This is a genomic window from Arenibacter flavimaris (genome assembly GCF_030291335.1).
In the GTDB taxonomy this organism is placed as follows: domain Bacteria; phylum Bacteroidota; class Bacteroidia; order Flavobacteriales; family Flavobacteriaceae; genus Arenibacter.
The window spans coordinates 57672-110938 of sequence record NZ_JASWIM010000020.1; the positions used below are offsets into that span (position 1 = coordinate 57672).

The 53267-nt window shown below is 40.3% G+C and carries 40 protein-coding genes and 2 tRNA genes (1 of these 42 only partly in view); 20 read left to right on the forward strand and 22 right to left on the reverse strand.

Features of this window, described 5'->3' with window-relative positions; all coding sequences use genetic code 11:
- On the forward strand, positions 1 to 2576 hold the 3' portion of the coding sequence (locus tag QSE00_RS15240; protein WP_286106588.1) for a PVC-type heme-binding CxxCH protein. 478 nt of this gene lie to the left of the window's left edge; only the last 2576 of its 3054 coding nucleotides appear in the window; its start codon lies beyond the left edge, outside the window; the stop codon is at positions 2574 to 2576.
- Between the two features lie 476 nt (positions 2577 to 3052).
- On the opposite strand, the gene QSE00_RS15245 is transcribed toward QSE00_RS15240, so the two are convergent.
- The 7 genes from QSE00_RS15245 to QSE00_RS15275 form a co-directional block, all read right to left on the reverse strand.
- Complete coding sequence (locus tag QSE00_RS15245) at positions 3053 to 3562, reverse strand: OmpH/Skp family outer membrane protein (RefSeq protein ID WP_110355593.1); 510 nt, start codon at positions 3560 to 3562, stop codon at positions 3053 to 3055.
- A gap of 77 nt (positions 3563 to 3639) precedes the next feature.
- The gene (locus QSE00_RS15250) at positions 3640 to 4479 is read right to left on the reverse strand and encodes an OmpH/Skp family outer membrane protein (protein ID WP_459076845.1); all 840 of its coding nucleotides are present in this window, start codon (positions 4477 to 4479) and stop codon (positions 3640 to 3642) included.
- 105 nt (positions 4480 to 4584) lie between these two features.
- Positions 4585 to 7164: a BamA/OMP85 family outer membrane protein gene (locus tag QSE00_RS15255; protein WP_286106590.1), complete on the reverse strand. Its 2580-nt coding sequence runs from the start codon at positions 7162 to 7164 to the stop codon at positions 4585 to 4587.
- 4 nt (positions 7165 to 7168) lie between these two features.
- Entirely contained in the window at positions 7169 to 7852 is a 684-nt protein-coding gene (locus QSE00_RS15260; RefSeq protein ID WP_375334782.1) for an isoprenyl transferase, read from the reverse strand.
- 68 nt (positions 7853 to 7920) lie between these two features.
- A complete protein-coding gene (gene porG / locus QSE00_RS15265; protein ID WP_110355589.1) occupies positions 7921 to 8607 on the reverse strand; it encodes a type IX secretion system protein PorG in 687 nt (228 codons plus the stop codon).
- Positions 8608 to 8724: 117 nt separating this feature from the next.
- Complete coding sequence (locus tag QSE00_RS15270; RefSeq protein WP_286106591.1) at positions 8725 to 9606, reverse strand: NAD kinase; 882 nt, start codon at positions 9604 to 9606, stop codon at positions 8725 to 8727.
- A gap of 5 nt (positions 9607 to 9611) precedes the next feature.
- Complete coding sequence (locus QSE00_RS15275; protein ID WP_110355587.1) at positions 9612 to 10268, reverse strand: CBS domain-containing protein; 657 nt, start codon at positions 10266 to 10268, stop codon at positions 9612 to 9614.
- Between the two features lie 290 nt (positions 10269 to 10558).
- Here QSE00_RS15275 and QSE00_RS15280 point away from each other — a divergent pair, with 290 nt between their 5' ends.
- The 6 genes from QSE00_RS15280 (at position 10559) to clpX (ending at position 16116) form a co-directional block, all read left to right on the forward strand.
- Positions 10559 to 11272: a pyridoxine 5'-phosphate synthase gene (locus QSE00_RS15280; RefSeq protein WP_286106592.1), complete on the forward strand. Its 714-nt coding sequence runs from the start codon at positions 10559 to 10561 to the stop codon at positions 11270 to 11272.
- A complete protein-coding gene (locus QSE00_RS15285; RefSeq protein ID WP_286106593.1) occupies positions 11272 to 12039 on the forward strand; it encodes an alpha/beta fold hydrolase in 768 nt (255 codons plus the stop codon). The genes QSE00_RS15280 and QSE00_RS15285 overlap by 1 nt, the downstream gene beginning before the upstream one ends.
- Before the next feature lie 149 nt (positions 12040 to 12188).
- Positions 12189 to 12539, forward strand: coding sequence for a phage holin family protein (locus tag QSE00_RS15290; protein WP_110355584.1), 351 nt, complete (start codon positions 12189 to 12191; stop codon positions 12537 to 12539).
- Between the two features lie 98 nt (positions 12540 to 12637).
- Complete coding sequence (gene tig, locus QSE00_RS15295) at positions 12638 to 13960, forward strand: trigger factor (protein WP_110355826.1); 1323 nt, start codon at positions 12638 to 12640, stop codon at positions 13958 to 13960.
- 143 nt (positions 13961 to 14103) lie between these two features.
- Positions 14104 to 14784, forward strand: coding sequence for an ATP-dependent Clp endopeptidase proteolytic subunit ClpP (clpP, locus tag QSE00_RS15300; RefSeq protein WP_110355583.1), 681 nt, complete (start codon positions 14104 to 14106; stop codon positions 14782 to 14784).
- Between the two features lie 96 nt (positions 14785 to 14880).
- A complete protein-coding gene (gene clpX / locus QSE00_RS15305; protein WP_110355582.1) occupies positions 14881 to 16116 on the forward strand; it encodes an ATP-dependent Clp protease ATP-binding subunit ClpX in 1236 nt (411 codons plus the stop codon).
- A 63-nt stretch (positions 16117 to 16179) separates the two neighbouring features.
- Here clpX and QSE00_RS15310 read toward each other — a convergent pair whose 3' ends face one another.
- Positions 16180 to 16725, reverse strand: a complete 546-nt coding sequence (locus QSE00_RS15310) for a hypothetical protein (RefSeq protein WP_286106594.1) — start codon at positions 16723 to 16725, stop codon at positions 16180 to 16182.
- Positions 16726 to 16799: 74 nt separating this feature from the next.
- Positions 16800 to 18314, reverse strand: coding sequence for a GH3 auxin-responsive promoter family protein (locus tag QSE00_RS15315; RefSeq protein ID WP_110355580.1), 1515 nt, complete (start codon positions 18312 to 18314; stop codon positions 16800 to 16802).
- A 279-nt stretch (positions 18315 to 18593) separates the two neighbouring features.
- On the opposite strand from QSE00_RS15315, the gene QSE00_RS15320 reads away from it, so the two are divergent.
- Both QSE00_RS15320 and QSE00_RS15325 read left to right on the forward strand, forming a co-directional pair.
- Positions 18594 to 19388 carry a DUF2797 domain-containing protein gene (locus QSE00_RS15320; protein WP_286106595.1) on the forward strand — a complete coding sequence of 265 codons (795 nt, stop codon included), beginning with the start codon at positions 18594 to 18596 and terminating at the stop codon, positions 19386 to 19388.
- 187 nt (positions 19389 to 19575) lie between these two features.
- A complete protein-coding gene (locus QSE00_RS15325; RefSeq protein ID WP_286106596.1) occupies positions 19576 to 20898 on the forward strand; it encodes a cryptochrome/photolyase family protein in 1323 nt (440 codons plus the stop codon).
- A 157-nt stretch (positions 20899 to 21055) separates the two neighbouring features.
- Here QSE00_RS15325 and QSE00_RS15330 read toward each other — a convergent pair whose 3' ends face one another.
- From QSE00_RS15330 to QSE00_RS15340, 3 genes are all read right to left on the reverse strand, one after another.
- A complete protein-coding gene (locus QSE00_RS15330; protein ID WP_110355577.1) occupies positions 21056 to 21508 on the reverse strand; it encodes a sterol desaturase family protein in 453 nt (150 codons plus the stop codon).
- A 307-nt stretch (positions 21509 to 21815) separates the two neighbouring features.
- On the reverse strand, positions 21816 to 22652 hold the full coding sequence (locus QSE00_RS15335; RefSeq protein WP_286106597.1) for a phytoene/squalene synthase family protein: 837 nt from the start codon (positions 22650 to 22652) through the stop codon (positions 21816 to 21818).
- 115 nt (positions 22653 to 22767) lie between these two features.
- Positions 22768 to 24777 (reverse strand): fasciclin domain-containing protein, encoded by a 2010-nt coding sequence (locus QSE00_RS15340; RefSeq protein WP_286106598.1) that lies wholly within the window; start codon positions 24775 to 24777, stop codon positions 22768 to 22770.
- Between the two features lie 151 nt (positions 24778 to 24928).
- Between QSE00_RS15340 and QSE00_RS15345 the strand changes: the two genes are divergently transcribed.
- Positions 24929 to 25816 carry a MerR family transcriptional regulator gene (locus tag QSE00_RS15345; protein WP_286106599.1) on the forward strand — a complete coding sequence of 296 codons (888 nt, stop codon included), beginning with the start codon at positions 24929 to 24931 and terminating at the stop codon, positions 25814 to 25816.
- 153 nt (positions 25817 to 25969) lie between these two features.
- On the opposite strand, the gene QSE00_RS15350 is transcribed toward QSE00_RS15345, so the two are convergent.
- Both QSE00_RS15350 and QSE00_RS15355 read right to left on the reverse strand, forming a co-directional pair.
- A complete protein-coding gene (locus QSE00_RS15350) occupies positions 25970 to 28711 on the reverse strand; it encodes an AsmA-like C-terminal region-containing protein (RefSeq protein WP_286106600.1) in 2742 nt (913 codons plus the stop codon).
- Between the two features lie 317 nt (positions 28712 to 29028).
- A complete protein-coding gene (locus QSE00_RS15355; RefSeq protein ID WP_110355573.1) occupies positions 29029 to 29754 on the reverse strand; it encodes a queuosine precursor transporter in 726 nt (241 codons plus the stop codon).
- Between the two features lie 135 nt (positions 29755 to 29889).
- Between QSE00_RS15355 and QSE00_RS15360 the strand changes: the two genes are divergently transcribed.
- Entirely contained in the window at positions 29890 to 31968 is a 2079-nt protein-coding gene (locus tag QSE00_RS15360; RefSeq protein ID WP_286106601.1) for a DUF5723 family protein, read from the forward strand.
- Positions 31969 to 32046: 78 nt separating this feature from the next.
- Here the strand turns inward: QSE00_RS15360 and sppA are convergent, their stop codons facing one another.
- Entirely contained in the window at positions 32047 to 33807 is a 1761-nt protein-coding gene (sppA, locus tag QSE00_RS15365) for a signal peptide peptidase SppA (protein WP_286106602.1), read from the reverse strand.
- 185 nt (positions 33808 to 33992) lie between these two features.
- Here sppA and folK point away from each other — a divergent pair, with 185 nt between their 5' ends.
- Complete coding sequence (folK, locus tag QSE00_RS15370; RefSeq protein WP_110355570.1) at positions 33993 to 35132, forward strand: 2-amino-4-hydroxy-6-hydroxymethyldihydropteridine diphosphokinase; 1140 nt, start codon at positions 33993 to 33995, stop codon at positions 35130 to 35132.
- A 263-nt stretch (positions 35133 to 35395) separates the two neighbouring features.
- Here the strand turns inward: folK and QSE00_RS15375 are convergent, their stop codons facing one another.
- Complete coding sequence (locus tag QSE00_RS15375) at positions 35396 to 35926, reverse strand: RNA methyltransferase (protein ID WP_286106603.1); 531 nt, start codon at positions 35924 to 35926, stop codon at positions 35396 to 35398.
- Between the two features lie 209 nt (positions 35927 to 36135).
- Between QSE00_RS15375 and mutS the strand changes: the two genes are divergently transcribed.
- The 3 genes from mutS (at position 36136) to QSE00_RS15390 (ending at position 39070) form a co-directional block, all read left to right on the forward strand.
- On the forward strand, positions 36136 to 38712 hold the full coding sequence (gene mutS / locus QSE00_RS15380) for a DNA mismatch repair protein MutS (RefSeq protein ID WP_286106604.1): 2577 nt from the start codon (positions 36136 to 36138) through the stop codon (positions 38710 to 38712).
- A 167-nt stretch (positions 38713 to 38879) separates the two neighbouring features.
- A tRNA-Gly gene (locus QSE00_RS15385) sits at positions 38880 to 38955 on the forward strand.
- A gap of 31 nt (positions 38956 to 38986) precedes the next feature.
- Positions 38987 to 39070 (forward strand) — tRNA-Leu (locus QSE00_RS15390).
- Positions 39071 to 39411: 341 nt separating this feature from the next.
- Here the strand turns inward: QSE00_RS15390 and QSE00_RS15395 are convergent.
- The 3 genes from QSE00_RS15395 to QSE00_RS15405 all read right to left on the reverse strand — a co-directional run bounded on the left by QSE00_RS15395 (position 39412) and on the right by QSE00_RS15405 (position 41257).
- Complete coding sequence (locus QSE00_RS15395; RefSeq protein ID WP_286106605.1) at positions 39412 to 40140, reverse strand: SDR family oxidoreductase; 729 nt, start codon at positions 40138 to 40140, stop codon at positions 39412 to 39414.
- Between the two features lie 169 nt (positions 40141 to 40309).
- On the reverse strand, positions 40310 to 40597 hold the full coding sequence (locus tag QSE00_RS15400) for a hypothetical protein (protein ID WP_286106607.1): 288 nt from the start codon (positions 40595 to 40597) through the stop codon (positions 40310 to 40312).
- Between the two features lie 78 nt (positions 40598 to 40675).
- A complete protein-coding gene (locus QSE00_RS15405; protein ID WP_286106608.1) occupies positions 40676 to 41257 on the reverse strand; it encodes a Crp/Fnr family transcriptional regulator in 582 nt (193 codons plus the stop codon).
- Positions 41258 to 41491: 234 nt separating this feature from the next.
- Here QSE00_RS15405 and QSE00_RS15410 point away from each other — a divergent pair, with 234 nt between their 5' ends.
- The 5 genes from QSE00_RS15410 to QSE00_RS15430 all read left to right on the forward strand — a co-directional run bounded on the left by QSE00_RS15410 (position 41492) and on the right by QSE00_RS15430 (position 46915).
- Positions 41492 to 42343: a 3-keto-disaccharide hydrolase gene (locus QSE00_RS15410; RefSeq protein ID WP_286106609.1), complete on the forward strand. Its 852-nt coding sequence runs from the start codon at positions 41492 to 41494 to the stop codon at positions 42341 to 42343.
- Positions 42344 to 43093: 750 nt separating this feature from the next.
- Entirely contained in the window at positions 43094 to 43546 is a 453-nt protein-coding gene (locus QSE00_RS15415; protein WP_286106610.1) for a hypothetical protein, read from the forward strand.
- Positions 43547 to 43725: 179 nt separating this feature from the next.
- On the forward strand, positions 43726 to 44361 hold the full coding sequence (locus QSE00_RS15420) for a SanA/YdcF family protein (protein ID WP_286106611.1): 636 nt from the start codon (positions 43726 to 43728) through the stop codon (positions 44359 to 44361).
- Positions 44362 to 44384: 23 nt separating this feature from the next.
- Positions 44385 to 45644: an NRAMP family divalent metal transporter gene (locus QSE00_RS15425; RefSeq protein WP_286106612.1), complete on the forward strand. Its 1260-nt coding sequence runs from the start codon at positions 44385 to 44387 to the stop codon at positions 45642 to 45644.
- A gap of 1079 nt (positions 45645 to 46723) precedes the next feature.
- Positions 46724 to 46915: a hypothetical protein gene (locus QSE00_RS15430; protein WP_286106619.1), complete on the forward strand. Its 192-nt coding sequence runs from the start codon at positions 46724 to 46726 to the stop codon at positions 46913 to 46915.
- A gap of 51 nt (positions 46916 to 46966) precedes the next feature.
- On the opposite strand, the gene QSE00_RS15435 is transcribed toward QSE00_RS15430, so the two are convergent.
- The 3 genes from QSE00_RS15435 to QSE00_RS15445 form a co-directional block, all read right to left on the reverse strand.
- Positions 46967 to 48898: an OmpA family protein gene (locus QSE00_RS15435; RefSeq protein ID WP_286106613.1), complete on the reverse strand. Its 1932-nt coding sequence runs from the start codon at positions 48896 to 48898 to the stop codon at positions 46967 to 46969.
- Positions 48899 to 48911: 13 nt separating this feature from the next.
- On the reverse strand, positions 48912 to 49904 hold the full coding sequence (locus tag QSE00_RS15440; protein ID WP_286106614.1) for a PorP/SprF family type IX secretion system membrane protein: 993 nt from the start codon (positions 49902 to 49904) through the stop codon (positions 48912 to 48914).
- 8 nt (positions 49905 to 49912) lie between these two features.
- The coding region (locus tag QSE00_RS15445) for a Calx-beta domain-containing protein (protein WP_286106615.1) at positions 49913 to 53267 on the reverse strand (3355 nt) is incomplete at its 5' end.

Here is a 53267-nt window from a genome sequence, read left to right on the forward strand (position 1 = left end):
GTGACGATCTCCCTGATTCCAAAGAAATCCTATTCCAAGGTATTGAAGGTGTAGACCATGACCATGGGGTACATGCTTTTGTTTTTGGACCTGATGGTAGACTCTATTTCAACTTCGGCAACAATGGAAAACAATTATTGGACAGAAACGGAGAGGCCATTATGGACATGCACGGCCAAAAAATAGTGGCCGATGGCAAGCCATACCGGGAAGGGATGGCATTTAGAATGAACATGGACGGAACCAACCTGGAAGTCCTTGGCCATAATTTCAGAAACCCTTATGAAATTGCTATAGACTCTTACGGAGGTTTATGGCAATCCGATAATGACGATGACGGGAATCGGGGAACACGGATAAACTATGTTATGGAATATGGCAATTATGGATATAAGGATTTATTAACCGGTGCAAGCTGGCGGGAAAGAAGAACTGGATGGGATAACGATATTCCCAAAAGGCATTGGCATTTGAACGATCCGGGAACCGTCCCCAATTTGCTACAGACCGGATCGGGATCTCCATGCGGCATGCTTGTTTATGAAGACAAAATGTTACCGCAAAAATTCCAAAATCGACCCATACATGCCGAGCCCGGCCACAATGTAGTCCGGGCCTACATTATTAACGAATCGGAAGCAGGTTATACCGCAAAAATTGAAAATTTGGTAAAAAGCAAAGACAATTGGTTTAGACCGGACGACCTTAGCATTGCCCCGGATGGCTCCCTTTTTATTTCCGATTGGTATGATGGTGGTGTAGGTGGACATAAGGCGGAGGACATTGCACGGGGGAGAATTTACAGACTTTCCACTACACCGGAATATAACACCGTTGCCATAGACCCCAAGACTGAAGATGGAGCTCTTAAAGGGGTCCTCTCCGGAAACATGGACCTTTTTTATCAATCTTGGCAAAAGTTGCATTCCTTGGGCGAGGCCGCCCAACCCCTATTAGCGAAGTTAATGGCCCAGGGAGATATAGCCAAGGCACGGGCATTATGGATTGGGTTGCATATTCCGTCCAAAAGCAACGACTATATAACAATGGCCCTGAAAGATGAAGATCCCAAAATTAGAATGCAGGGCATCCGGATGGCCAGGTTTAAAGGCAAAGAAAGTCTGGAGAAATACCTATCCTTTTTAACAAATGACAAATCGCCCCAAGTTAGAAGGGAAATGGCCATTGCACTGAGGTTTATAGGTACTGAGGCTGCTGCCGCACAATGGGCCAATTTGGCGGTTCAACATACCGCAGGTGATCGATGGTATTTGGAAGCCTTGGGAATCGGGGCGGATAAATTCCCCGAGCTTTATTTTAAGGCCTGGAAGAACAAGGTTGGAAAAAACTGGCTAAGTGAAGCAGGAAAAGAAATAGTCTGGCGTGTTCGGGCCAAGGAATCGGTTCCCATGTTGGTGTCCCTTATCAAGGACCAGGCTATGCCACCTAACCAATTGGCTTCCTATTTTAGGGCGCTCGATTTTAAAGATCACCCCAGCAAAAACCATTACCTAATGGAGATGCTTACTTGGAACCACCCCCTCAAAAACCAAATTCAAGCATACGCTATAGGGCAAATGGATGCCAAGTTTGTAAATAGCTCCCCAACACATATTAAAATGGTCAAAGAAGTACTTCCCAAGATTGAAGGAACACCAGAATGGATCATGGCAATCAAGAACCTGGGGTTAACGAACCAGAATGACGCCCTGTTTCGGGTATTGGCCAAAGGCACCAACACAGATATAGGCAAGGAGGCCGCCAACATTTTGCTCAATAACAACGGGGCCACTTTGATCAACACCTTCCTATTTTCCCAAGAACCGGAATCTACGAAGATTGCCGTATTGGAAAGGCTAAGTGGAATATCCGATTCAACTGTTATTAGACTGCTAAAGGAAAATGTTATCTCCCATAAATTAGGTCATGCCCTGACCAGGAAAATGATTGAGACCCTGGGGAATACCGGATCCGGGCAGGAAGAACTGTACCAAATGCTGGAGGACGATACATTGGCAGAAGAGTACAAAACTACCGCCGTACTAAAACTTATGGGCAGTTGGAACGATGAGATTAGAACCAACGCACCTAAATTTCTTTCCACAGAAGGCGATGGAGCATTGGACATTGCCAAATTGGTAGAACGTAGTGGCAATGCCACCCATGGCAAGGAAGTTTACGCCACCTATTGCAGTTCCTGTCATTTGGCTGCAGGTTCGGGTATTGAATTTGGACCGGAATTATCGGATATAGGCAATAAACTTTCGAAACAATTCTTATACTCCAATATTATATATCCCAGTGCCGGAATCAATTTTGGTTTTGAGGGCTACTCGTTTAGAATGAAAGATGGCAAGACCTATACAGGATATGTCCTAAGCAGGACGGAGGATGAAATAACCATAAAGATGATGGGAGGCACCCAAAAAACCTTGGAATTACAGGATATCACCGAACAGCAGGCCTTGGAACAATCCTTGATGACACAAGGCTTGGCCAATATAATGCCAGAGGAGGACTTGGTAGATTTGGTAGCATATTTAGAGACTCTAAAGGTAGTAACGGAAGAACAATAAATCTCCTTCCATACAGGATGGCAAGGAGATGGAAGTAAGAATACCACTTGTGGTATAGCGGAACATGGGTTAAAAAGTAAAAAGCATAACAAATGTCTTGTTCGGGGATAAGCCGTAGATAAGCCATAGATAAGCCGTATATAGGCCGTATATGAAATTAGGGGAAAACAGGGTAGATCCACACTTTTTTGGCGCGCTAAAATAGCTCCGTTTCAAGGCACTTTTTACCTTTCATGGACGGTAAAATACGCTCCGGGATCCTTTGCGGAAAACGAAGCCAAAATGCAGTGTCTTTATGAAGCTATTTTTTTCCATAAGAATATTTGCATAAACACAACAATTGTTCTTGATCCTTAACGCATCCCAACCATTTTTAGCCCATAAACACCACTTAACACATAAAGGCGGATAAACCACCTGTAAAAATGAAAAAAGCCATGCAAATGCATGGCTTTTTAAAACAATTTATTGTTGGATTAGAAACCTAATTGCTTCTTAACATCTGGCAAAATATCCTTCCCTTTGGCTACGATAAGTCCACCACCTTGTGTAGCATCCATTACGTAATCAATTCCTTGGGCGGCTGCAACAGTTTCTATAGCTTTCTTGGCCTTTTCAGTGATAGGGCCTAAAAGCTCAGCTTGTTTCTTTTGTAATTCTTGCTGGGCAGTCTGTTGTGCCTCACCAATGTTCTTTTCAAAACCTTGAAGTTCCAAAGCTCTTTTCTGATTCTCCTCTTCAGACTTTGAAGATGACTCATTTGAATATTGGGTATATTTATTCTTTAGTTCGGTCATTGAACTTTCAATATCCGCCCTATAGGTTTCCTGTAATTTCTTTAGTTCCGCATCAGCTGCTTTCATCTCCGGCATTTCAGACAACAATTTTTGTACATCTATATGTGCAATTTTCGCCTGTGCGTTAACAAAACTTGTAGCTGCTACTAACAAAACGATGGCTACTGCTATTTTCTTAATTTGTTTCATGATTCTAATTAATGTTTGAGTGTTAATTTAAAGATTTAGTTATATAAATGTAATTTTGGTTTAAGCTTAATTTTATATTATTTATTGTCCTTTGAGCTATCCGCATCGTCCGAGTCCTTTTTTCCACTTCTTTCCTCTAATTCCTTTTTTCTTTTGGCTTCTCTTTCTTCCAATAACTTTTTCCTTCTTTCTTCGTATGCCTTTTTACGTTCTTCGCGAATCCTAAGCTGTTCTGCCCTATTTTCCTCCGCTGTTTTGGTCCTCGCCTCTTCCGCCTGTTTTGCCCTTTCCTGACGCTCTAAAATAGCATCACTTATGTTTTCTTCGGTTTCCTCCCCTTCAAATTCCTCAAAACTACTTCTTGCCCCTTGTTTTTTGTTGGGAGCACTTATCTTTCTAGTCCTTGATATCCCCCTTAAAACAAGATCGCTAATATCGTGTCTTTTCTCGGAATACAACATTACAACATCTGCCGATTTATCAAAAATAAAATCATATTTTTTATTTGCTCCGATTTTCTGCACTTCATTAAAAACCTGATCTTGAATTGGTTGTATCAATCTTCTTTTCTGAAGCACCAGATCTCCTTCCGGACCAAACCTATCCTGCTGATAATCAAACATCTCCTTTTCCAAGATTTGGATCTCTTCCTGTCTCTCGGAAATCAATTCCTCTGTTAATAGCACTTTCTCTGCCATTAAATCCTTCTTCATCTGGTCAATTATCCCCTTTTCCTTATCCAGCTCCAATTTCCACTTCTGCACTTTGGCCGCCAATTGTTCGTTGGCCTCCCTGTATTCCTCTACATTCTCCAGGATATATTCCATATCCACGTAACCTATCCTAATTGACCTTTGCGCCGAAATTGTAGCAACAAACATAGTTGCCGTTAGAAACAAAAGTACTTTTGATTTAATTCCCATGCTATCTTCTTTTTATACTATAGAAAATATCGTGCCAAAATAACTAAATATTTTAGAATGAACCATTTAACATATAAAACAATTGCAAATTTCTATATATTAAAACTGTTGTCCAATGATGAAGTGGGTTTTCCAACCGCTAGGTCCAGTTGAATTAGGGTTATAATCCTGATCAAATCCATATCCAAAATCAATTCCCAATAGTCCAAAAGCTGGCATAAAAATACGCAGACCCACTCCGGCAGATCTTTTTAACTCAAACGGATTAAAGTCTTGAAAATTGTTGAAGGCGTTCCCTGCCTCTAAAAATACCTGCCCATAAATGGAAGCAGACGGTTTCAGTGTTAAGGGATATCTAAGCTCCAAGGAATATTTATTGTACACAACTCCACCATCCTGTACTTGACCACCGCTTAATGGACTTGTACTATAAGGTGTTAAGGATTGATTCTCATAACCCCTCAAGGAAATAACGTCCCTACCATCCAATGTATAGGAACCCATACCGTCTCCCCCAACATAAAATCTTTCGAAAGGAACCTTTCCTACATCTTCGTTATAACTTCCCAAAAATCCAAATTCGGCATTGGTCCTCAAAACCAATTTATCTACCAAGGTAGTATACCAATCCCCTTTAAAGTTGACCTTGTAGAATTCCAACCACCTAAAGCGTTCCTGATCTATGCGCTCTATTTCTTCATTGTCCAACTCTTCAATGGCAACCTCCTGATCTTCATTGAGCTGCTTATAGTCTATATTATTGAACAAAGAAAAAGGAGGGGTAAATTTGGCCGTAATGGCAAAATTAGAGCCCGATCTTGGATAAATACGTCCACCGCCTGTAGCATCCCTTGAAATCCCCAGGGTATATGCAATGGAGTTGGACTTACCATTCCCGAAATTGAAAAGCCCTAAATTGTAATCCTGAAAATTGTACAACTGATATCCCAAAGAGTGGGATATGGTAAAGAAATCATCTGGCCATTGTACCCTTTTAGCCAAGCCTGCCGAAATTCCGGTGATGGAAAACTGCTTGCTTTTATCAGGTTTGTTACTAACATAAGGGTTATAATAAAACTGCTGGGTCCTGGAAAGGGACATATTGAACCTTACCGGTTTTTTACCTCCCAACCACGGCTCGGAGAAATTTAAACTATACACCCTGTAGGTTCTACTGGCCTGCAAACGCAGGGCAAAGGTTTGCCCATCTCCCATTGGAACCGGTTTATAGGCTTCCCCTTTAAATAAATTCTTCATGGAGAAATTGCTAAAAGACAGTCCCAGTGTACCAATGAAACCACCTCCGCCATATCCACCTTGGAGTTCGATCTGGCTAGAGCCAGCTTCCACCAGGTTATAGGCAATATCAACAGTTCCCGCATTGGGATCTGGGTTTTGGATATCCGGCTTTATCTGTTCCGCATCAAAGAACCCCAATTGTCCCAATTCCCTGATACTTCTAATGATGTCCGATTTATTATAGCGCTGCCCTGGTCTTGTACGTAACTCCCTAAAAATAACGTGGTCATTGGTCTTGTCATTCCCAACTACGGTAACATGGTCCAGAAACGTCTCCTTACCTTCAATTATTCTTATTTCAAAGTTGATGGTATCATTCTCTGCAGATATCTCCACAGGGTTGATACTGGAGAATAAGTAACCGTTATTTTGATACAAATTGGTAAGGTCTTCCGCATCTGGCTTGGAGTCGTCCGCGATACGTTTGCGCAACAATACCCCATTATAGGTATCCCCCTTTTTAACTCCTAGGACCTGTGCTAGTTGCCGGTCTGTATAAATGGTATTTCCAACGAAATCTATATCGCCAAAGTAATACTTGTTCCCCTCCTCAACCTTGATCTTCAAATCGATGAGATCATCGGAGACTTTTACAAAGGTATCCGAAATAATACGGGCATCCCTAAAACCTTTTTCGGCATACTTGTCCACTAGGGAAACCAAATCATTTTTGTAATCCTCCTGTATATACTTCGACTTCTTCCAGAAACGGTAGAATTTTCTTTTCTTGGTCTTTTTCAAAGCCTTGGCAAGCTTTTTACTGGACAACTGCTCGTTTCCTTCAAAAATAATATCGTTGATCTTAACCTTATCGCCTTTTTTAACATTGATGACCATCGCCTGAGTATTGCCATCTACAGTATCCTTTGCAGTGGCAATGGAAACCTTGGCATTAAGATATCCTTTCTTTTTGAATTTGTTCTGGATATAGTTCTTGGAATTGGCGATTAAACTTTCGGTTATCTTTTTACCTTTTTTTAGGTCGGTATCCTTTAAAATTTCCTCTATCTTTCTTTTCTTAACCCCGTAAACGGTTACATTGGAAAGAGTTGGCCTTTCAAGTATATTTAATTCAAGAAAAACGTTTTCCCCTTCAATATTGGTTATATAGAAACTTATATCCGTAAAGAGTTCCAGTCCCCATAATTTATTGATTACGGCACTTATTTCATCCCCTGGAACGGTAATGGCCTGCCCTATCCTCAAACCGGTATAGGTCTTTACCGTCTGTTCATTGTAACTTTGTAATCCAGTAACTTCCAATCCTCCTAGAATATACCTCTTACCATCTTCATAGGAAGTATCCTGTGCCGAGATAACTTTGGTAAAAATTAAGAATGAAAGTGTAATAAAAAGTTCAAGGGACATAAACCTTTTCATGCCGCTAGGTGAGTTGTTCGCTAGTTTTTCCAAATCTTCGTTCTCTGTTCTGGTAATTTTTAATGGCTTCCAATAAATGCTGTTCCGAAAAATCCGGCCAAAATACATCAATAAAATATAATTCCGCATATGCAATTTGCCATAGTAAGAAATTACTGATCCTATGCTCTCCACTTGTACGGATCAACAAGTCCACATCTGGTAAATTATGCGTGTAAAGATGGTTATTAATAATGGTTTCGTCAATATTTTCAGGAGAAATTATATTATTTTTAACTTTGACACATATCTGTTGTACGGCAGTTTTTATCTCTTCGCGAGACCCATAACTAAGGGCAAGCGTCAATGTCATACCCGTATTGGCACTAGTTTTCTCCATTACATCCACCAATTCCCTATGGGCACTGTTTGGCAAGGAAGCTATATTGCCAATGGTATTTAACTTAATGTTATTATTATTCAAGGTTTTCAACTCCCTTTTAAGGGAAGAGACCAACAACCGCATTAAAGTTTCCACTTCCAACTTGGGTCTGTTCCAATTTTCGGTGGAAAAAGTATATAAGGTAAGAAACTCCACCCCAATTCTAGCGCAGTCCTCAACAGTTCTCCTAACGGTCTTCACCCCTTGCTCATGTCCAAAAACCCTTAATTTACCCCTTTCTTTTGCCCAGCGCCCGTTACCATCCATGATTATGGCTAAATGTCTCGGCAACGATTTGATCTTTAATTCTTCCAAACTATATATTTTTTAAAAAACTACTGAAAGCAATCCTGACAAGGTTTTCTTCCAAAAGTATACGTTAGTGTAATCCCGGAGAAAACATACCAGTCATCACTAAAAATATTACCAAATCTAAATTCTTCATAATTGGAACCTTCAGGATTACTGGCATCCAAATTATCCGTAAAGGTGTATCTGGCCCCAATTTCCGCTCCCAAAATAAAAAACTGACCAATCCTTAATTTAGCACCAACCGTCATAGGTACGGCAAAAGAGCCATCCCTTTGCCCAACATCCTGTAATTGCGCCGCATCAAAATAATGGTATCCATATCTAAAATAGGTTACCCCGGTATACAGATAAGGCGTAAACGCCGGCCCCAATTGGTGCAAATTATATTCCACAAAATTAAACTCCAAACCTGCGGATGCCTCCAGAACACTATTGTCCATAATAAAATTCCGTTGTTGGCGCGACGGAATATCCGATTTGGAATCATCCGCTGTAAACTCCCCATAAATAATACTGGCCCTCCAAGCATAGCGTTTACTTTTGTTCCATTTAAACAAACCTCCAAAAGCAGGACCCGAAGGCAAAATAAAATTAGACCTCCCAACATCTCCAATATTATTGGTACCACCCGCAAATAGGCCAATCTCGTATGTCTGTCCCTTTATTTCATTAAAAATGAAAAGAAGAATTGCCGCAAAAAATAACCTCATTATTTATAAAAGTTTGCAAATATAACAATTTCAGTAGTTTACACTAGTAAATTATTACATTCATGTTCTCACTTGATAAACAGATTTTGTCCCTTTTTATTGTCGCCCCCAAAACGATCAGTTTCGTTTGTCCTCTCCCCACAATAATTTATTCCGCAGTGTTTTTAGGAAACTTTCGGAGGTATATTCAATCATTTTTATGGTAAAGGGAGCTTTTCTAATAAAAATCTCCTTGCCACTGGCTACGGTTGCAATCCTAGAGTCCAAGGATACCAAATGACTTTCTTCCCTCCCGGAAACCCTGAGCCTTATAACGGTATCATCAGAAATAACCAAAGGTCTTGCATTTAGGTTATGGGGTGCTATAGGTGTAAGTATCAATGATTTTGCCGTGGGGGCAATCACAGGTCCTCCACAGCTAAGCGAATACCCTGTGGATCCAGTGGGCGTCGCCACGATCAATCCATCCGCCCAATAGGATGTAAGGTATTCATCGTTCAGATGGGTTTCTACCGTAATCATGGAAGTAGTATCTTTCCTGCTCACGGTAATCTCATTCAAAGCAAAGTTTAATGTTTTAAATTCGGGAATATCGGATTGGGCACTTACCTCCACCAAACTGCGCTCTACAATGGTATATGCTCCCGAAACGAATTCCTTAACCACCTTGCGTACATCTTCTTTTCTAAATGTGGACAAAAATCCCAGCCTACCTGTATTAACACCTACTATAGGTATCCCCAAGTCCCGAACGTAGGTTGTAGCCCTTAAAATGGTACCATCGCCACCAAAACTCACAAACATATCAAAATGGACATCAAGACCATTGGAATCAGTGAATACAGGGAATTCACCTACATTACGCTTGGCCACGATCAAGTTGTAAAACTCTTTTTCAAAGTAAATATCGGCATTCTCTTTATGAAGTTCGTCCAACAACTCCACAATGCAATCCAAAACGTTATTCTGGCAAGTAAGTCCGTAAATGGCAACTTTCATAGGAATTAAACATTTAGATATTTATCCAAATAATCAGACCTCTGCTTTAAATCCTCGATAAACTGATCGTCATTGTTGCCGTAGAGTATAGTGTAGTTATACCTTCTAAAAGACTGTATAATCTCATTTAAATGTGTAGTACCAATTTTAATGGTGATCTGAATAACATCATTTCGAATATCCGTAATAAACCCGCCAATCAACCTAACATTATTGCTTTCCACTATCTGGGCTATCTCACTAAAAGAATAATCCTTTAATCCCTTTGCCAAGACAAGGATTCCCCCAGGCTCTGTAAAAAAGGGCGTATCAATAAATTCATCCACAATATCTATGAGATCGTAATATCCTACCACCAAACCATTATCATCCAAGACGGGCAAAAGGTTGGCTTCATTCTTTGAAAATATTTCCAATACATCCAACCAAGAAGTTTCCTTTCGGACAAAAAAGGTTTCCAGGTTATATCGATAATCCTCTATCTTCTTATCCTTTTCATAATTATCAAGGTCATTTTCATCCAAAACCCCAATAAAGACATTCCCTTCCATCACTGCAACATGGGAATAGGTAGATTCATTAAAGAATTTGATCACTTTTTTCAAAGTATCACCCACTTTAAAAATCGGCAATGTGGCAATTATGTTGTTTTGAATGTTCATAACTTCATATTATAACGCAAAATACTAATAAAAATTTCTAAGAACCCGAATCTTCCAAAGTATTATTTACAAAAAGAGCCAGCTTTTGCGAGCTGTTTAGAAAACAATCCTGAAAATTACAAGCATCCAAAATCATTCCTGTACAAAAGTCCTGAAAAAACTCCAAAACCCAATGGCTTGGAATTCTCCGCAATGATTACAACCGATCTTGAAAAACAAATTCTTTCACAATAAAAACAGCAAAAGGTATGCCTAATTTGTATTTTTGCTTTTAAACATACCAAAACCCTATGACAAAACTTAGCGTTAATGTAAATAAAATTGCAACATTAAGAAATTCACGAGGAGGAAACGTGCCAGACCTGCTAAAAGTAGCCAAAGACATTGAAGATTTTGGGGCACAAGGCATAACCATACACCCACGACCAGACGAAAGACATATCAGGTACCAGGATGCGAGGGACTTAAAGAAGATGGTCCGCACCGAATTCAACATAGAGGGAAACCCCATACAATCTTTTATGGATCTGGTTTTGGAGGTAAAACCAACACAAGTTACCCTGGTCCCCGATGCCGTAGATGCCATAACGTCCAATGCCGGGTGGGATACCATTAAGCACAGGGATTTCTTAAAGGAAGTAATATCCACATTCAAGGACAACGGTATAAGAACTTCTATTTTTGTGGACGCCAATATTGAAATGGTACAGGGTGCCGCACTAACAGGAGCCGACCGTATTGAACTTTATACCGAAAGCTATGCCCATGAATATGCAAAAGGAAACAAGAAGGGGGTCTTAGCCTTTAGCGAGGCCGCAAAAACAGCCCACCATTTAGGGCTGGGCATAAATGCCGGGCACGATCTAAGTTTGGAAAACATAAAGTATTTCAAGGAAAACATACCCCACTTGCTGGAAGTTTCCATTGGTCATGCCCTTATATGTGAGTCCTTGTACCTTGGCCTGGAAAATGTAATTAATATGTACATAAACAAATTAAAATAATGCCGGTACTGCATTCCAATATTTTAGGAGAAGGACAACCCATTATTATATTGCATGGTTTTTTGGGCATGTCCGACAATTGGAAATCCATGGGTACAAAATATGCCGAAGAAGGCTTCCAGGTACACCTATTGGATTTGCGAAACCATGGAAAAAGTTTTCATTCCCAAGAGTTCAATTATGATTTATTGGCGGAGGATGTTAAACAATACATGGAACACCATCGTTTGGAAGAAGCCATTATACTCGGCCATTCCATGGGTGGAAAAACAGCGATGCTTTTTGCCTGTCAATATCCACAATTGACAAAAAAATTACTTGTAGCGGATATTGCCCCCAAGTTTTACCCACCCCATCATCAAGACATTATAAATGGCCTCAATGCCTTGGACATCAAAAATATCAACTCAAGAAATGAGGCAGACGAACAACTGTCCAAATCCATAAAAAATATGGGTATACGCCAGTTTTTGTTAAAAAATCTGTATTGGAAGGAAAAGGGGGTATTGGGATTTCGATTCAATCTTAACGTATTAAGTAAAAAAATGGAGGAAATTGGGGAGAACATAGGATCTACAGACACCTACAAAGGACCGACACTTTTTTTAAGGGGAGACAGATCGGAGTATATCGTCCCAGATGACCTATCGGTTATAAAAAGGCATTTTCCATTGGCCACAGTAGAAACCATAGACAAGGCAGGACATTGGCTTCACGCAGAGAATCCCTCCCAGTTCTTTGAAAAAACCATTCAATTTATCAAATAGGTATTACCTCCTTACAGTTCAAAAATTAAGGACAACTCTAGGCCCCTACTTGGAAACCAGGAAAATCCCCCTTAACAAACAAAATAAATGTTTACTTTTAAAGGAATAATATCTTTGACAAAACATCCTTCAACCTAAAAAAGTTAATCATGAACCTAATTTTAAGAATTCTCCTGAGTGCCATAGCTGTTGTTATTTTGGCAAAAATACTACCCGGAGTAGGTGTGGACTCATATACCACCGCCATTATTGTTGCCATTGTTCTAAGTTTGCTCAATTTTATTGTAAAACCTATCCTGGTCATCCTGACCTTGCCGGTAACCATCCTCACCTTAGGATTGTTCCTACTTATAATCAACGCTATAATTATTCTTTTGGCCGACTACTTTATCGGAGGCTTCACCGTAAATAATATTTGGTGGGCATTACTTTTCAGCCTTTTGCTTTCCTTTCTACAATCTATATTTTATTCATTTCTAAATGATGACAAAAAAATATAGGGTACCTTTTTGACATTCAGTAATTTAAAAACTTGTTGGAGATTAGAAAATGTACTACTTTTGCATCCCATTTTATTTTAGTAAAATTAGATATAGAAATGAACATCACTAAAGAGCAGATTGACGAATTAAATGCGGTAGTAAAAGTTGCGGTAACCAAGGACGATTACTTCGACAAGGTAGAGACAATCTTAAAGGACTACAGAAAACAAGCAAACATACCAGGTTTCAGAAAAGGTCAGGTGCCTATGGGATTGATCAAGAAACAATACGGAAAAGCCGTTTTGGTAGATGAGGTAAACAAGCTGTTGCAAGACAATCTTAACAAATATCTTACAGAAGAAAAATTGGACGTGCTTGGAAATCCACTTCCAAAACAACAGGACAACTTCAACTGGGATTCTGAAGAATTTGCCTTTGAATTTGAATTGGGACTTGCCCCAAATTTCAATGTAGACCTTAAGTCGAAAAAAGCCATCACCCACTATAAAATCATTGCAGATAAAAAAACGATCGACGATCAGGTGGAGCGTATCCAAAAGCAATACGGTAAATTGATCAGCAAAACGGAAGTTGGCAAAAAAGATGACGTGAACGGGGTTTTCAAGAACGAAGCAGAGGAAATAGACAACAAGACTGTTATCGAGATCGAAAAAATAAAGAGTAAAAAAGCGCTAGACAGCCTTTTGGGCAAGAAAGTGGGCGATGTTGTTACCTTAAAGACAAAAGGGCTTTTCAAAGAAGATTATTTATTGGGCAGTTCTTTGGGGATAGATGCTGAAAAATCCGAAAAATTGGATATAGAAGTTACTTTCACCATAGAGGAAATCAACGAAAAGGAACCTGCAAAATTAGATCAGGAGCTTTTTGACAAGCTGTTCGGGAAAGATGTTGTAACCTCTGTAAAGGAACTGAAAGAACGCATCAAGGAAGATTCAGAAAAACAATTTGAGCAACAGTCCGATCAGAAACTGTTAAATGATGTAACCGAACACTTTATAGACAGTATCAAATTTGACCTTCCTACCGAATTTTTGACCAAGTGGATTCAGATGACCGGGGAAAAACAATTGACCGAAGAAGAAGCGAACGAAGAATTTGAAAAATCGGAAAAAGGCCTGCGCTATCAGCTTATAGAAGGCAAGATTATTCAGGAAAACGGTATTCAGATTCAGTTTGATGAGCTGAAAGAATTCGCAAAAGGCTTTATTAAGCAGCAAATGGCACAATTTGGTCAGTTGGATCCCAAAGAGGAGGAGTTGGATAATATTGCCGCAAGGGTACTTTCCAACCAAGATGAAGTAAAACGTCTTTCAGAACAATTGATGAGCCAAAAGCTTTTGACCCTATATAAGGAAAAAGCAAATTTAAAAACGAAAGAAGTTACTTACGAAGACTTTGTTAAGGAAGTATACGGGTAATTCCTATTAGTTGAACCTTATATTTTAAATACGCTACGATAGGAGCCAATAAAATTAAGTTTCACTAAAAATAAGTATATTTACAGTGTCGAAGAGTTTATTTTCGACACTTTTTTTATCTTATAAAACTATTGATATAAAATATGGATTACGGGAAAGAATTCAAAAATTATGCTATTAAACATCAGGGAATAAATAGCATGTATTACGATACTATCTTAAGTAGTATGTACCCCACCAACCTTACTCCAAACATTATTGAAGAAAGACAGCTAAATGCGGTAGCTATGGATGTCTTTTCCAGATTAATGATGGACCGTATCATTTTTCTTGGAACAGGGATCAATGACCAAGTTGCCAACATTGTGCAAGCACAGTTATTGTTCTTGGAAAGCACGGATGCCTCCAAGGACATACAGATATATATTAATTCCCCTGGCGGAAGTGTTTATGCCGGTTTGGGAATCTATGATACCATGCAGTTCATAAAACCAGATGTAGCCACCATATGTACAGGAATGGCCGCCTCTATGGGAGCGGTTCTCCTATGTGCCGGTGAAAAAGGCAAGCGCAGCGGATTGACCCATTCCAGGGTAATGATCCATCAACCTCTTGGCGGAGCACAAGGACAGGCCAGTGATATTGAAATCACGGCTAGGGAGATTCTAAAACTTAAGGATGAATTGTACCAAATTATTGCACATCATTCCGGACAGCCCCTAGAAAAAGTAAGCGACGACAGTGACAGGGATTACTGGATGAAAGCAAACGAAGCCAAGGATTACGGCATGATCGATGAGATCTTGGTCAGGGATAAAGACTAGAGACGACTAAAAAATCGAAAATTCCAGGTTACATTCTATGTGGATGCACCAAAGCATGGACTTTTTCGTTACTATTATTGAAAGTGATAAAATGATATGGCAAAAGAAAATTTAGAATGCTCTTTTTGTGGTAGGAAGAAACCAGAAACCAATTTGTTGATTGCAGGTCTTGATGCGCATATATGTGATCGTTGTATAGAGCAGGCACACGGTATAGTGGCCGAAGAATCCAAGCAGACCAAAAATAATGATCTTTCCTCCGAATTAACCTTGAAAAAACCTTTGGAGATAAAGGAGTTTTTGGACACGTTTATAATTGGACAGGATCGCACCAAAAAAGTAATGTCCGTTGCTGTTTACAACCATTACAAAAGACTTTTACAGCCAAAAAGCAAAGAAGACGATATAGAAATACAAAAGAGCAATATTGTCATGGTGGGCCAAACCGGGACCGGTAAGACCCTTATGGCCAAAACCATAGCCAAGATGCTCAATGTTCCTTTGGCCATTGTAGACGCTACCGTACTAACGGAAGCCGGTTATGTTGGGGAGGATGTGGAAAGCATACTTACCCGCTTACTACAGGCGGCAGATTACAATCTGGAAAAGGCAGAACGCGGTATCGTCTTTATAGATGAAATTGATAAAATTGCACGTAAAAGCGATAATCCTTCAATTACTCGCGACGTGTCCGGGGAAGGCGTTCAACAAGGGCTACTGAAACTATTGGAAGGAACAGTGGTGAACGTACCGCCCAAAGGAGGCAGAAAGCATCCAGATCAAAAGTTTATAGAAGTAAACACAGAGAATATTTTGTTTATTGCCGGAGGGGCCTTTGACGGAATTGAAAGGCATATTACCAAAAGGTTGAATATGCAGGCCGTAGGCTATAGTGCTTCCAAAGCTGAAGAAAAGGTAGACAACGAAAATATTTTACAGTACATTGTACCTAAAGATTTAAAGGATTTTGGATTAATCCCGGAGATTATTGGTAGGCTCCCGGTGCTTACCCACATGAATCCATTGGACAAGGAAACCTTAAGGGCCATATTAACGGAGCCCAAGAACGCCATAATAAAGCAATATGAAAAATTGTTTAAGATGGATGGAATTTCCTTCAAGATTACAGAACAGGCGTTGGATTATATTGTGGACAAGGCCATAGAATATAAATTGGGGGCAAGGGGATTACGCTCCCTATGCGAAGCCATTTTCACGGATGCCATGTTCGAATTCCCAAGTACGAACGAAAAGGAGTTTAAGGTCACAAAACCTTATGCCGAAGAGAAATTATCCTTTGAAACCATTAAAAAGTTAAAAGCAGTCTCTTAGGACTGCTTTTAACTTTTATAAAACTATTAACGATTTCCATAATTTAAGATGGAAATCCTGATGTTAAGCCACAAACTGTTTTTGCATAACCTTGGCCAATAATTCTTGGCATACCTTACTTATTATTTTCTCATCGCTATAGAGTTCATGCCCAAAACCCTTCACCACTTCAACATCTACACCAATTTGATCGGACCATAAGGTTGATGGCCTAAATTCATCATTTTGCCCATAAAGCAGTTTAATACCCCCAGTTGGCGCATCATTTTCCAAGCGCAACCTTGTACTGGAAATGGCATATAACGATTTTAATGGCAATCCTTTAAGTGCAGCTTTCCATGCTATGCTACCACCTATACCAAAGGCCAAATAATGACTGGGCCCCTGTTCTTTTTTCAACAAATGGGCTACGGCTGTTTCCACACCCCCCCCAATAAATTCCCTGTGGATATTCTCTGGAGAATTTACCTCCAAACTTATATTGGCCAATTGCTGACAATCGTAATATGTAATATCATAATACTGTTGCAGGTAACCCAAATAAGAGGTTATCCATAGCCCTTTTTTAGAACCCCACATATCGGACAATATCACTAATCTATTCGCCATAATAAAAAGTATAAAAAGTTAAAGGGAAACATTTGATACCTCTAAATTGAACATATTGATCGTTTAAATCACATTTATTTGTTCATCTGAAGCAATTCCTCGATATAATCCCTTTTATTGGACAATCTTGGAATTTTGTGCTGCCCTCCCAACTTATCTTTAGATTTTAGCCAATCATAGAAAAGGTTTTCCCTGGCAATATGTACTTTGGGTAGTTTTAAGGTAATGTTGTTATAACGCTTGGCCTCATAATCGGAGTTCAAGGATTTTAATGCATTGTCCAGAATTTCGGTAAAATAAGCCAGTTCCTCAGGAACCTTTCTAAACTCTATGATCCATTCATGGGCACCTTTTTCCTTGCCTTCCATAAATATCGGGGCCACTGTATAGTCCTTTATCTCGGAGCCGGTTTTTTTACAAATGGCCTTTAAGGCTTCTTCCGCGTTTTCTATAATCAATTCCTCCCCGAATACATTTATATGGTGTTTTGTTCTCCCGGTAATCTTGATCCTATAGGGATTGGTAGAGGTAAACCTCACCGTATCCCCTATTTTATACCGCCAAAGACCCGCATTGGTCGTTATTATCACCGCATAGTTCCTATCTACCTTAACATTCCATAAGGGAAGGGTAACCTGCTCACTTGTACCGTAGGTTTCCATGGGTATGAATTCATAGAAAATCCCATAATCCAACATCAATAATAGATCGTCCGCATTATTTCTATCCTGAATGGCAAAAAAACCTTCAGAAGCATTGTAGATTTCATAATAGTTGAAATTCTTCCTCGGCAATAATTTGGCATATTGGTCCTTATATGGGTTAAAACTAACCCCTCCATGAAAGTAAACCTCCAAATTTTCCCAAACCTTAAAAAGATGGTCCTTCCCAGTTTCTTCCAAGACATTAATTAAAAGGACCAACATCCAAGACGGCACTCCGGCCAAGCTGGTTACGTTTTCCTGAACACTTTCCCTAATAATGGCCTGTAACTTAGTCTCCCATTCGCTCATCAGGGATACCTTGTTACTGGGGGTACTGCTAAGTTCTGCCCAAAAGGGCATGTTATCTATAAGAATGGCGGAGAGATCACCAAAGACGGTACCATTATCCTGATATAGCTCCTTACTCCCGCCCAATCGTAAACTTTTGCCCGTAAACAACTGGGAGTTTTCATTGTTGTTTAAATACAGACAGAGCAAATCCTTGCTGGATTTGTAATGGCAATCCTCCAAAGCCTCGGAACTAACAGGAATAAATTTGCTTTTGGCATTTGTGGTACCACTGCTCTTGGCGAACCACTTTATGGTCGTTGGCCAAAAGATATTCTGCTCCCCCCTCCTTGATCGCTCTATCATCGGCTCTACCTCCTCATAGGAAACTATGGGAATCCGTTCCGCAAAGGTTTCATAGCTTGCAATGGATTCAAAATCGTACTTTCTTCCTATTTCCGTGTCCTCTGCAAAGGATAATAATTGGTGCAATACCTCATCCTGCACCTCCTCAGGATACTTTAAAAAAAGCTCTATCTGATGATATCGTTTTTTCAACAGCCAAGAAGCGATGGAATTGAATAATGTTATTGGCATTTTTAGGTATCTTTATCGCCGTTTAAAGCAGGGGGTTTTGAGCAAAGTGCCCGTAAAAGAGTTCATTTAATGCTTTTGTATGCATATTTTTTACACAATTTCTGGTAATATTTTTTTAAAAAAGCCATAGCTATGATTATAAATTTGCACTAAACATCATTTAAAGCATCAAATAATAATTACATACATAAATTCCTAAACAAGCTCTAAATTACATCGGCTAAAAATAGCTTTAATTGAATTCATATTCAAATAGATTTTACGTTAAGCAGAAAAAATATGCAGTATCAAGGTGTTTTAAGAAAAATGCAAACCGAATTGGCAGATCCCATACAATATTACCTAATATTTGATGGTGACTTTTTAAACATGAACCAAGTATTGAACAAGGAACTAACCATTACCTTTTTAAATCATCAATGCCTCAATTGCGGGGAAGACCGGCCAATTTTCAGACAAGGTTTCTGCAGGACCTGTTTTTATGATATTCCCACGGCCGGGGATTGGATCATGCGGCCCGAATTGAGTACGGCACATTTGGGCAAGGAAGACCGTGATCTGGAATATGAAAAAAAAGCACAATTACAACCGCACATCGTTTACCTTGCCAATTCCAGCAATATCAAAGTAGGTGTTACCCGCAAATCACAGGTACCCACCAGATGGATTGACCAAGGCGCCCATGAGGCCATAGAGATTGTTGAAGTACCCAATCGTTATTTGGCAGGGATTACCGAGGTTGCCTTAAAAGAGCACATTGGCGACAAGACCAACTGGCGTAAAATGTTGACCAATGAAGTTGACGATGAGGATTTAGTGAAATATAGAAATAGATTAAAAGAATATATTCCGGAAGAGGCCGCTGCATATTATATAGAAAACAATACAGAAACGCATCTACAGTTTCCTGTGTTGCAATATCCCAAAAAAGTTAAGAGCCTTAATCTAGACAAAACACCAATCTATTCAGGGACCTTAAAAGGTATTAAAGGGCAATATCTAATCTTTGAAGACAGCACTGTCTTTAACGTCAGGGGAAGTGAAGGATATGTTGTTAGTTTAGAGGTGAAGTAGGCCATATAGGTTAAAAACATTGATTTCCATTTAATTTATCCTTAAATTGTCCTTAAAGTTGGATTCCTCCAAAATTACCAATTAGGACAAAAAAAGCTGGTTTATCCAATGCTCTAAATCGTTTCGTTTTAAGGCTTGATACCAGAAATCAAAGTAATATTTTCCAATCAATTCAATGGTGCCAATTATGAGTAATGAATACTTATCCACCTTATCCAAGGACAAGGCCCCAATTGCTGTTTTTTGGTTTAGACGGGACCTTAGAATAGAAGATAACACAGCTCTGGCAGAAGCCTTGGACATGGATATTCCCGTGCTCCCCATATTCATCTATGATCAACTTATATTAAATGAATTGACCAAAGAAGATGCCCGGGTCAGCTTCATCCACCAAACAATTCATAACATTAAGGAATCCTTAAAAAACCATGGCTCGGACATTTTATGCCTGCATGGAGAGCCAACAGTGATCTGGAGAAACTTAATATCCAAATTTAATATTGCCGCCGTTTACGTGAACCGAGACTACGAGCCTTATGCCATAACCAGGGACAAAGCAGTTGCAGAATTGCTCGCCAAACAAAATATATCCTTTTCAAGCTTTAAGGATCAAGTTATATTCGAGGAAAACGAAATTGTTAAAGGCGATGAAAAACCCTATACGGTTTTTACGCCCTACAAGAACAAATGGCTTGCAAAATTTCAGGAAGCAAGTTCCATTCAACTTAAGAACCCTAAACTGAACAACCTTTTCAAAGCTGAATTCTCCGCGATAAGCTTGGAGGATATTGGGTTTAAAAAATCGGATATTCAGGTGCGGGAATTTGATTTTACCCAACTACCACTATATGCCGACCAAAGGGATTTTCCTTATGCGGACATCACCAGCTATCTTAGTCCCCATTTAAGATTTGGAACTATAAGCGTCAGACAGGTTATTTCCAAAATTGGTGAGAAGCATGCTGTTTTTATGAGCGAACTCATTTGGAGGGAATTCTTTATGCAGATTCTATTTCATTTCCCTCATGTTGTTACACAAAATTTCAGATCGAAATACGATGGCATCAAGTGGAGGAACAACCAGGAAGAATTTAGACTCTGGTGCCAAGGTAAAACGGGTTATCCAATGGTAGACGCGGGAATGAGGCAGCTTAATGGAACGGGGTTTATGCACAACCGGGTAAGGATGATTACAGCAGGCTTTTTATGTAAGCATCTATTGATCGACTGGAGATGGGGAGAAAGTTATTTCGCCCAAAAATTATTGGATTACGAATTGTCGTCCAACAATGGCAACTGGCAATGGGCTGCCGGGACTGGTTGCGATGCAGCACCCTATTTTAGAATTTTTAACCCCTTATCCCAACAAAAAAAATTTGACAAGGATTACCTATACGTAAGAAAGTGGATTCCTGAATTCGACTCCTTTGAATACCCCGACCCAATTGTGGAACATAAATTTGCCAGGGAAAGGGCCCTTACAACTTATAAAATTGGTATTGAGACATAAGAACAAAGTTATTTTGGAACATTCATAAAATTACGGGAGTCTTACTACTTTTTTCAACTGCCTCACTTAGGCCCAGGATTTTTAACCGGACCCTATTGCGATGGCTTGTCTTCAAAATTTGACAAAGCAACCTATTGAAGAAAACTGATTTTTTAAATTAATTGGGCCTAAAGTATTTTTTGGGCACCAATAACATTCCAAAACATTCCCCATCTTCCTTTCCCATGTTCTTATGATGAATTTTATGAGCTTTCCTCAGGGCCAGTAAATAGCTACTGCCGACATTGCTAAACCACTTAAACCTTTGGTGAATAAGCACATCATGGACCAAAAAATAGGCTATTCCATAAAATAGGATTCCCAAACCTATAAAGAATAAAAAGTTAAGGGTTGGGGCTACTCCAAAATAAAAAAGCGCAATACTCGGAATGGCAAAAATCACGAAAAAAGCATCGTTTTTTTCAAACACATGTGGATATTTGGGCTCGTGGTGATCGGCATGTAAAATCCATAAAAATCCATGCATTATGAATTTGTGGGTACACCATGTAACTACTTCCATCACCATAAAAGTCAACAGTGTTATGACAGGGTACAATACTATGTCCATTTACTTTCTTTTAATATCATTCATTATATTTAAGGGATATGTTCCAATCGGAGATCCAGGGGAAAGACCTTATACTCCATAGTTACACATCTTATCTCCAGAAACACATTACTTCAATGAGGTGGGAACGATTGATTTTAAATTGTTGATGAATTGTTTTGAGGTAAGGTTGTCCGGTATAGGGCAGAGACCTCAACTCAAAGATATAAATGCCTAAAACCTCTCGACTGCGCTCGAGGAGACCGGGACATCCACTTTAATCATTGGACAATCCATAATTTGAATTTTAATTTACATCGAGTCCAAGTTATATAACATTTAACTTATACCTCACATAACCTTTGGCCAATATTACCATTTTCATAGGATTGGAAATATGGATTCTATTTGTCAGTAATTTTTCGGATTTGGTATGTTTAAGTTTTTTTAAAAGTTTAGAATAGTATTTATAGGCTATATAAACCCCAAGTCTACTCTCTATGGGCAATTTAATCAATCCTTGATAAGCTTTTTCAAAATCATCCTCAATATCCCTAATGATTTCCTTTTTTACTTCTTCGGTCAATTCCCTTTGATGTACATTGGGAAAATAGGACCTGCCCAAACTTTCCAGGTCCTGTTTGATATCCCTCAAAAAATTAACCTTTTGAAATGCGGACCCCAAATACCTTGCTGACGATTGTAGGGAATTGAACTTGTCATTGTCATTATCCACAAACACCCTTAAGCACATAAGGCCAACCACATCGGCCGATCCGTATATATAGTTTTCGTAAGCTTCCTTTGTAGTGTATTCACATACGTCCAGGTCATATTGCATCCTCTCCAGAAAAATATCGACATACTCATATAGTTTAAATTTATGTACCACAGCCTGAAAAGAATTGATAATAGGGTTTAAGCTAATTTTTCTTTTCAAGGACAGTTTATATTCTCGGATGAATTCGGTCAGCAATTCCTCTTGTTCATAGTCGTCAAAAGAATCAACGATCTCATCGGCATACCGAACAAAACCGTATATAGCATAGATCGACGGCCTTATTTTTGGTGCGAACAATCTAATGCCCAAGGAAAAGGAAGTGCTATAGGTATGGGTAACCAATTTACTACACTTTAAACTGGAAGAATCGAAGAGCGCTTTCAAAATATCTGATTTTTAATTTTATATAATACAAATTAGGTGAATTATCAAAAGAAACCGACGACCATGGAATGGTCGTCAGTTTCGGTAACCAAACTAAAGCATACTAAACCTAACCTTAATGCAATAGGGCATCCAATGCTTCCTGTGGCAACAATACTTTATCGATCACATGTACCACTCCATTGCCTGCAGCGATATCGGCAGGCGCAACAGCTGCGTCCACATCCGTTTTATCCTGTATAAAAACTCCACCGCTAAGGCTTACCGTAACGGATTCGCCCTGGGCGGTCTCTATCATCTGTTCATTGGACAGATCCGTAGAATAGGCAGCTGTTCCGGCAACCACATGGTATTTTAAGATCTGTGCCAAAAGGGCCTTTTCCCCGGTAGTATCAAAATCGGCCAAACTGTTGTAATCGTCACCCAAGGTTTCCAAGAGGGCGGCAAAGGCGGCGTCTGTAGGTGCAAACACGGTAAAAGGGCCATCTGTCTGCAACAGATCCACCAAACCGGCATCGGCCTGTTCCAAGGCCCCTACCAATAAAGATATAAATTCGGTATCCACTGCCAGCTCTACAATATTGGGTGTTGGAGGCATCAGGGCATCCAATGCTTCCTGTGGCAACAATACTTTATCGACCACATGTACCACTCCATTGCCTGCAGCGATATCGGCAGGTGCAACGGCTGCGTCCACATCCGTTTTATCCTGTATAAAAACTCCACCGCTAAGGCTTACCGTAACGGATTCGCCCTGGGCGGTCTCTATCATCTGTTCATTGGACAGATCCGTAGAATAGGCAGCTGTTCCGGCAACCACATGGTATTTTAAGATCTGTGCCAAAAGGGCCTTTTCCTCGGTAGTATCAAAATCGGCCAAACTGTTGTAATCGTCACCCAAGGTTTCCAAGAGGGCGGCAAAGGCGGCGTCAGTAGGTGCAAACACGGTAAAAGGGCCATCTGTCTGCAACAGATCCACCAAACCGGCATCGGCCTGTTCCAAGGCCCCTACCAATAAAGATAGAAATTCGGTATCCACTGCCAGCTCTACAATATTGGGTGTTGGAGGCATCAGGGCATCCAATGCTTCCTGTGGCAACAATACTTTATCGATCACGTGTACAACCCCATTACTGGCTGCAATATCGGCAGGCGCAACAGCTGCATCCACATCCGTTTTATCCTGTATAAAAACTCCACCGCTAAGGCTTACCGTAACGGATTCGCCCTGGGCGGTCTCTATCATCTGTTCATTGGACAGATCCGTAGAATAGGCAGCTGTTCCGGCAACCACATGGTATTTTAAGATCTGTGCCAAAAGGGCCTTTTCCTCGGTAGTATCAAAATCGGCCAAACTGTTGTAATCGTCACCCAAGGTTTCCAAGAGGGCGGCAAAGGCGGCGTCTGTAGGTGCAAACACGGTAAAAGGGCCATCTGTCTGCAACAGATCCACCAAACCGGCATCGGCCTGTACCAAGGCTCCTACCAATAAAGATAGAAATTCGGTATCCATTGCCAGCTCTACAATATTGGGTGTTGGCTCTGGAGTTAAGGCGTCCAAAACTTCCTGTGGAACCAATACTTTGTCTATTATGTGTACAATACCATTGGAAGCCAATACATCTGCAGGACCTACTTTTGCGTCCGCATCGGTCGGATCCTGTATATAAACATCCCCGTCTATATTAATCGTAATTTTTTCCCCTTGCAGTGTGGTAAATTCCTGACCATTGGAAAGAGAACTGGAATCAGCGGCGGCCCCAACCACTACGTGATATTTTAAAATAGTAGCGAGAAGCTCCCGTTTTTCCGGAGTATCAAAGTCGCTTAAACTATCATATCCATCCAAACTGGCCAAAAGGGAAGTAAAGGCGCTATTGGTAGGTGCGAAAACCGTAAAAGGCCCATTGCCACTCAATGCCCCGATCAAATCTGAATCGTCGTTTTCATCCGCCTTGGCCAAAGCAGATACCAAACTACTTAAAATGTCTGTGTCCTGGGCCGTTTCCACAATGGTACTCAAAGTGGGCTCATCAATTATGTCATTGTCGTCATCATTGTCACAGGAAACTAAAAGTAACAGTGAACTGAAAAATGTCAAAAAATAAATGCCAAATTTTTTCATGTCTAATTTTTTATTGTTAATACTTAGACAAATATAAACATTATTTCCTTTTGTCCGACTTATTTTATATAAATATTAGACATAATAAATTTATTGACCTTCCAACTGGAATATTTGTTTAACTTTACATTGCAATTTATTAGACAATGATATGAGTAGGTATTCCATGGCGCAGATAGTATCCCTAACAGGTATTAATTCCCATACACTAAGGAAATGGGAAAGTAGATACGACTTTTTAATTCCAGAAAGAACGGATACCAATATCCGGTTCTATTCAGATGCACAGTTAAAGAAACTATTGAACATAAGTATCCTAAGAAGCCAAGGAGTGCGATTGTCCGCTATAGCCAAGATGACGGACGAAGAAATTCATAAGGTGGTCGCAGACGCCTTGATCGAGTCTAACCAAGATGCCGAGGTGAAGGCCTTGGTATTGAGCATGATTAATTTGGACGAACAGGAATTTGACAATATAATTAAATCCCAAATCATCAAAAATGGGATATTAACTACCTTCACCGAGCTTATTTACCCTTTTTTACATAAAGTTGGAGTTCTTTGGGGCATTAACAAGATTATGCCTGCGCAAGAGCATTTTGTATCGAACCTGATCCGTCAAAAAATTTGTTCCGCCATAGATCTATTGCCCATTGCACCAAAGAATGCTCCAAAGATCATCTTGTTCCTGGCCGAAGGGGAAAATCATGAAATAGGATTATTGTTAGCTTCCTTCATTGCCAAAAAGCTAGGGTGGAGGGTATTTTACCTCGGACAAAATGTACCCTATGACAATGTTAAGACCATGGCACAGTTAGTAAAGCCAAATTATCTTCTGACTTTTTTTGTCACCACCACCCCTTCCGTGGTTGAGGAAAAAGTTATAAGGTTATCGTCTGAAACCAAAACTCCATTATTATTCTCTGGAAGTCCCATTAATTTTGAGCTTAATAATATAAACCCCCTGGTGACTTATTTGGAAAGTCCATCCGATTTGATTAAAATTTTGGAGGAGGCTTTATCATCAACCCAAGCTTAGTACGGCACCACCGGCCATTACAATAGTGAATCAACATTGCTGCAATAGATATAAACCAGGTGTATACCAGTCTTCTAAATCGGCATGGACCTATTCTGTTCTAGCCTTAAACCAGTATAGTATTACAATTGATGAAAACCCTCCAGAATTGGTCTACTGCACACTGTCTTTTTTCTTTTCTTCCTCCTTTTTTTTACCGAATAGTCCGCCAATAATTTTTTTAGCCACTTCTTTCTGAGCTTCTTTTTTGGCAACCACCGTAGTATCGGTTTTTCCGGTGGAATCTACCTTTTTGGTGTTGCTCCCCAATAGGCCTCCAATAACGTCTGCGGTACTTTCCTGATTTTTCTTTTTGGTGGAATCTGTTGCTTTCTGATTTTTGTTGATAAGATCCCCAATAAAGTCCTTGGCCTTGTCCTTCCCCTTATTGATCAATTTCTGTTTTTCTATTTCGACCAGTTGTGCGGTTAAATTTTTTATACCCGAAGAAAGGTCGGTTGTCACCGTAGGACTGGTATAGGCGCCACCTATATTGGCTGTCACTGGAATTGTTAAATTTTCCAATGATTTCTCATCAATTTTAGCTATTAAATTGGTTATGTCCTTTCCCAAATATTTGGCAGGCACTTCAATGGTAGCTGCATAGTTCAATTTTTGGTCGAATGTGTGGCTACCGGCTACATTGATGGCAAAATCCTGATATTTTATCGTAAATGGCTTAACCTTGACCACTCCGTCCTCGAAGGTCAATACCGTTTTTAAATCCTTTAAATTGAGTTTTTCAAGATCTAAAAAATTTAGTTTACTGTCCAACTCAGTAAGTAAGGGTGCACTTTTGGCATCAATTTGATTGGTCATCAATTCGGCCAGGATATTCCCTGAAATGGTACTTAGATTGGGCGTAAAATCATCCTTTAAACTTCCCGATATCTGAACATCCGAATTTAATGTTCCTTGCAGAATCTTAGCTATGGGCGCCAGTGTCCTAAACATTTCCAAAGCCTTAAAGGTTTCGGCAATCTTAAATCCGTCCATTCCCAATTTCATGGCAAAGGTTGGCGTGGCCTCCTTGGTAGAAACTTCCCCATTCAAAGCTAATTTACCGTCGAATATGGAAGATGTCATATTGGTAAGAATAGCTTTCTCATCTTTAATTCTAAGTGTTCCCTTTACATCCTTTAAGGTAAGATCATCATAAATAACGGTATTGGCACTGGCATTTATGGTACAATCCAAAAAGGATGGTATTTTTATCTTTTCCTCCGTGCTTGTAGTCGTGGCCCCTTTTTCTGTGCCACCATCGTCGGTGGCAGTTTCAGCCACCATAAAATCATTAACAGCAAATGTGTTGGATTTTAAATTGAAGTTCCCCTCCACATTTTCATTATTGAACATAAACCCCAATAGGTTATTGATGGTCCCTGAGGCATCAAAATCGGTCTTGCCGGTTGCTCCTTCCAAATTGTTCAGGGTTACCGTAGTAGGGTTAAAAGTTACTGAAGTACTTTTTAAGTTAATTGGGTTGGGAAATTCATCCGACTTATATTCAAAGTCGCTCAATTTTAAATTACCGGTGGTTTTGGTATTTTCATACCTCTTTTTTTCTATGGATGCCATATCAAAGGCCGTAGAAATATCAGCAATTAAAATGCCCTTTAAATTCAAATCGGCAGGAACTGGATAGGCCTTTGAAATATTGGCCAGGTTCATTTTCCCGTCCAATTTGGCATTGACCTTTGTATTCCCCATAAGGTCGTTTATTTTGGCTACCATATTAAACTTGTCCTCATCTATCATAAAGGACAACTTTCGGATATCAACAAAGGTATCTTCCGTTATTCCTGTATTATTGGAAATTTCGGTATCTATATATACGTTCCTGACCGATTTTGGCAAATCTGGATACTTAAAGGAGGCGTTATCCGAATTTATATCGATTTTAAACTGGGGAATATGATCATCATCCACAATTCCCTTAAATTCACCTGAAACGGTAAAGTTTCCAGTTGTGGAAACCTGTGCTATATCCTTGGAATAAGCAGCTGGAATCACTGCCAAAAAGTTTTTAAAATCGGACGAAGGTGTTTTAAAACGAATGTTTACCTCCTGGTTGTCATCATTCAATTTAATAAATCCGTCAAATACCAAGGCCAGTTGATTAACCATGGCCTCGTTCTTTAAGAAGGAATACTTGTTTTCCTTAAGATCTACCCCTATAAGTGCCTTCAATTGTACCGGATTCTTATTTAAGTATTGTGTACTGTCCATTTCAAAGGAGACCAAACCACTGGTCTCGGTATCCAATTCCGAAATTTCCAAGGAAAGATCCCCCCTACCGCTATGGTTCATCTCTGAAATGGCAAAAGACATACCACTTGAAAGGTCATTATATTTAATGAACGCATTATTGATGCCATAAGACTCCAAAGCCAAGTTAAAACCACTTTCGGAAGATGTGGTACCGGTTGCAGTCCCGGAGGAAGTACCACCATCATTGGCTATATCATAGTTGGCATTCCCTTCCTTGTCTACCATTATGCTGATAAGCGGGCGTTCCAATATTAAACTCTTTATTGCAATGGGCTCACTGGCATCCTTGAACAGTTCCTTGATAGACATATCCAGGGTTACCTTATCGGATGCAAGTAACGTATCGCCCTCAAAGGGAACCTTATTTATCAAGCTTATCCTATCCAAGGTAACGGTAGCATTTGGAAAACTACTAAAAAGAGTTAAATCGGCCTCTGAGAAATCGAAGGTGGCATTAATATTATTGTTCACCTTATTCTTAATAATATCCGCAATTTTGCCCTTTAAAAAAAATGGGGTTGCTATTAGCAGTATAACTATTACCAAAAAAATGCCTCCGACAATTTTTAAAATCTTCTTTTTCATCTGTTACTTTTATTAATATTATATACCCTTGATGGCGCTACCGGAGCAATACTCCATATATTTCACAATCCATTCAGCTAGGTTTGGCCCTATGGCACAATATTAACTGGAAATTGGACATAAGATTAAACATATACCAATAATTATTAACGCAATTCTACAATATATCACCAAGTAAAATCAAAATTCCCGTTTAGTTTAAACAAAATTTAACACGGAAACACAAAACACTTTTCATATTGTTATTCCAGCTAATACACCAATGATATAATCAATATATTGAACTACTCGATAAGAACTGAGAAAAGCCAGTTTTATTATGCTTCAAGATCAATTTCCTGATTTACCTGCAAATTGAACCGTTTTCTAAAGAGATATACAAAGAAATACAGAAAAGGGGTGTCAAAGAAGGCAACAATTACTTTAAAAATAAATCCACTTACCACAAGTCCGTAGAACATGGCCCATGGCAACACTCCAAATATACAAAGAAGGCCTACCACCGTAAAGGTGTCTATAAACTGGGAAAGAAAAGTAGAAAAATTATTGCGCAGCCATAGATGCTTGCCATTGGTCAATTTTTTCCAGAAATGATAAATACCAATATCTATATATTGTGCAAAAAGATATGCCAACATAGAAGCAAAAACGGCAATAGGTGAAAGGGCAAACACATGATTAAACTCCTCATCCTGTACCGGTGAATTGGGCAATGCCGGGACCCAATTGGCAAGCAATACAATCCCCATGGAAAAAAAAGAGGCAAAAATCCCCGCAGTAACAATTTGGTTTGCCTTTTTTCTGCCATAAATTTCAGAAATCAGGTCTGTAATCAGAAAAGTTAACGGATAGGGCAATATACCCACAGAGATTTCAAACAAAGACGCCCCAAAAACGGTAACATCCCCAAAAGGCCTCCAATAAAAGAACTTTTGAAAAATTAAATTGGAAACTACCAAGGAAGTAATGAACAAAGCTCCCAAATATAGGTAAATCCTAAAAGCCAACTTCTTATCCCCGTCCTTTAAAACCGAATTCCCCATTGGTCAAAAAAAATTTAACATTTTATAATTAAAACCCAATTAAAGCGTTCCTACACTTTAATCCCTGTAAAAAATCAAATTTACAAGAACAGGGGTCGATTAACAATAAAAAAGAAATAAACTAAATTTTTAGGCATGAACAAAAGTATTTTAGTAGCATTCCTAATCCTAATAACCACAGTCGTCAAGGGCCAATCCTATATTGGACTGGGCACGGACAATTACAACGGGGTACACGGTCTAATTTCCAATCCGGCCAATATAGTGGACTCTAGATTAAAATCGGATATAAACCTCATTGGGGTTAGTGGGTTGGTAGGAAACGACTATTACAGTGCGAAATTTGGAGATATTTTTGAGGACGATTTTGATTTTGATGAGGATGGAACAAAATCACCAAAAAACGCAAATAATGCCTATGGCAATGTTGATATTTTGGGACCATCATTTATGTTCAATATCAATTCCAGGAATTCATTGGCAGTATTCACTAGGGGCAGGGTGTTTTTTAACGTAAACGATATTAATGGGGATACTTATGATAATATTTCCAATGAGTTTGATGAAAATGAAGATTTCAATGTAAACGAAGGAGACTATCAGCTGAGCGCCAATGCTTGGGCAGAAACCGGAATCACATTCGCCACAGTGCTAATGAACCAGGAACAGCACTTTCTTAAAGCGGGTATCTCACTAAAATACCTCATGGGCTATGGCAACGCTTATTCAAGTGGAAAGAACATTGTTATAGATTATGATGCGGATGGCTCTGGAACAACAGGAAGTATTGAGTCCCAAGGTGAAATAGCCTATGGGAATAGCGCCAATATAACGAACGATTTTGAAGATTATGAATTTGTTAAGAGTGCCGACGGTTTTGGGGTAGATCTAGGTTTTATCTACGAATGGAGGCCTGATTTTGCGGACTATACCGTTACGGACAAGGACGGAAATCCCTACGCTCCCAAGGACATTAATAAATACAAATTAAAATTTGGACTGTCATTGACCGACCTTGGAAGCCTGAAATATGAGGGTAGCGAAAATGCGTATGACATTACCAATTCTATAAGTGAAGACGATTTTGATAACGAAGAAGGATTTGAGGACAAGCTAAACAACCTGTACACACAAATCAGGTCTGGCAATGCATCCAAAGCAGTTTTGCCTACAGCCTTGCATCTAAATGCTGATTGGAATATCAACAATCACTTTTATATGAATCTAAATACCGATTTATCAATAACTTCAAAGGACAAAACCAATACCAATAGTATTGCCAATATTGTTTCCCTTACCCCTAGGTTTGAAAGCAAATGGTTTAGTTTTTATTCCCCTGTCAGCTATGTACAAAACTTAGGTGTACAGTGGGGAGCTGGTTTAAGGGCAGGGCCATTGTATATCGGTTCTGGTTCCATCTTAACCGTATTGACCAGTGACAACTCCAAAGGAGCGGATGTTTATGCCGGATTAAAAATCCCTATTTATCAATCCAGGCCAAAAGACAAGGACGAGGATGGCGTATTGGATAAGGTAGATGGATGTCCTGAGGTTCCAGGACCTGTTGAAAACAACGGATGCCCTTGGCCAGATACCGATGGCGACCAAGTGTTGGACAAGGATGACAACTGTCCCGAGGAAGCAGGAATTATTGAAAACAAAGGATGTCCTTGGGAAGATACAGACAATGATGGTGTGTTGGATAAGGATGACCATTGTCCGGAGGAATCGGGTATTTTGGAAAACAACGGATGCCCTTGGCCAGATACCGACAGTGACGGTGTATTGGACAAAGACGACAATTGCCCTGATGTAGCTGGAACTGTTGCCAATAACGGCTGCCCCGAAGTTACCGAGGAGGTTCAAAAAACCTTAAATGAGTATGCCAAGACCATTTTGTTCAATTCGGGTAAGGCTACCATCAAAATAGAGTCAACCAATGTGTTGGTAGATATCATAAAAATACTCAATGAATATCCCAATGCCAAATTCACGGTTGAGGGTCATACGGACAGCATAGGTAGTGTACCGTCCAATCAGAAACTTTCCGAGGAAAGGGCACTTTCCGTTAAAAATTTCTTAGTTGAAAAAGGGATTGACAGCTCAAGACTAACATCTATTGGATATGGGGAAAGCAAACCTATAGCCACCAACATGTACAAAGCAGGACGCGCAGAAAATAGACGTGTGGAAATTAACTTGGTAAAAAACTAGTTTTAAATTTGTAGATAATAGTAAAGCCCCTTGCATGCAAGGGGCTTTTTATTTTACCAATTTAAGGAAATGGAATTCCTATTTGATATTAAGGGTAAACGGCATTCTGGCCTGGATTCCCTTATTTTCCAATGCGGATTTTATCTCCTTTAAAATGGCATATGCCTCTGCACCGATTTCTTCTTTTATAATGCTTTCCTTGCTTTTGGTGGCAGAACCTCCCAAATCTTCCATCAACTTTTCAAAATCCGATTTATACTTGGGAAGTTTTCTAATTCCATAGTTATCCAATTCCACCATTTTAGCAGCCGCTGCAATTGCGTCGTCCAGTCCCCCCAATCCATCTATCAATCCCAAACGCTTGGCGTCCACCCCGCTCCAAACCCTACCCTGGGCCACACTATCGGCTTGTGCCATGGTAATTCCCCGACCCTTGGCCACCCTATCCAAAAATGTTTCATAGGTTGCTTCTATCCCTTCCAACACATTGCTTCTATAATTATCGCCCATCGGCTCAAATAGTGAATAGTCTACCGAGTTTTTATTGGTCCCCACCTGTTCGGCGTTGACCCCTATATTTTCGGCAAGTTCACTTATGTTGGGAACGGTACCAAAAACACCTATAGACCCTGTAATCGTCATGGGCTCTGCAAAAATCTTGTCGGCTCCCGCTGCTATATAATAGCCTCCGGAAGCGGCAACATCTCCCATAGACACCACCACTGGTTTGGATTGCTTGGTGATTTCTATCTCACGCCAAATAATATCGGAAGCCAACGCACTGCCACCGGGAGAATTTACCCTGAGCACTATTGCCTTTACCTCCTCGTCTTCCCTAGCCTTTTTTAGGGCGTCATTAATAATTCCCTGACCTATTACATCAGGACCTCCTTCCCCGTACCAAATTTCACCTTGGGCATAGATTACCGCAATCTTATCCTTGCCGCTATTAATTTTTATTTTACCGGCTGTACGTATGTAATCGGATATGGGAACATAGTTGATATCGTCTGCCGGATCTACCCCAATTTTATCCTTAATCATGCCTTCATATTCATCAAAATACACTACTTCATCTATCAAGCCCGATGTGGCCGCGTATTCTGTGGTACGGGCGCCCAGGGTATCCGCAATATGGTTCAGATCGGCCACGGAAATATCCCTACTTGCCGAAATATTGGTAAGCATGGACTGCCATAAGGCATCCAACAACTCCTTGATCTGCGTCCTATTGGCCTCGCTCATTTCGTTGGCCAAAAAAGGTTCTACCGCACTCTTATATTTCCCATGCCGAATTACCTCCATTTTAATACCCGTCTTCTCCTGTAGATCCTTAAAAAATAATACTTCCGTAGACAAGCCTTTAAAATCCATGGCACCAACAGGATTGAGGAATACCTCATTGGCCACACTGGCCAAATAATAATCCTTCTGTGTATAGAAATCCCCGTAGGCGAATACAAACTTCCCACTTTCACCAAAATCGGTCAAAGCATCCCTAATGGCTTGTGTTTGGGACAAACCGGCCATAAGCATGTTGTTATTAAGACTAATCCCTTTTATCTTATTGTCTTCCTTGGCTACGCGAATGGCATGCAGTATATCATCCAATCCTTGATTGACATTAAAAAGTCCGGCGAACGGATTGGACTCATCCATCCCTACATAATCATTGATCGGGGTCTGCAACTGAATTTCCAAAACGGAATTATCCTTCACCACCACGGTATCCTCACCTTGACCTATCAGGGCAGCCAGAACAAGGAACATGACAAACATGATTCCAAAAGCGATGAGACATCCTATAATTGCAGCTAATAAATTTCTTAAAAAGTTCATTCCTCGTATGTATTGCTAATAACTTGCAAAGATAACCAATGTAGCTTTGCCGCAATTATATTTGTTAAATTTTATAACCTATAGGCTCCTTAGCTGGATTTTAGGAAAGGCCACTTAAAATTGGTTCTGTTTTTGTTATTTCCCTTTATGAAGTTAAATACTTTTGTTTACTTTGCCCGCCTATTATGATAAAGACCACAACAACCTATCTTTCACTTGGAAGCAATCTTGGGGACAAACTCAACCATTTGCAGGAAGTGGTATTTCTAATCCAAGACAGTGTTGGCGAAGTTGTAAAAACATCCCCTATATATGAGACACCCGCATGGGGTTTTGAAGGCGATAATTTCTTCAATGCGTGCATTATGGTAGAAACGGTTCTTTCCCCTTCCGTTCTTTTGGAGAAATTACTGCAATTGGAAACCAAGTTGGGCAGGGAGAGGAATAGAGCCAAGGGTTACTCCTCCAGGACGGTGGATATCGATATCCTTTATTATGACAAGCTAATAATCAATACCGAGGCCCTGACCATCCCCCACCCCAACATGCATCTGAGGCGATTTGTTCTCAGGCCCCTGGCGGACATAGCCCCACAGCTCTACCATCCAATTCTAAATAAGGATACCAGGAACCTATTACAGGAATGTAAGGACCAAAGCACCATTACCCGTACGCACCATAAGCTATATAAAAACAGGTCACAGCTCTTTTCCCAATTGGAATATATAGCCATTGAAGGTAATATTGGAGCGGGGAAAACTACACTGGCCCATAAGATTGGGCAGGATTTTAATGCAAAATTAGTTTTGGAACGTTTTGCAGACAACCCGTTCCTACCAAAATTTTACGAGGATCAGGGCAGATTTGCCTTTCCTTTGGAAATGTCTTTCCTAGCCGATCGCTACCAACAATTTATGGACGACACTTCCCAGTTCGATCTTTTCAAGGACTTTATGGTAAGTGATTACGACATCAACAAATCCTTAATTTTTGCCAAGGTCACCCTTCAGGAAGATGAATTTAAACTTTACAGGAAGCTCTTTAACCTAATGTACAAAGAGATAAAAAAACCGAAAATTTATATTTACCTGTACCAAAATACAGAACGGTTACTGCGGAACATAAAACAACGGGGAAGGGATTACGAACAGAATATATCGCCCGAATATTTAGAGCAACTAAACCGGGGGTACTTTGATTATATAAAGAGTTTTCCCGAGCAACATAATCTAATTTTGGATATCAGTGAATTGGATTTTGTGGAGAACCCGGCCGATTATGAATTGATTCTGGACCGGATCCTAAAATATGCGGTGAAACTCTAATTTTAAGATAATTTTCACATATTACTTGCACAAGACAAATCAATTTATTTACTTGCGCATCCATTAAACTGGTTTTGAGCTGAATAAACATCAAAAAATTCAACGGAAAGACTGGAAGGTTTTAAACTAACTAACTCAAACTATATATTGCCAAACCCAACCTATCGGTTGGGTTTTTGGTTTTAAAAAAGTTCTTCTTTTAATTGATTTTGTAATGCGCTGGTCAGGAGCCTTTGTACAGCAGTGACTTTTTCTAATTGATTTCACCCCTTAAATTTGGCCCAGAGATCCCAAACCACGACACCCACACTAACTGAAATATTCAGGGAATGTTTAGTACCGTATTGTGGAATTTCCAAAACCAGGTCGCTACCTGAGACTACTTCTTGGGAAACCCCCTTTACCTCGTTGCCAAAAATTAGGGCATACTTTTTATTTTCTTCAATCTTAAAGTTGTTCAACATAATGGCATTCTCGGCTTGCTCCACAGAAAGTGAGGTATAGCCCTCTGCCCTTAATTCCTCCAACAATGCCATGGTGCTCTCCCTATATTCCCAACCAACACTGTCCGTAGCACCCAAGGCGGTTTTATGTATTTCCTTGTGTGGCGGGGTTGCGGTAATTCCGCACAGGTATATCTTTTCTATTAAAAAGGCATCCGCCGTCCTAAAAACCGAGCCAATATTGTTCAAGCTCCGCACATTGTCCAACACAATGCAAATCGGCGTTTTTTCCACCTGTTTAAACTCCTCTATATTAAGTCGGTCCAATTCGCTATTCTCCAGTTTACGCATCCAATCCTATTTAAATTTGAACTATTTCCCTAAAATAACCAATGACATTACCTTGGTCAGAACGACATAAAGTTATCCCCAAAATATCAACAATAGGGTACATTCCAGTGGATAAACCTTACATTCGTTGTTCAGGAAAGGAATGCAAAAATAAGTTAATAATATCGCTTTTGGCAGACTCGGGAAAAACAAAAAAGGTGACCCCTTTAATGAAACAGTACAATACCATTAAGGTGAAATACCCTGATGCCCTATTATTGTTCCGTGTTGGGGATTTTTACGAAACTTTTGGGGAAGATGCCGTTAAAGCTTCCAAGATACTCGGCATTATTCTTACCCATCGAAACAATGGTGGCGACAGAACGGAACTGGCCGGTTTTCCGCACCATTCCCTAAACACCTATTTGCCAAAACTGGTAAAAGCAGGGCAAAGGGTTGCCATTTGCGATCAGCTGGAAGACCCCAAGCTCACCAAGACCATAGTGAAAAGAGGTGTTACCGAACTGGTTACCCCTGGCGTGGCCATGAACGACGATATCCTTTCGGCCAAGACCAACAATTTTTTATGTGCGGTTCATTTTGGACGGAAAAGATTGGGAATATCCTTTGTGGATATATCCACGGGGGAATTTTTAACTTCGGAAGGCAATGAGGAACAGATAGACAAATTGTTACAAAATTTCTCTCCGAACGAGGTTTTGGTATCAAAAGCCAATAAAAAGGAATTTTTGGAGGCCTTTGGTAAAAATTTCCATACTTTTTTCACCGAAGATTGGATCTTTCAGGATGATTATGCATTGGAGACACTTACCAATCATTTTAAGACCAAAAGCCTAAAAGGTTTTGGGGTGGATCATTTAACCCACGGCATAGTCGCAGCAGGGGTTGTACTACATTATCTTTCCGATACCCAGCACAGGCAATTGCAACATATCAATACCCTTCAACGTATTGCCGAAGAGGAATATATCTGGATGGACAGGTTTACCATAAGAAATTTGGAACTTTACCATTCCAACAACCAAAATGCGGTTACCCTTTTAGACGTCATAGACAAGACCATCTCGCCTATGGGCGGAAGAATGCTAAAAAGATGGTTGGCACTTCCTTTAAAGAATATTGAGAAAATACGTAGAAGACATCAGGTAATCACCCATTTGACCGATAACGAAGCTGCCCTCCATAAATTACAGGGCGGGATTAAGCAAATTGGGGATTTGGAAAGATTGATATCCAAGGTGGCCACGGGAAAAATAAACCCTAAGGAAGTTGTTCAGCTTAAAAATTCCTTAGAGGCCATAGTACCCATAAAACAGATCACCACCCAAAGCAAGAACGAGGCACTAAACCTTATTGGCGACCAATTACATACCTGTGATATGCTCAGAAGCAAGATCAAGGAAATGGTCAGTGAAGAGGCCCCGGTAAATATGCTCAAAGGAAGCACCATTGCAGAAGGCTATTCCGCAGAATTGGACGAGCTAAGGGGGTTGGCCTATTCCGGCAAGGACTATCTGGAAAAAATGCTGGAAAGGGAAACCGAACGCACGGGTATCACCTCCCTAAAAATAGCCTCCAACAATGTCTTTGGTTATTATATAGAAGTGCGCAATACCCATAAGGACAAAGTACCCGATGATTGGATCCGAAAGCAGACTTTGGTCAATGCCGAACGGTATATCACCGAAGAGCTCAAGGAATACGAAGCAAAAATATTGGGTGCGGAAGAGCGGATCCTAAGTTTGGAACAGCAATTGTTTTCCCAGTTAGTAGTCTGGATGCAGGAATACATAACCCCTGTACAGAACAATGCCTTTCAAATTGCGCAGCTGGATTGTCTCTGCGGCTTTACCCAATTGGCCAAGGAGAACAACTATGTTTCTCCAGATATGGACGATTCTACCGAACTATCCATTGTTGGCGGTAGGCACCCCGTCATTGAAAAACAATTGCCGTTGGGAGAGGCCTACATTGCCAATGATGTTACCTTAAATAGGGACGAGCAACAGATCATTATGATCACTGGCCCCAACATGAGTGGTAAATCGGCCATCTTAAGGCAAACGGCCCTCATTGTATTGTTGGCCCAGATGGGAAGTTTTGTACCGGCCGACACTGCCAAAATTGGTTATGTAGATAAAATATTCACCCGTGTAGGTGCCAGTGACAATATCTCTATGGGCGAGTCTACCTTTATGGTGGAAATGAACGAAACCGCCTCTATTCTAAATAACCTTTCCGAGCGAAGTCTGGTACTTTTGGATGAGATAGGTAGGGGCACCAGCACTTATGACGGCATCTCCATTGCCTGGGCCATTTCGGAATATTTGCACGAACATCCCGCCAAAGCGAAGACATTGTTCGCCACCCATTATCATGAGCTCAATGAAATGACCTCCACATTTTCACGTATCAAGAACTTCAATGTCTCCGTGAAGGAACTAAAGGACAATGTGCTCTTTTTACGAAAACTCACCCCAGGCGGTAGCGAGCACAGTTTTGGTATACACGTGGCCAAAATGGCCGGCATGCCACAGCAGGTGATCCACAAAGCCAACAAAATTCTAAAAAAATTGGAAAAATCGCATTCCAGCGAAGAGCTTTCCGATAAATTACAATTGGTGCAAAACGAAATGCAATTAAGTTTTTTCAATTTGGACGACCCTTTGCTGGAACAGATCAAGGAAGAAATAATACATCTGGACATCAACACTTTAACTCCGGTGGAGGCCTTGATGAAATTAAATGAAATTAAGCGTTTGCTCTCCAAGAAGAAAAATGCTTAGCGCAGGCACTTAATGTACGTTCAACCTATAAATCCCGCCTAAAATATTCACCTTGGGTACATTATAAATATTTTGATTCTTTTTAGTGAAAAGTTCTTTGCTTTTTATAGAATTATATTAAATTTGCTCCCGCATCCAAAAAGGATGCAACGTTCATTATTATAATCGCGAAAATAGCTCAGTTGGTAGAGCGCCACCTTGCCAAGGTGGAGGTCGCGGGTTCGAATCCCGTTTTTCGCTCCATTGTAAAATCTCTACTGCTCTGAGCAGTTAGGCTCGAGTGGTGGAATTGGTAGACACGTTGGACTTAAAATCCAATGGACATTAGTCCGTGCGGGTTCAAGTCCCGCCTCGAGTACAAAGGAAGAAAGACCAAAGCGAAAGCTTTGGTTTTTTTATGCCTTCATTTTTGCCAATTTTTTTTGTGTAAAAATGAAGGAAACAAAAATAGTAGTCCTGTTAGGACTGGCCTTTTCTTTTAACTTGTTCGAACGGGACGCACCGAGGCAAGTTCCTCTTTTAATTGATTTTATACAGGGCTGGTCAGGAACCTTTGTACAACGGTGACTTTTTCTGAACAAACTTTTATAGAGCTACCTAGCCCGTGAGATGGAAAGTTCAAAGTAAGGAGACCTTGCACGGCGGATTTTAACAATAGATTTCACCCTCCCTTATATACGGCCCAGTCATTGATCCCGCTTATGATTTTGATAAGATTTTATGGGCCAATGATGGAAACAAAAAAGCGATCCAAAAAAACAATCTAATTTTCGGAATGGTAAGTATTTCCTTTTCTTTTTGAAGTTGTGGAAGTATGTTGTCTACCAGTACAGCTGCCGACATCTTTTTTGTTTTCCTTCCCTTGGTCATCGGGGTATCGGTAACGGGAGGAATCAATTCCAATACACGGATAGAGGTATTTTTTAAACCATACCGAAGACCCGTTGTGAAGTTCCGCATGGCTGCCTTACCAGCACTGTAGACCAAGCCATCTACCTTTGGAAAAATCCCCAGACCAGACGTGGTATTGACGATAACGGCTTTTGGGGCTTTGGCCAAAATAGGAATCATCAATTGCGTCAAAATCAATTGGCCGGTAAGGTTGATATTTATTTCCTGTGAAATCTTTTTGATCGGAATTACACTACTGGTAAAATCGTAATTACATTGAACCCCGGCGTTGTTGAAAAGCATATTGATTTGAGGATAATGACTGTGGATAAAGAATACTGCACTTTCAATATCCTCCTGCCTGCCCAAATCACAAAGAATTGTCTTAAATCCCTCTTTTTCGGCCAATGCAAGCTTTGATTGGTCCCTTCCCAAGAGCATAACCGTATTGTTGCGTATCAATAGGGCCCTGCCAAGTGTCAGCCCGATGCCGGATGTACCACCTGTAATGAGTATGGTATTATTTGTAAGCTTCATAAATAAGGTTTTAGTATTAAATTGTTTAAAAAATGTGGCCTTGCCAACCTTAGACCGATTTCCCCTTGCCGGGATATACTTGAAGGTTGTTGTGATTTGTTACCGTATTGCCCACCAGACACAATAAGGCCCCAACAATCTTGCCGGTACTTGTCATGGCATTTACATTTTAAGCATGTACCAGGCCAATAAGAAGTTTGATAAACCCAATGAGAAGTACGCCAAATAGGCCGTTCACAATGAGCATGAGCAGTGTGGCACCAAACAATCCCAAATACTGAATGGACCTACTGTCTCCAACTCCAGTGTCACGTCCAAATAATTTATTTACAATTGCCCATGCATTTAGGTGTTCAGCTTCTGTTCCCAGGAGGTAATCTACAATCACCATGATACAAAGGCAAGCCAATCCGGCTGCTACATAGATAACGATGGGATGACCAATGAATGATTTCATAGTACACAAACTTTAATGTTCGCAACAAAATTGTGGAAAACAAAATCCCAGGACATTAACATATGTTAAGGAATATACTTAGCGAGTTTGGACCAGCTGTGCACGGATCCTACTCAATTGAATGGGCGTGATGCCCAAGTAGGAGGCTATGTGATATTGGGGAATTAAATTTTCAAGTTCAGGGAATGTTTGTCTAAAAATCATATAATTGGTGGTGGCATCATTTGTCACCATATGGATGTCATGTCTTTCCTTTTTTATCCACAATTGTTCAAGAATTCCAAGCATAAGGGATTCAAGACATCTGTGTTTTTCAAATAGCACCCTAAATTCGCTGTAGGAGAATTTGATTAATTGGCTTGGCAATAATGCTTGAAAGGACAATGATGAAGGTGTATCGGACAACAGGGCCGTTAGGGGGGTGGGAAACGTTCCTGGCATGAAAAAGGTCTTGTTGTACTCATTCCCTTCCTTGTTGTAAAACACCCGTACCACTCCCTCCGTAAGTAAATAACACGTATTGACCCTTGAACCTTCCCTGACCAAATAGTCGTTTCTATTTAATTGCTGTGGTACAAACAATTCCTGCAAATCGGCCCAGGCTTCCACAGTTATCGGATGAATGGCGCTGAGTACGCTAAAGATATACGCTGTTTTCATTTCTTCTCCTTAAGGCACATAGTTTGGACCAGTTAAAGTTAAGAATTAATTTCACGGAGATTTCCGGAACACCATTCACTTTGGCCAATATTACAGGGATGATGGATCCTACAAAATACAACCAGCCGGAACAGGAGATATACAATGTATCAAAAAAGATAATTGTCCCCAAAAAACGGTCCCAAATCTTAATATAAAATACTATTTTAGACCCTTCAAACTAAATTCCCTCAAATGAGAACAAAATCCAACAAAACCATTTTTACTATTTTCTTGATCATTGGTCTAGGCCTAATCTCCGGTGAATCTTCAGCGCAAAAAAATATAAAGTGGAAGCAGTTGTTCAATGGAAAGGATTTAAATGATTGGCACATAAAAATAAGGCAGCATAAATTAAACGAGAATTTTGGCAATACCTTTCAAGTCAAAGATGGCAATATACAGGTAAGATATGATCAATATTCCAATTTTGACGAGCAATTTGGGCACCTGTTTTACAAGGAACCATTTTCTTCCTATTTAATAGGCGTAGAATATAGATTTGTAGGCGATCAGGTTAAGAAAGGACCGGATTGGGCCTATAGAAACAGTGGCATAATGGTACATGGCCAAGATCCGGCGACCATGACGGTAGACCAGGATTTTCCAAATTCCATTGAAGTGCAGTTGCTGGGAGGCAATGGCAAGGATGAACGGTCCACGGCAAATTTATGTACCCCGGGCACCCAATTTGTAAAAGATGGCAAGCTTATAAAACAACACTGCACCAATTCCACCTCCAAAACCTACCACGGTGATCAATGGACACGGGTAGAAGTCCTTGTATTAAGGGACTCCTTAATTGTCCACTATGTAAACGGGGAAGAAGTTATGCGTTATAGCAAACCCCAACTAGATCCGGTAAAAGGATCGGAACAGGGAGAACTTTTAAAGTCCGGTAGCATTTCCCTACAAAGCGAAAGTCACCCAGTAGACTTCCGTAAAGTAGAAATTATTGATTTGGAAAGGTATGCCGATAGACCCAAGAAATTGAAGAAAGTAATTGCAAAACTAATGGCCCAAAAACGCGTGGCGTTGCAGGAATAAAAGGTATTAAACCTAAGGGCAGGCAGGCCTGTCTGCCGACAAAGGCAGGCCCTGAACCCTATAATAGGAATCGACCCTAGGGTCGAGGTATTGAACCTAGATCCCGCCGAAAAAGGCGGGATTAGTTCAACTTGCAATTTTAAGTGCGTCTTTCTGACTTCTGAATATTGGGTTTCACTAATAAATAATAGCTTTAGAAAATAATTCCTTTTTCCCAGGCTGTAATTAAGGGCTTGACTGGAATAATTGGATTATTTTAATAAATAGTATTTTTCCAGTAATAACAGGCCCCATATTCATTATCTTCGTTAAAAAGTAATTATTATGGCAAAGAGTCAGGACGCAAAGAAAAATGTAAAAAAGGAAGCTGTTTTATCCGCCAAGGAAAAGAAAGCGGCAAAGAGGGAAAAGAAGGCCAAAAGATCCTAAGGCAGATAACATTCATTACCCATTATACTTATTCCCTCCTTTTTTAGGACCTATACCGGTACTTATGAAACTTAAATCAAAGTACATGCGGATTTATTGGGAGCAAAATTGCTCATGGTAAGAATTTTTCCTAAACAAAACAGTATCCCTAATATTCATTTACGGAAGTCGATTTCACCTAACAGCAAGATACATTTAACCATTATTACAGGATAAAGTAGGTATTTATTTACAATTCATCGATTATTCGTACCGATTGAAGTTTAAATAGAATATTGATCCAATTATTTTGGAAACTTTGATCAATAAATCCTCCGTAAAATGAAAAAATATATCTACCTATTCTTAGTATCAATTTCTTTAATTGTTTCAGGTTGTAGTAAAGACGACTCGTCTTCAAAATCATCAACCAGTGTTAAATTGTATACGCTCAGCTCTGTCTCCAATTCAAAAATCACCGGTAAAGTCACGTTTAAAAAGAATGAAGACGGATCAACCACCGTACTACTGGAGATAAACGGCTCTTCCAAAGACGTACATCCTGCATTTATTTATTTTAACAATGCAGAAACAGGTGGAGAAATAGCGATAACGCTAGAACCGATTGATTGCGATTGCGAATCCAGTAGCACAATTGTGACTACCTTGGACGACGGTACGCCGATTTCCTACGAACAACTTTTGAAATTTGATGGTCACCTTAAAATTCATCAAAATGAGGATCACTTGGAAATCGTTATTACACAAGGTAATATTGGTGCCAATGCCAACTAGTCCAAATAAGATTTAGGCACAATATTAAACCCTGACCATAAACGTCAGGGTTTATTTGTATTATACAATATCATCCGTTTTGGTTATCGGACCTATTCGAGGCCTTTATACTTTCCTAAACCATGTACAAGTCACAATAGGATTGAATTGTTTACCTTGAGGACATATTCTTATGACCCATGAAAAAGAAAATTGGCATTTTATTTCTACTTGGAATATTGGGGATTTATTTGATTTTGACCAGCTGCAATAGCATCATAGAAAATGCCACCGAGGACAGAACCTATTGGAACTTACAGGAAATTCCCAAAAACAAAGTAGGCCTCGTCCTAGGCACTTCCAACAGGCTGGTAGGTGGAGGATCCAACCCGTATTACACAAATAGGATCAAAGCCACTATGGAGCTATATAAAGCTGGAAAAATAGACTATGTATTGGTCAGCGGGGATAATGGCACCCAGTACTACAACGAACCAACTGTTTTTAAGAAAGACCTTGTGCTTGGAGGCATCCCTAGTGAAAAAATATTTTTGGATTATGCCGGTTTTCGCACGCTGGATTCCATGGTCAGGGCGAAGGTCATCTTTGGATTGGACAGTGTTACCGTTATTTCACAAAAATTCCACAACCAGCGGGCCATTTATATAGCCGAGCAAAAAGGGTTGTATGCCATAGGATATAATGCCGAGGATCTATCCATAAAACACGGCTTAAAAATTCAGATAAGAGAGTATTTTGCACGCGTAAAAGTGTTTATTGACCTAGTACTTAATACCCAACCAAAATTCTTTGGGGACAAAATTGAAATTAAGTAAACTTAGCTATATTTACGCCTGCTATGTCAATGCTGCTTTCCATAAAAAAACTGATTAAAAACCTTGGTCCCGGCCTACTTTTTGCCAGTACGGCCATAGGTACTTCCCATTTAGTGCTTTCCACCAAAGCGGGCGCCGAATATGGATGGGTAATGGTATTCCCCATTTTATTGGCCAATATCTTTAAATATCCATTTTTTGAATTTGGGATCAGATATACCAACATTACCAACAAAACCCTTATAGAGGGCTATCTTAATCGCGGTAAGGCCTATCTCATCTTTTATGCGATAATTACCCTCTTCAGCACTTTCACCATACTAGCGGCACTCTATGTGGTTACCTCGGGCTTGCTGATTAATCTTTTTCAATTAACCAATACTCCTGTAAGCGTTGTAGCTGGCGGACTTTTTATTATAATTTGTATTCTGCTCATAGTTGGACGCTATAAATTTCTGGAAATTTCATTGAAATATGTGATATCCATTTTGTTCCTGGCCCTTTTGGTGACAACAATTCTGGTAATCGCCAACGGCAAGGTTACAGCGGTGGAACACTTTAAAACACCGGTAATCTTCAATGAAGTGGGAATTCTTTTTTTAATAGGACTAATGGGATGGATGCCAACGGCTGTGGAGGCATCTGGTTGGATAAGTCTTTGGAGCATTGAAAAATTTAAAAATTCCAAACAAAAACCCACCCTAAAGGAGGCTTTACAAGAATTTAAATTCGGCTATTTCACAACAGCCATTTTAGCTATCTTTTTTATGGTTATCGGCTGGTTCACCCTTTATGGCACCAACACGGAATTAAGTAGCAGTGCCGTAGTTTTTGCGGACCAACTGGTTCAATTGTTTACCGCCAATATTGGATCCTGGGCTTATATTTTAATTGCAGTAGCGGCGTTTGCCACCATGTTCAGTACATGTATTACCGCCCACGATGCCATTGCCAGGGTAAGTGTTGATATATTGACCCTACTCTTTCCAAAAAGAGAGGTTATAAAGAATAAGGGATTTTCTATAGGAATAATTCTTCTTGCCATCATAAACTTTATGGTCATAAGCATCTTTTCCGCCAATATGGGGCTACTTGTAGCCATGGCCACATTTGTATCATTTGTTATGGCACCCATCATAGGTTATATGAATCTCAAGAATGTAATGAGCCATGAAATACCTGAAAGAGATAGGCCCAATAGAAACCTTCAGCTATTAACCTATCTCGGTATAATATTTCTCACACTATTTTCCATCTATTATTGTTGGATGCTATTGTTTTAAAACAACTTTCAAATAAATGTATCCCGATCATTTTATACCCTTAGGCAATTAACTCAATGAAGGCCTGTCTACCAGCATAGCCTGGACTGCCGACCTTAGGGCAAACGTTAGGGTTTTATATACCATTTAGAGGGTAAAGACGGATCAATCCCAAAAGTTGTGTGTGAATTACAAAAAAATATAATTTACTATTTCAAGTTTGTATCCTGTTCATTTTTTGCATCGCCCAAAAAACGAACAGGGCCGAATAACCAAGGTACGGTGTACCTTGGTTAGGAGGAGCCAGCTGTAGCCATGGCCAAGCTGATTTTAAATTTCTTTAAATCTACGCACTTTCCACGGCCCCGGCGTCCAGGCCGCTTTCACTTGGGTGAAATGCTCTATGGACGCCTACCTGAACCCAATGTGGAAACTACTTGATTTAATACGAAATTGAAAATAGGCCGGTCCTTTCGTTCCGTCAACCCTCATGTGGGAAAAGTCATTTTCCGTTATTAAAAACCTTTGAGCATTGTCCTCAAGGTCTATGGTTCGGTCGTTCTTCTTCCGTAGAGGAGATGGCATGGCCGTTAAGAATTATTGAAGCCTTGGAAATAATTTAGGCCATGGCATCGGTCCTTAAAATCCAGAGATTTTAGGGAGCGCCTAGCGAAGAAGGGTCTTTTCTCCTGCCTGCCGGAAGGCAGGTTTGTTTAGCTCATGGCTGGTTATTTTCCTAATTATGTATTCGTGAACCTGCGGTTTCGTTTTATTCATTGCTTGCTTATTTTGTAATATGGTATTCATGAACCTCCTAGGTCGGTTTCATTGGACAAGCAAAGAAATCGAAGATTCACGAAATCCGATAAAAAACAATAACAACCAATTGAGTAAAATGAAAGAATAATTTAATCATTGGTTTTAATAAATTGCTCCTATTAATTAAAACTATTGATCAAAAAACACGACTGATCAAATTATTCCTAACTTTTTGATAAACACAACAATTGGTCATGATCCGTAAAGACTTAACATCTAAAATTTGCTTTTAACATTTCATTCCTTAACCTTTGTAAAATATGAAGAAGAAGCGCAGCATAATGAAATTGACACGTATAAAGAGAAATACAAGGAACGAAAAGCGATATAATTCCAAAATGGGAATCTTATACACCAGGGTAACCTATATAAAAGAGGTTATACTGGGCATTCCGATAAGGACACTCCACAAATACAGGGAAACATACTACGGCGAAATCAAGGACTGTAGTGAGTGCAACTTAGCAACCTAATCTACCATTAACGGCATAAAGTCCAGGTATTTTGTAAAGTATTATACTACCCTAATACAAGAGATTGTAATTAAGCACTACTATTAAGGATCTCTCGTTCTTTTTGTGTAACATATCTAGGCAAAAAACTCCGTTCTTACAACCATTCACAAGTTTTTCCTCTCCATAACCTATAGAATAGAGGATACTGCCCGCAGGCACCCCTTTTTGTAGGAGATACTTTTTAATGGCATCGGATCTTTTCTGGGATAAGGTAAAATTGGAACTGGACCCCCCTCTACTATCGGTATGTGATTCCACCCTAAGTTGCAATTGGGGAAATCTCCCCATAACATCCACCACCTTATCCAATTCTTGGGCAATCTCCGAGGTAATAGTGCTCTGCCCCTTACCAAAATAGAACTTCTTTAATTTTATAACCGTTTGATCCTCCTGTTCCTCCACCAAATCGTCCAAAAATTTAATCCCCATATTGAAAGCTTTCTCTTGAATCCCTTCCAAGTCGTTATCTTGATACGTCACAGAAAAAATGGAATGCCTCTTTTTGGTAGCCTCAATGGTTATCTGATTCTGAAAAGGAATTTCAATACTGTAATCACCATTCTCGTTGGCAAATACTTCCTTAACCAGCTTTCCATCCTTATCAATTAACCTAACCTGAGCCTTGGAGACCCCATTGTTGGAGGTTAGGTTAACCACTTTCCCCTTTAAGGCCAAGGTCTTTAACCCAGGTTTTTCCTTAACATTAAAGCCGTAAATATCATCTCCGCCCTTACCCCCGTTCCTATTGGACGAAAAATATCCCAACAGTCCATTGGTATCGTTATTCTTAATAATAAACCCAAAATCGTCCTTTTCAGAATTAATACCTGGCCCAAGATTAATGGGAATACTATAGGTATCGTCTGCCTGGATGGTAGACTTATAAATATCCATTCCCCCAAGGCCATAAAATATATCCGAGGAGAAATACAAACTATTCTCAAAAATAAACGGGGCAATTTCATTCCCTGGAGTATTAATCCTAGGTCCCAAATTTGTTGGTGCCGACATTATCAATCCATCATTGGTATAAACATAATAGATATCCGTACCACCATAACCATCACCAAAATCCGCCGCAAAAAATAAGCGTCCGGTAGCTGCCTCATAAAAGGGATAATAAAAAGAGGTATCAGGATCCCTCAGAATAAACTTAAACGATCCTTGGCTGGTTGCCATTCCAATGGAAAGGGCATTTTTGCCCTTGTCGCTAAACTCTAAATTCTCACCATCTGAATTGGAAAGGACATAGAACACATTGTTCAACTCCTCTGAATAAAAGGGGGTGGCCCTATGGAATTTAGTGTCCGCAATACCCTTGAAGGGCCGGGGATCCTTTACATTGCCCTGAAGATCAATTTTGGATTCATAAATATTTAGGTAAGACTCCCCGGAGGGGCCATATACCTTCTTGGAACCATCAGGCCTATCACTGGAAAACAATAAGCTTCCTTTGTAAAAGGTAGGGGAAAAATCGGATTGAGGACTATTCCCACTTATATTGAATATCTCAAAATCCAGTTCCTCATCACTATTGGTAGCTATGAGTTCATAGTTAAAAGTGGCATTCTCTATCAATTCCTGTGGTAACTTATCTTCCTTTGTAGCCAGATAGGCTTTTACTTTCCCAACTTCCGAAGTCTTGGCCAAGGCCTGCAGCATTTTATTGAAGTGATATTTGGACATAGTGGTATCTTTCTGAAAAACATCCACGTATATGTCAGATGCTTTTTTGTAGTTCCCTACTTTCATGTAGGAATCCGCCAAGTTTAAATATTGGGTATTGGAAAGTTTGGTCTCCCTTAATTCCTTTTGATATTCAATAATAGCCTGATTGTAGGAATATTCAAAAAACAATACATCCCCCTTGGATTTTTTTTGCTGTGCAAAACCGAAGGACGATAAAATGACTAAAAATATAACTACGAACTTAAACTTCATATTGGTAATTGTTTTAGAAAAATCGAGGACTGTCTATTTGTTTAGGCATACCCTTTTGATCTCTTTTACTGTCCTTTTTACTTTTTCCACTTGCTCTACCCAAATAAAACTTTAAAATTACTTCATGCGAGCCTTGACTATATTCGCCCAATCCATTGGTATTGTAATCGTACGAATACCCAACGAACAGACTATTGGAAACCTGCAATCCGGCCAAGCCGCTCAATGCATTATCCAATCTATAGGACGCCCCCAAAGTTACTATATCGTTTATTAAAAAATTAGTGGACAAATTTAGATTTAGGGGCAAGCCTTTTAAATAATTCATTAAGAAGGCCGGTTTAAATTTAAGGCCTTCGCTAAAATCAAAGACATAGCCCCCTATAAAATTAAACTGCATTTTATCTTCTACAATATTGGCAACCTCGTCCGCGTAAATGCCCGAAGTTAAAAAATTAGGTACCGATAAGCCTACATACCAATTTTCCTGATACATAAAAATCCCCGCTCCCACGGTGGGATAAAACTTATTAAAGGTGTCGGCATTATTGATCAAGGGTTCACTGGGGTTTTCAAAATCGCCTTTGGTATAATCCACATCCAACAAGGAACCTCCTGCATCTACCCCAAAGGAGAGTTTGGTATCGTCCGAGATCTTCACCTGAAAGGAATAGGCAACATCTATATACGTTTGGGTGGTAGGCCCTAATTGATCGCTTACCACATTAAATCCCAGTCCATTTTTCTCATTGGCCAAGGGCAGGTTGACCCCAAATCTCATAGTTTTTGGCGCACCCGGAATTCCTGTCCATTGAGCGCGATAAAGACCTGTAATATCAGGAGTTTCCACCGTACCTACATAGGCGGGGTTAAAACTTCCTATATTGTACATATATTGGGTATACTGAGGTTCTTTCTGGGCAAAAAGTGAGCCTACAGAAAAAAACAGCAGGCTACAAACCAATAAAATATCTCTATACACTTTATCGTATATTCCTTTATCCATAGTCTATTTTATCTTATGATTTGGATCCAACCTTTTCGAACTTCCGATCCATCACCAAGATCTAGGATATAGAAGTAAGTCCCTTTAGGCAAATCTCCATTTTTACCAGTTCCCATCCAAGTATTATCATAGCCATTGGCAGAAAAAACTTCATTGCCATAGCGATCAAAAATTTGAAGGGTATTATTGGGGTAATCGGTTATACAGTTAATAAATACCGTATCATTTATTCCATCGGCATTTGGGGATATCTGATTAAAGAGGAATCCACATTCTTCCGTGGAACGCGGGGTTCCCGTTACGGTAGCCGTGGCCGTATTATTGGTGGCATTGGAATCCTCTGGAAAAGAGTCCACAATGGCCGCAATATTCTGATAAGTACCAATTTCGGGTACAATGGCAGTAATGGTCAAGGTATTGACCTCCTCTGCCAGAACCTCATCCAATTGCCATACTCCTGCCAATTCATCATACACACCCTTGGTGGTAGAACTACTAACGTACTGAAATCCGTTGGCTGAACTTACTAGATCGTTCACCGCTATATTGGTCACCATTATCTGACTTAGATTGGTCAGTGTTACGGTAAATGTAACTTCCCTACCCACCAAAATACTTTCCTTATCCACCACCTTCTCAATAGCCAGATCTATTTGGCAGGCAGCCGAAATATTGGGGATACAGGGATTATCGTTGGCGGGATCCAATTGATCTACAATACCATCATTGTCCTGATCCAAAATATTGGAATCAAGGGCATCAATAATTCCGTCACTATCGGTATCTATGGGGTTATTAATATCCGGCCCCACTTCTACCCCATCATCAATACCATCGGCATCGGTATCCCGAAGATTGGGATTGAGCCCCAAGGCAGTTTCATCCCTATCCAAAAGTCCATCCTCATCACTATCCATAGTACAGGTAGAAACGGTTATGGTTACATCCACGCTTTCGTCAACACAAGGGGAGACAGCAGTATTGGTGGTAAACCTAAAAACGTATTCCCCTTCTACGGCCCCTTCAAAATCAACAATATTGCCCGCAGCTATGGTAACGGTACTCGGAGGGGTCCCTACAATAGACCAAACACCAGAATCCCCTGCAGACCTGGTATCATCCAAATCCACTGTGGTAGTAGCTCCACCACCAGCTATACTACAGGCGGTATCGTCCGTGGTAGTTCCTACAACAACGAGATCTGCTACTGTTACAATTACGGGAGTTCGCTCTGTAATACACTCATTGGCAGAGGCCTCTACCCAATAAGTAGTGGTTTCCTCAATACTGGGTGTTACAAAGTTACTACCCTCCCCCAATGGCATTCCACCAGATTCCGAACTGTACCAAAACAAACTTCCTCCATCAGTGACAGTTGCACTTATAGTTGCGGAACCATTTCCACAAATAGTGGTTGGAGCGGTACTCAATACTTCCGGTGGCACATTACGTACCAAAGTCACCTCCAAGGGTGGACTTAAACAGTCTGTACTTTCGTTATACAAAAAGCCATAAAAGGTAGCCTCAAAATCTACCACACTAGTATTTAACCTGGCACCCTCAATAGAGAAATCACTATTACTGCTCCATATCAGCTCAAAACCAGCAGGAACAGGACTGTCCGTATAGGCGTCCAAATCTTGGGTAAAGGCATCGCAAAAAATGGTAGGGGTACTATTTATTAAGGGCGCCTCCATACAATTATCGTTATCGGCAATGGTGCCTACCCCCTGGGCTTTATCAATTTGGATCAAACCAGTGGGATTGGATAAATTCACAAAAAAGTTTTCTGTTCCTTCGGCCAGGGTATCTTCCAAAATATCGATTACAATGGTTTGTGTTTCGTTGTTCAAGCCGGAGAAAGAAAGTGTCCCTGAATCCGCCACATAATCCGTTCCCGCCGCAGCCGAATCATTGGAAGTGGCATATGAAACGGTGGCTCCTGCAGGAACATTTGCGTTGAGCGTAACCGTAAAGGTGGCAGTACCATCACTTTCATTTACCACCACATCATCTATGGAAATTCCTGCAACATCCTCACTGTCTATATTTACAGTGGCATTGTTGGGGGCCCCAACCGTATATCCAGTACCACTTGCCAAGGTTACGATTACCGTTTCCAATCCTACTTCCACTTCCGAATCATTTATCGGGGTCAAAGTTATGGAAGCACTCTCTTGTCCATCACCTATGGAGACAGTTCCGGAAAGGGCTATATAATCCGTACCGGTAACAGCAGTACCGCTTACAGTATAATTAATTACCATAGGGTTGCCGGTTAGGTTGGTAGTGTTCAGTCCCACGGTATACGTACCTGGATCTAACGGACTTTCCGCTGCGTCGGCGTCTGTTGCGGTAATGGTTGCAATGTAGCTGTCGTTGTCCAGGATAGTCCCAACACCTTGGGCCTTTCCAATTTGGGCAAAACCGGTGGCATTGGTCAGGTTTACAAAAAAGGTTTCGTTCCCCTCCACCAGGGTATCTTCATTAATATCAATTGTAATTGTTCGGGTTTGATTAGCAATCAATGGGGCGAATATAACGCTACCAGATTGTGCCTCATAATCCGACCCTGCCAAGGCAGTACTATTTGCTGTAACAAAAGAAACTGTGGTTCCCAAAAGAAGGGCCCCATTCAAGGTAACGGTAAAGCTGGCAGTGCCATCACCTTCGTTGACGGAAACGTCATCAATGGAAACACCGGCGGTATCGTCATCAGTTATTGTAACTGTAGCTGTATTGTTAGGGGCGCCAACAACAACATAGCCCGTACCAGCTGCCAGGGTCAATATAACCGTCTCCGGGCCCTCAACCAATGCGTCGTTTACCGGTGTAATGGTTATGGTCCCCGTCTGGTCTCCATCGGCTATCGATACGCTAGTACCGATGTCCGCATAATCTGTTGTATTCGTGGCATTGGATCCCCCAGTTGCGATACTGAAGTTTACCACGATGTCGCCACCAGTAGTATTGGCCGTGCCAAGGTCCACCGTGAACTGTCCAGTGGCACTGCCCGTCTCAGAGGCCGTAGAGTCGTTCGCGGTAATGCTCGCGACATAGCTGTCGTTGTCCGTATTGGTCACCGAAACGTCGGCTACATTGGCCGCCGTAAGTGCATCATAGGACAGGTCCGCCGAGGTAACGTCACCAGTTACTATCGTATAGGCAATATCCCCGTCAACAAGGGCATCGTCAACCCCGGTGACCGTCACCGTCTGGGCTACGTTCCAGTTCGCAGCAGTAAAGACCACATTGGCCACCGCTATCGTACCCTCGGATACATCACTACTGTTCAAGGGTATCGTTACGTTGGCAGTAGGTTCGCTATCAAGTACTATGTCAAATTCAGCAGTGCCACCGCCC

Excerpts from the sequence above, each read along its gene's own strand:
- QSE00_RS15260 (WP_375334782.1), bottom strand. The coding sequence starts at position 7,852 with ATGGATGGTAACGGGCGCTGGGCAAAAGAAAGGGGTAAATTAAGGGTT.
- QSE00_RS15280 (WP_286106592.1), top strand. The coding sequence starts at position 10,559 with ATGACAAAACTTAGCGTTAATGTAAATAAAATTGCAACATTAAGAAAT.
- QSE00_RS15330 (WP_110355577.1), bottom strand. The coding sequence starts at position 21,508 with ATGGACATAGTATTGTACCCTGTCATAACACTGTTGACTTTTATGGTG.
- QSE00_RS15285 (WP_286106593.1), top strand. The coding sequence starts at position 11,272 with ATGCCGGTACTGCATTCCAATATTTTAGGAGAAGGACAACCCATTATT.
- QSE00_RS15375 (WP_286106603.1), bottom strand. The coding sequence starts at position 35,926 with ATGCGTAAACTGGAGAATAGCGAATTGGACCGACTTAATATAGAGGAG.
- tig (WP_110355826.1), top strand. The coding sequence starts at position 12,638 with ATGAACATCACTAAAGAGCAGATTGACGAATTAAATGCGGTAGTAAAA.
- QSE00_RS15255 (WP_286106590.1), bottom strand. The coding sequence starts at position 7,164 with ATGAAAAGGTTTATGTCCCTTGAACTTTTTATTACACTTTCATTCTTA.
- QSE00_RS15435 (WP_286106613.1), bottom strand. The coding sequence starts at position 48,898 with ATGAAGTTTAAGTTCGTAGTTATATTTTTAGTCATTTTATCGTCCTTC.
- QSE00_RS15400 (WP_286106607.1), bottom strand. The coding sequence starts at position 40,597 with ATGAAATCATTCATTGGTCATCCCATCGTTATCTATGTAGCAGCCGGA.
- QSE00_RS15310 (WP_286106594.1), bottom strand. The coding sequence starts at position 16,725 with ATGGCGAATAGATTAGTGATATTGTCCGATATGTGGGGTTCTAAAAAA.
- QSE00_RS15325 (WP_286106596.1), top strand. The coding sequence starts at position 19,576 with ATGAGTAATGAATACTTATCCACCTTATCCAAGGACAAGGCCCCAATT.
- QSE00_RS15340 (WP_286106598.1), bottom strand. The coding sequence starts at position 24,777 with ATGAAAAAATTTGGCATTTATTTTTTGACATTTTTCAGTTCACTGTTA.
- QSE00_RS15410 (WP_286106609.1), top strand. The coding sequence starts at position 41,492 with ATGAGAACAAAATCCAACAAAACCATTTTTACTATTTTCTTGATCATT.
- QSE00_RS15245 (WP_110355593.1), bottom strand. The coding sequence starts at position 3,562 with ATGAAACAAATTAAGAAAATAGCAGTAGCCATCGTTTTGTTAGTAGCA.
- folK (WP_110355570.1), top strand. The coding sequence starts at position 33,993 with ATGATAAAGACCACAACAACCTATCTTTCACTTGGAAGCAATCTTGGG.
- porG (WP_110355589.1), bottom strand. The coding sequence starts at position 8,607 with ATGAGGTTATTTTTTGCGGCAATTCTTCTTTTCATTTTTAATGAAATA.
- clpX (WP_110355582.1), top strand. The coding sequence starts at position 14,881 with ATGGCAAAAGAAAATTTAGAATGCTCTTTTTGTGGTAGGAAGAAACCA.
- QSE00_RS15405 (WP_286106608.1), bottom strand. The coding sequence starts at position 41,257 with ATGAAAACAGCGTATATCTTTAGCGTACTCAGCGCCATTCATCCGATA.
- QSE00_RS15350 (WP_286106600.1), bottom strand. The coding sequence starts at position 28,711 with ATGAAAAAGAAGATTTTAAAAATTGTCGGAGGCATTTTTTTGGTAATA.
- QSE00_RS15315 (WP_110355580.1), bottom strand. The coding sequence starts at position 18,314 with ATGCCAATAACATTATTCAATTCCATCGCTTCTTGGCTGTTGAAAAAA.
- QSE00_RS15430 (WP_286106619.1), top strand. The coding sequence starts at position 46,724 with ATGAAATTGACACGTATAAAGAGAAATACAAGGAACGAAAAGCGATAT.
- QSE00_RS15275 (WP_110355587.1), bottom strand. The coding sequence starts at position 10,268 with ATGAACATTCAAAACAACATAATTGCCACATTGCCGATTTTTAAAGTG.
- QSE00_RS15270 (WP_286106591.1), bottom strand. The coding sequence starts at position 9,606 with ATGAAAGTTGCCATTTACGGACTTACTTGCCAGAATAACGTTTTGGAT.
- QSE00_RS15355 (WP_110355573.1), bottom strand. The coding sequence starts at position 29,754 with ATGGGGAATTCGGTTTTAAAGGACGGGGATAAGAAGTTGGCTTTTAGG.
- sppA (WP_286106602.1), bottom strand. The coding sequence starts at position 33,807 with ATGAACTTTTTAAGAAATTTATTAGCTGCAATTATAGGATGTCTCATC.
- QSE00_RS15395 (WP_286106605.1), bottom strand. The coding sequence starts at position 40,140 with ATGAAGCTTACAAATAATACCATACTCATTACAGGTGGTACATCCGGC.
- QSE00_RS15420 (WP_286106611.1), top strand. The coding sequence starts at position 43,726 with ATGAAAAAGAAAATTGGCATTTTATTTCTACTTGGAATATTGGGGATT.
- QSE00_RS15320 (WP_286106595.1), top strand. The coding sequence starts at position 18,594 with ATGCAGTATCAAGGTGTTTTAAGAAAAATGCAAACCGAATTGGCAGAT.
- QSE00_RS15415 (WP_286106610.1), top strand. The coding sequence starts at position 43,094 with ATGAAAAAATATATCTACCTATTCTTAGTATCAATTTCTTTAATTGTT.
- QSE00_RS15440 (WP_286106614.1), bottom strand. The coding sequence starts at position 49,904 with ATGGATAAAGGAATATACGATAAAGTGTATAGAGATATTTTATTGGTT.
- QSE00_RS15360 (WP_286106601.1), top strand. The coding sequence starts at position 29,890 with ATGAACAAAAGTATTTTAGTAGCATTCCTAATCCTAATAACCACAGTC.
- clpP (WP_110355583.1), top strand. The coding sequence starts at position 14,104 with ATGGATTACGGGAAAGAATTCAAAAATTATGCTATTAAACATCAGGGA.
- mutS (WP_286106604.1), top strand. The coding sequence starts at position 36,136 with ATGAAACAGTACAATACCATTAAGGTGAAATACCCTGATGCCCTATTA.
- QSE00_RS15425 (WP_286106612.1), top strand. The coding sequence starts at position 44,385 with ATGTCAATGCTGCTTTCCATAAAAAAACTGATTAAAAACCTTGGTCCC.
- QSE00_RS15345 (WP_286106599.1), top strand. The coding sequence starts at position 24,929 with ATGAGTAGGTATTCCATGGCGCAGATAGTATCCCTAACAGGTATTAAT.
- QSE00_RS15290 (WP_110355584.1), top strand. The coding sequence starts at position 12,189 with ATGAACCTAATTTTAAGAATTCTCCTGAGTGCCATAGCTGTTGTTATT.